At 72.1% G+C, this 57,671-nt stretch carries 43 protein-coding genes (2 of these 43 running past the window's edge); 17 read left to right on the plus strand and 26 right to left on the minus strand.

Annotation, left to right across the window (positions count from 1 at the left end; genetic code table 11):
- A protein-coding gene (locus AAH979_RS03170) for an AMP-binding protein (RefSeq protein WP_346256457.1) crosses the window boundary here: on the plus strand, positions 1 to 1,055 show its 3' end. 1,141 nt of this gene lie to the left of the window's left edge; only the last 1,055 of its 2,196 coding nucleotides appear in the window; the start codon falls outside the window, past its left edge; it ends in the stop codon at positions 1,053 to 1,055.
- A 140-nt stretch (positions 1,056 to 1,195) separates the two neighbouring features.
- Here AAH979_RS03170 and AAH979_RS03175 read toward each other — a convergent pair whose 3' ends face one another.
- From AAH979_RS03175 to AAH979_RS03205, 7 genes are all read right to left on the minus strand, one after another.
- On the minus strand, positions 1,196 to 2,227 hold the full coding sequence (locus AAH979_RS03175) for a DUF4331 family protein (RefSeq protein ID WP_346256458.1): 1,032 nt from the start codon (positions 2,225 to 2,227) through the stop codon (positions 1,196 to 1,198).
- A 133-nt stretch (positions 2,228 to 2,360) separates the two neighbouring features.
- Positions 2,361 to 3,221 (minus strand): ABC transporter permease subunit, encoded by an 861-nt coding sequence (locus tag AAH979_RS03180; RefSeq protein ID WP_346256459.1) that lies wholly within the window; start codon positions 3,219 to 3,221, stop codon positions 2,361 to 2,363.
- Positions 3,221 to 4,177, minus strand: a complete 957-nt coding sequence (locus AAH979_RS03185; RefSeq protein ID WP_346256460.1) for a sugar ABC transporter permease — start codon at positions 4,175 to 4,177, stop codon at positions 3,221 to 3,223. Before AAH979_RS03185 ends, AAH979_RS03180 begins: the two co-directional genes overlap by 1 nt.
- On the minus strand, positions 4,174 to 5,352 hold the full coding sequence (locus AAH979_RS03190; protein WP_346256461.1) for an ABC transporter ATP-binding protein: 1,179 nt from the start codon (positions 5,350 to 5,352) through the stop codon (positions 4,174 to 4,176). Before AAH979_RS03190 ends, AAH979_RS03185 begins: the two co-directional genes overlap by 4 nt.
- Positions 5,353 to 5,410: 58 nt before the next feature.
- Positions 5,411 to 6,625, minus strand: a complete 1,215-nt coding sequence (locus AAH979_RS03195; protein WP_346256462.1) for an extracellular solute-binding protein — start codon at positions 6,623 to 6,625, stop codon at positions 5,411 to 5,413.
- Positions 6,626 to 6,856: 231 nt separating this feature from the next.
- Positions 6,857 to 10,012: a glycosyl hydrolase 115 family protein gene (locus AAH979_RS03200; protein WP_346256463.1), complete on the minus strand. Its 3,156-nt coding sequence runs from the start codon at positions 10,010 to 10,012 to the stop codon at positions 6,857 to 6,859.
- Positions 10,013 to 10,277: 265 nt separating this feature from the next.
- A complete protein-coding gene (locus tag AAH979_RS03205) occupies positions 10,278 to 11,693 on the minus strand; it encodes an aminopeptidase P family protein (RefSeq protein ID WP_346256464.1) in 1,416 nt (471 codons plus the stop codon).
- 259 nt (positions 11,694 to 11,952) lie between these two features.
- On the opposite strand from AAH979_RS03205, the gene AAH979_RS03210 reads away from it, so the two are divergent.
- Positions 11,953 to 12,105 carry a hypothetical protein gene (locus tag AAH979_RS03210; protein WP_346256465.1) on the plus strand — a complete coding sequence of 51 codons (153 nt, stop codon included), beginning with the start codon at positions 11,953 to 11,955 and terminating at the stop codon, positions 12,103 to 12,105.
- 19 nt (positions 12,106 to 12,124) lie between these two features.
- Here AAH979_RS03210 and AAH979_RS03215 read toward each other — a convergent pair whose 3' ends face one another.
- From AAH979_RS03215 to AAH979_RS03250, 8 genes are all read right to left on the minus strand, one after another.
- Entirely contained in the window at positions 12,125 to 13,786 is a 1,662-nt protein-coding gene (locus tag AAH979_RS03215) for an extracellular solute-binding protein (RefSeq protein ID WP_346256466.1), read from the minus strand.
- A gap of 53 nt (positions 13,787 to 13,839) precedes the next feature.
- Positions 13,840 to 14,736, minus strand: a complete 897-nt coding sequence (locus AAH979_RS03220) for a carbohydrate ABC transporter permease (RefSeq protein WP_346256467.1) — start codon at positions 14,734 to 14,736, stop codon at positions 13,840 to 13,842.
- Entirely contained in the window at positions 14,733 to 15,641 is a 909-nt protein-coding gene (locus tag AAH979_RS03225) for an ABC transporter permease subunit (RefSeq protein WP_346256468.1), read from the minus strand. Before AAH979_RS03225 ends, AAH979_RS03220 begins: the two co-directional genes overlap by 4 nt.
- Before the next feature lie 169 nt (positions 15,642 to 15,810).
- On the minus strand, positions 15,811 to 16,800 hold the full coding sequence (locus AAH979_RS03230; protein ID WP_346256469.1) for an NAD(P)-dependent oxidoreductase: 990 nt from the start codon (positions 16,798 to 16,800) through the stop codon (positions 15,811 to 15,813).
- A 39-nt stretch (positions 16,801 to 16,839) separates the two neighbouring features.
- Positions 16,840 to 17,796: a DUF1152 domain-containing protein gene (locus AAH979_RS03235; protein WP_346256470.1), complete on the minus strand. Its 957-nt coding sequence runs from the start codon at positions 17,794 to 17,796 to the stop codon at positions 16,840 to 16,842.
- A gap of 79 nt (positions 17,797 to 17,875) precedes the next feature.
- A complete protein-coding gene (locus tag AAH979_RS03240) occupies positions 17,876 to 18,844 on the minus strand; it encodes a hypothetical protein (protein ID WP_346256471.1) in 969 nt (322 codons plus the stop codon).
- Positions 18,841 to 19,515, minus strand: a complete 675-nt coding sequence (locus tag AAH979_RS03245; RefSeq protein WP_346256472.1) for a hypothetical protein — start codon at positions 19,513 to 19,515, stop codon at positions 18,841 to 18,843. Before AAH979_RS03245 ends, AAH979_RS03240 begins: the two co-directional genes overlap by 4 nt.
- Before the next feature lie 67 nt (positions 19,516 to 19,582).
- Positions 19,583 to 21,250, minus strand: a complete 1,668-nt coding sequence (locus AAH979_RS03250) for a metallophosphoesterase family protein (protein WP_346256473.1) — start codon at positions 21,248 to 21,250, stop codon at positions 19,583 to 19,585.
- Positions 21,251 to 21,621: 371 nt separating this feature from the next.
- Here AAH979_RS03250 and AAH979_RS03255 point away from each other — a divergent pair, with 371 nt between their 5' ends.
- Positions 21,622 to 22,101, plus strand: coding sequence for a hypothetical protein (locus tag AAH979_RS03255; RefSeq protein WP_346256474.1), 480 nt, complete (start codon positions 21,622 to 21,624; stop codon positions 22,099 to 22,101).
- Between the two features lie 71 nt (positions 22,102 to 22,172).
- Here the strand turns inward: AAH979_RS03255 and AAH979_RS03260 are convergent, their stop codons facing one another.
- Complete coding sequence (locus AAH979_RS03260; RefSeq protein ID WP_346256475.1) at positions 22,173 to 22,961, minus strand: glucose 1-dehydrogenase; 789 nt, start codon at positions 22,959 to 22,961, stop codon at positions 22,173 to 22,175.
- A 73-nt stretch (positions 22,962 to 23,034) separates the two neighbouring features.
- Positions 23,035 to 25,194, minus strand: a complete 2,160-nt coding sequence (locus AAH979_RS03265) for a glycogen debranching N-terminal domain-containing protein (RefSeq protein WP_346256476.1) — start codon at positions 25,192 to 25,194, stop codon at positions 23,035 to 23,037.
- Positions 25,195 to 25,553: 359 nt separating this feature from the next.
- Between AAH979_RS03265 and AAH979_RS03270 the strand changes: the two genes are divergently transcribed.
- Both AAH979_RS03270 and AAH979_RS03275 read left to right on the plus strand, forming a co-directional pair.
- Positions 25,554 to 25,997, plus strand: coding sequence for a PPC domain-containing DNA-binding protein (locus tag AAH979_RS03270; protein WP_346256477.1), 444 nt, complete (start codon positions 25,554 to 25,556; stop codon positions 25,995 to 25,997).
- 124 nt (positions 25,998 to 26,121) lie between these two features.
- A complete protein-coding gene (locus AAH979_RS03275; protein WP_346256478.1) occupies positions 26,122 to 27,201 on the plus strand; it encodes an LD-carboxypeptidase in 1,080 nt (359 codons plus the stop codon).
- Positions 27,202 to 27,331: 130 nt separating this feature from the next.
- Here AAH979_RS03275 and AAH979_RS03280 read toward each other — a convergent pair whose 3' ends face one another.
- A complete protein-coding gene (locus AAH979_RS03280) occupies positions 27,332 to 28,300 on the minus strand; it encodes a fibronectin type III domain-containing protein (protein WP_346256479.1) in 969 nt (322 codons plus the stop codon).
- 75 nt (positions 28,301 to 28,375) lie between these two features.
- Positions 28,376 to 29,335: a methionyl-tRNA formyltransferase gene (locus AAH979_RS03285; RefSeq protein ID WP_346256480.1), complete on the minus strand. Its 960-nt coding sequence runs from the start codon at positions 29,333 to 29,335 to the stop codon at positions 28,376 to 28,378.
- A 242-nt stretch (positions 29,336 to 29,577) separates the two neighbouring features.
- Between AAH979_RS03285 and AAH979_RS03290 the strand changes: the two genes are divergently transcribed.
- The 3 genes from AAH979_RS03290 to AAH979_RS03300 all read left to right on the plus strand — a co-directional run bounded on the left by AAH979_RS03290 (position 29,578) and on the right by AAH979_RS03300 (position 33,436).
- Positions 29,578 to 30,930: a lysine N(6)-hydroxylase/L-ornithine N(5)-oxygenase family protein gene (locus tag AAH979_RS03290; RefSeq protein WP_346256481.1), complete on the plus strand. Its 1,353-nt coding sequence runs from the start codon at positions 29,578 to 29,580 to the stop codon at positions 30,928 to 30,930.
- Positions 30,931 to 31,112: 182 nt separating this feature from the next.
- Positions 31,113 to 32,711 (plus strand): polyprenol phosphomannose-dependent alpha 1,6 mannosyltransferase MptB, encoded by a 1,599-nt coding sequence (mptB, locus tag AAH979_RS03295; protein ID WP_346256482.1) that lies wholly within the window; start codon positions 31,113 to 31,115, stop codon positions 32,709 to 32,711.
- 41 nt (positions 32,712 to 32,752) lie between these two features.
- Positions 32,753 to 33,436, plus strand: a complete 684-nt coding sequence (locus AAH979_RS03300) for a CPBP family intramembrane glutamic endopeptidase (protein ID WP_346256483.1) — start codon at positions 32,753 to 32,755, stop codon at positions 33,434 to 33,436.
- A 16-nt stretch (positions 33,437 to 33,452) separates the two neighbouring features.
- Here AAH979_RS03300 and AAH979_RS03305 read toward each other — a convergent pair whose 3' ends face one another.
- Positions 33,453 to 33,872, minus strand: coding sequence for a CU044_2847 family protein (locus AAH979_RS03305; RefSeq protein WP_346256484.1), 420 nt, complete (start codon positions 33,870 to 33,872; stop codon positions 33,453 to 33,455).
- Positions 33,873 to 34,065: 193 nt separating this feature from the next.
- On the opposite strand from AAH979_RS03305, the gene AAH979_RS03310 reads away from it, so the two are divergent.
- Both AAH979_RS03310 and AAH979_RS03315 read left to right on the plus strand, forming a co-directional pair.
- Positions 34,066 to 34,395 (plus strand): DivIVA domain-containing protein, encoded by a 330-nt coding sequence (locus AAH979_RS03310; RefSeq protein ID WP_346256485.1) that lies wholly within the window; start codon positions 34,066 to 34,068, stop codon positions 34,393 to 34,395.
- Between the two features lie 49 nt (positions 34,396 to 34,444).
- Positions 34,445 to 35,164, plus strand: a complete 720-nt coding sequence (locus tag AAH979_RS03315; RefSeq protein ID WP_346256486.1) for a restriction endonuclease — start codon at positions 34,445 to 34,447, stop codon at positions 35,162 to 35,164.
- A gap of 298 nt (positions 35,165 to 35,462) precedes the next feature.
- On the opposite strand, the gene AAH979_RS03320 is transcribed toward AAH979_RS03315, so the two are convergent.
- Positions 35,463 to 36,857, minus strand: a complete 1,395-nt coding sequence (locus tag AAH979_RS03320) for a cellulase family glycosylhydrolase (protein ID WP_346256487.1) — start codon at positions 36,855 to 36,857, stop codon at positions 35,463 to 35,465.
- Between the two features lie 12 nt (positions 36,858 to 36,869).
- On the minus strand, positions 36,870 to 37,964 hold the full coding sequence (locus AAH979_RS03325) for a LacI family DNA-binding transcriptional regulator (RefSeq protein WP_346256488.1): 1,095 nt from the start codon (positions 37,962 to 37,964) through the stop codon (positions 36,870 to 36,872).
- A gap of 336 nt (positions 37,965 to 38,300) precedes the next feature.
- On the opposite strand from AAH979_RS03325, the gene AAH979_RS03330 reads away from it, so the two are divergent.
- Genes AAH979_RS03330 through AAH979_RS03345 form a run of 4 tightly spaced genes read left to right on the plus strand, consistent with a single transcriptional unit; the run spans position 38,301 to position 43,597 of the window.
- Complete coding sequence (locus AAH979_RS03330) at positions 38,301 to 39,215, plus strand: sugar ABC transporter permease (RefSeq protein ID WP_346256489.1); 915 nt, start codon at positions 38,301 to 38,303, stop codon at positions 39,213 to 39,215.
- The gene (locus AAH979_RS03335; RefSeq protein ID WP_346256490.1) at positions 39,208 to 40,089 is read left to right on the plus strand and encodes a carbohydrate ABC transporter permease; all 882 of its coding nucleotides are present in this window, start codon (positions 39,208 to 39,210) and stop codon (positions 40,087 to 40,089) included. The genes AAH979_RS03330 and AAH979_RS03335 overlap by 8 nt, the downstream gene beginning before the upstream one ends.
- A 50-nt stretch (positions 40,090 to 40,139) precedes the next feature.
- Positions 40,140 to 41,432, plus strand: a complete 1,293-nt coding sequence (locus AAH979_RS03340; RefSeq protein ID WP_346256491.1) for a sugar ABC transporter substrate-binding protein — start codon at positions 40,140 to 40,142, stop codon at positions 41,430 to 41,432.
- Complete coding sequence (locus tag AAH979_RS03345; RefSeq protein ID WP_346256492.1) at positions 41,429 to 43,597, plus strand: hypothetical protein; 2,169 nt, start codon at positions 41,429 to 41,431, stop codon at positions 43,595 to 43,597. Before AAH979_RS03340 ends, AAH979_RS03345 begins: the two co-directional genes overlap by 4 nt.
- 59 nt (positions 43,598 to 43,656) lie before the next feature.
- Here the strand turns inward: AAH979_RS03345 and AAH979_RS03350 are convergent, their stop codons facing one another.
- The gene (locus AAH979_RS03350; protein ID WP_346256493.1) at positions 43,657 to 46,665 is read right to left on the minus strand and encodes a glycoside hydrolase family 3 C-terminal domain-containing protein; all 3,009 of its coding nucleotides are present in this window, start codon (positions 46,663 to 46,665) and stop codon (positions 43,657 to 43,659) included.
- Positions 46,666 to 46,777: 112 nt separating this feature from the next.
- On the opposite strand from AAH979_RS03350, the gene AAH979_RS03355 reads away from it, so the two are divergent.
- Positions 46,778 to 47,089, plus strand: a complete 312-nt coding sequence (locus tag AAH979_RS03355; protein WP_346256494.1) for a hypothetical protein — start codon at positions 46,778 to 46,780, stop codon at positions 47,087 to 47,089.
- 146 nt (positions 47,090 to 47,235) lie between these two features.
- Here AAH979_RS03355 and AAH979_RS03360 read toward each other — a convergent pair whose 3' ends face one another.
- From AAH979_RS03360 to AAH979_RS03370, 3 genes are read right to left on the minus strand one after another with little or no spacing between them, the layout of a single operon-like run.
- Complete coding sequence (locus tag AAH979_RS03360) at positions 47,236 to 48,117, minus strand: ABC transporter ATP-binding protein (protein ID WP_346256495.1); 882 nt, start codon at positions 48,115 to 48,117, stop codon at positions 47,236 to 47,238.
- A gap of 2 nt (positions 48,118 to 48,119) precedes the next feature.
- Positions 48,120 to 49,184 (minus strand): iron chelate uptake ABC transporter family permease subunit, encoded by a 1,065-nt coding sequence (locus AAH979_RS03365; RefSeq protein ID WP_346256496.1) that lies wholly within the window; start codon positions 49,182 to 49,184, stop codon positions 48,120 to 48,122.
- Between the two features lie 5 nt (positions 49,185 to 49,189).
- Positions 49,190 to 50,236 carry an iron ABC transporter permease gene (locus AAH979_RS03370; protein WP_346256497.1) on the minus strand — a complete coding sequence of 349 codons (1,047 nt, stop codon included), beginning with the start codon at positions 50,234 to 50,236 and terminating at the stop codon, positions 49,190 to 49,192.
- 350 nt (positions 50,237 to 50,586) lie between these two features.
- Here AAH979_RS03370 and AAH979_RS03375 point away from each other — a divergent pair, with 350 nt between their 5' ends.
- Together AAH979_RS03375 and AAH979_RS03380 are read left to right on the plus strand one after the other, a co-directional pair.
- Positions 50,587 to 51,609 carry an iron-siderophore ABC transporter substrate-binding protein gene (locus AAH979_RS03375; RefSeq protein ID WP_346256498.1) on the plus strand — a complete coding sequence of 341 codons (1,023 nt, stop codon included), beginning with the start codon at positions 50,587 to 50,589 and terminating at the stop codon, positions 51,607 to 51,609.
- Positions 51,610 to 51,679: 70 nt separating this feature from the next.
- On the plus strand, positions 51,680 to 57,671 hold the start of the coding sequence (locus AAH979_RS03380) for an amino acid adenylation domain-containing protein (RefSeq protein WP_346256499.1). Its footprint extends 11,510 nt past the window's final position; only the first 5,992 of its 17,502 coding nucleotides appear in the window; it begins with the start codon at positions 51,680 to 51,682; its stop codon lies beyond the right edge, outside the window.

Consider the following 57,671-nt stretch of genomic DNA (forward strand, 5'->3'; position numbering starts at 1 on the left):
GCGACATCGTCCGGCAGGACCCGGACGGGGAGCTGCGCTACCTGTGCCGGCACGACGACCTGATCAACATCGGCGGCTACAAGGTCTCGCCGCTCGACGTCGAGGCGGCGGTCCGGGACCTCGACGGGCTCGCCCAGTGCGCGGTGGTCGGCGCGCGGGACCAGGCCGGGCTGGAGCAGGCGGTGGCCTACCTGGTGCCGGCTCCCGGCATCGACCCGGGCGCGCTGCGCCGGGCTGCCCGGGCGGCGTTCCGGGCCGGGCTGCCGCCGCACAAGCGTCCCGCGGTGGTCGAGGTGGTGGAGGCGTTGCCGACCACCTCGACCGGCAAGCTCGCCCGGTTCCAGCTCCGTAGCCGGGCCGGCGAGCCCGCGACGGTCCGGATGCGGGTACTCCGCGACGGCCCCGGCCGGACCCTGGTCTGCATCCCGTACGCGGGCGGCTCCTCCGGGGCGTTCACCCGGCTGGCCCGGCACCTGCCCGGCTCGTGGCGGGTGGTGGCCGGCGAGGCGACCTACCGGGACGGGGCCACCATCGGCGACGCGGCCGACGCCTGGTGGCGGGCGGGCACGCCGTACCTGACGGACGGGGCGGTGCTGTTCGGGCACAGCCTCGGTGCGGTGCTGGCCGCCGCGGTGGCCGACGCCGCCGGGGACGGGCTGGGCAGGGCCCAGGTGGTCCTCTCCGCCCCGCCGCTGCTGCCCGGCACGCAGCGCCCGGCGCTGGTCTCCGACGACGACGAGACCCTGCTGGCCGGGCTACGCAGCACTGGGCTGCTGCCGACCAGCGCGCTCACCTCGGAGGAGATCACCCGACTGCTGCTGCCCCGGTTCCGCCGGGACATCGCGCTCGCCCCGGACGGCTTCCAGGGGGTACGGTCCCGGGCCGTGCACCTGCTGCTCGGCACCGACGACGGGCTCTGCACCCGGGACGCGGTCACCGCCCGGATCCCCGTCGACCGGATCGCCAGCCTGCACATGGTCCCCGGCGACCACTACTTCGTCGCCACCAACCCGGCCCGGACCGCCGAGGTGCTCGCCGGGATGTTCCGGGACTGACGGCGCTTCGGCGTCGGCGCCCCGGCGTCGGCGTCCCGGCGGCCGGGGGATGTCCGGTCGGCGCACTGTAGAGCTGGGTGCACAGACGGGGCGGGCGGCGACTGACACCCCACGGCCGACTCCGAGCGGATAGATCGCGTTCAGCGTGCCGCGACGACGTACGGGAAACGGTCGCTGCGGGCGCTGGCATTCTGCTGGGCGGTCAGCCCGGCGGTGGTGGCCCGGTTCAGGATCAGCGAGAACATCGTCTCCGGCGCGTTGCAGGCGAGGGTACGACCGTTGAAACCGTTGAAGCCGTAGCTCGCCGGAGTCCCGGTCCGGTACGGCAGCAGGTCGGGCAACAGCCGTCGGGCGACCTGCTCGCCGTACCCGGACGGGTCGAGCGAGGTGCCGTTCGCGGCCACCACCCCGGCGACGAGTTGGGCGATGCGGTCTCCGTCGGCCCGGGCGTCGGTATCCGGGTGGCCCAGGTTGGCGCTACCGGCCCACTCGGTGTCGACCGGCTGCCGCAGGATCGGCCAGACCATCGGGTGGCCGAAGCGGTTGACCTGGCGCCAGCCGCCCGCGTCGGTGGCGAGCTTGCTGGTGATCCAGGTGCAGATGTCGCGCCCGGTGCCGATCCGGGGATCGTCGTCGGCGATCTCCAGCACGATCGAGTGGATCGTGGTGTCGGCGAAGCTGTTCGTGGCGGCGTCCGACCGCCAGCCGGTCAGGTCCAGCCGGGCGCCGTCCTTGACCGCCGCACCGACGGCGGCGAGCAGGGTCAGGTCGATGTAGAACGGGTCCGCCGCCCGGCCCGCCCAGAGCCGCAGCCCGTTCGGCCCGGAGATCATGGTGTGGGTACGTCCCTCGGCGACCAGTTCACCGGTCGCCGCGTCGTCCGGCGCTTCCGCACCGGTGAGCACGTGCAGCCGGACCGCCTGCTCGGCACGCCGGTCGGGCTCGTCGAAGGTGATCCGGTAGCTGAGGTTCTCCACCGTCGCGCCGTCGAGGTGGACCTTGAACTCGTACCGGGCCTCGGGGTGGAAGCCCGGCTTGGCGTCCTTGCCGGCCGCCGAGCTGTTCAGGTTCATCACCAGGACGGTCCCGCTCTCGCCCGGGAAGACGTACTGGTCGGTCAGGTCGAGCCGGGTGTCCTGAAGGGCGAGCGCGGAGTCGAGGTGATGCGACACGGATACTCCTGGCAGGCGAAGCAGCTAGGACTCCTGTCTACTTGGTGATTCGCCCCGCTTTACGGGTTATCGCGAAATTGGCCGGCGGTACCGCGACCCGGGTCCGAGATCCGGCCCGGGCCGCGACGACACCTCAGTCGACGTCCTCCCGGACCCGGGCGACCAGTTGGGTCGGATTGACGAACCGCAGTGCGATCACCAGCAGCACCAGCATCATCGTGGTGTACATGACCGCCATCGCGTCGATGGACTGCTGCGCCCGGATGCCGGCCGCCGACATCGTGTAATACAGCGCCACCACCAGGGTCTGGGAGTCCGGCCCGGCGGTGAGGAAGGTCAACTCGAACATGCCGACCGTCCGCACCAGTACCAGGATCGAGGCGGCCAGGATGCCCGGGGTGAGTAGCGGGGCGAGGATCCGGACGAAGATCTGCCGGGTACCCGCCCCGCACATCCGGGCGGCCCGCTCCACCGCCGGGTCGATCTGCTCGATGAACGGCGTCATGGTCAGGATGACGAACGGCACCGAGGGCACCAGGTTGGCCATTACCACCCCGGAGAGGTGCCCGGCGAAACCGTACTTGTAGAGCACCGTGGCCAGCGGGATGCCGTAGGTGATCGGCGGCATCAGGATCGGCAGCAGGAACAGCAGGTAGAGCAGCCGCCGGCCGGGGAATGACCGCCGGGCCAGCACGTACGCGGCGGGCACCCCGACCAGCACCGAGATGCCGACCACCAGCAGCGACACCTCCAGGGTCACCAGCAGCACCTGGAACAGGCCGAACTCCTGCCAGGCCTGGCCGTACCAGCGGGTGGTGTAGCCCTGCGGCAGCCAGGTGTCGTACCAGCGGTCGCCGAAGGAGCTGACCAGCACCGAGCCGATCACGCCGGCCAGGTTGACGAAGAAGAACGCCACCACGCCCCAGATCAGCCAGGCCGCCGGCCGGGCGACCAGGCGACGTCGGCGGGGCGCCGGGGCGGTCACCGAACTCATCAGCCCTTCCCTCCCGCCGTCGACCCGGTGTAGAGCAGGGCCCGCCAGCCGAGCACGGCCGCGATCACCAGCAGTTCGACCAGCCCCATCAGCACCGCGATGGTGGCGGCCATCGAATAGTCGTACTGGACGTAGGCCGCCTCGTAGGCGGCGATCGAGATCACTCTGGTGGTGCCGGCCGGGTCACCGACCAACACCGCCGACGGGAAGACGCTGAACGCCAGCACGAAGGTGAGGCAGAACGTGGTGGCCAGCCCGGGCGCCAGCAGCGGCAGGGTGATCCGGCGGAACCGCTGCCACCAGCCGGCGCCGAGGGTGGCGGCGGCCCGCTCCAGCGACGGGTCGATGCCCGACAGGTACGACAGCACCAGCAGGAAGGCGAACGGGAAGCCGGTGATGACGATGGAGAAGAACACCCCCCAGTAGTTGTTGGTCAGCCGGACCGGTTCGTCGGCCAGCCCGATGCCGAGCAGGATCCGGTTGAACCATCCGGTCGGGCCGAGGAAGTTGAGCAGTCCCTGCGCGGTGAGCACCGTGCCGAGGGTGATCGGCACCACCAGTACGGTGGTGAGCAGCCGCTTCCCCCGGAACCGCCCCCGCATCCGGTAGGCGATCGGCACCGATGCGGCGACGTTGAGCAGCGCCGCCGGCAGCGACAGTCGCAGCGTCGTCCAGATGGTGTCCCGCTGGTACGGGTCCGAGAAGAACTCCTGGTACGCGGCGAACGGCCCGCCCTCGGTCGGCTGGAACGACAACCCGACGCCGTACCCGAAGGGGTAGATGAAGAGCACCAGGACGAAGAGCGCGGCCGGGGCGAGCAGCAGGAGTTGCCGGTCGATGCCGCGCTCGGCCAGCCGGTGCCGCAACGCCACCCGGGTCCGGCCCGCCGGCTGCCGCTCTGCCGGTCGCCCGCCGGTCGGCTCACCGGCCCGGGGCGGGCTCTCGGTGGCGCTCACCGGGGGCCTCCGGCGGCCGGTTCGTCCACCGGCGGGGCGCCGGAGTCCGCGACCGGTGCGCCGGTCGGCTCGTCCGTCGGCGCCCCGGCGTCCCCGGCCGGTGCGGGTCCGTCGCCGGCCGGCTCGGCCAGCGGGAAGACCAGCAGCCGGGCCGGATCCACCCCGATCCCGATCCGCTCGCCCAGCGCCGGACGCTGGTCGGTACGGAGGTTGAACTGCACCCCCTCGGCGGTACGCGCCTCGACCGCCACCTCCCGGCCCTGGTATTCGACCACCTCCACAATGGCCGGTATGCCCTCGTCCGGACCGGTGATCCGCAGGTCCTCGGGACGCACCCCGGCGATCACCTCGGCACCGGCGGCCACCGGCCCGACCGGGGTGCCGACCAGTCGCATGCCCTGGCCGGTCACCACCACCTCGGACCCGCCGCCCTGCTCGGCCCGCAACCGCAGCAGGTTGCGGTAGCCCATGAAGTCGGCGACGTGCCAGTTCGCCGGCCGGGTGTGCAGCTCCTCCGGGGTGCCGACCTGCTGCACCCGCCCCTCCCGGAGCACCACCAGCCGGTCGGCCAGGGAGAGCGCCTCCTCCTGGTCGTGCGTGACGTAGACCGTGGTCAGCCCGAGCGACTGGTGCAGCCGGCGGATCTCGGTACGCATCTCCAGCCGCAGCTTCGCGTCCAGATTGGACAGCGGCTCGTCCATCAGCACCAGCGCCGGCTCCAGCACCACCGCCCGGGCGATGGCGACTCGCTGCTGCTGGCCGCCGGAGAGCTGCCCGGGCAGCTTGCTGGCGTGTTCCTCCAGCCGGACCAGCCGGATGGCCTCCTCGGTGCGCCGCCGGATCTCGGCCCGGGGCAGCCGGCGCATCTGGAGGCCGAACGCGATGTTGCGGCGTACCGACATGTGCGGGAAGAGGGCGTAGTTCTGGAACACCATGCCGAAGCCGCGCTTCTCGGCCGGTACGGTGTCGAGCCGGGTGTCGTCGGACCAGATGCTGCCCCTGGTCAGCGGGAGCAGGCCGGCGAGGCAGTTCAGCGCGGTGGACTTGCCGCAGCCGGACGGTCCGAGCAGGGCGATGAACTCCCCGCGCCGGACCGTCAGGTCCAGGTCGGTCAACGCGTCGTGGCCGGCGAAACTCCGCGTCACGCCCTCCAACCGCAACTCGGCGAAACTCACCTGTCTCCGCCTTTTGTTCGTGACTGCGGGGCTCGCAAACCCGGCTCACTCCTCGCACTCACTTGCTCACCTTTGCGCCGCCGATCTCGCGGTCCCACCGGCTGAACGCCTCGACCAGCGCCTTGGCGTCCAGCGGTACCTCCAGCGGGTTGCTCGCGATCAGTTGCTCGTACTCGGAGCGGCCGTACTTCTCGATCGCCTCGCGGCTGGCCTGCGGCGCCATCGACAGCGGCACGTCCTTGATCGCCGGACCGGGATAGAAGTAACCCTGGTCGTACGCCTTGGCCTGCTGCTCCGGGGTCAGCATGTGGTTCAGCAGGGCCAGGATGGCGGCCTGCTTGTCCGTCGAGACGCCCTTCGGCACCACCGCGTAGTGCGCGTCGGTGACCCAGTGGAAGCCCTCCAGCGTGCCGATCTTCGCCTCCGCGGGCACGGTGCCGAGCACCCGCGGGTTGATGTCCCAGCCGGTGGTCGAGAGGATGATCTTCGCCGAACCGTTGGCCAGGTTCTTCATCGTCTCCCCGGTGCCGGACGGATAGAGCCGGACGTACTTGTTCAGCTCGGCCAGGTACGCCCAGGTCTTCGCCCAGCCGTTGATCGGGTCCTTCGGGTTCGAGTCGCCGAGCAGGTACGGCAGGCCCATCAGGAAGGTACGGCCGGGGCCGGAGTTCGACGGGCGGGCGTACTGCACCGCGTTGGGGTTGGCCTTGGCGTACTCGAGCAGCCCCTGCGCGGTCGTCGGCGGGTTGGGCACCTTCGACGGCAGGTATTCGATCAGCGGCCCGGACGGGTAGTAGGTGATGGTCACCCCGTGGTCGCCGGCCAGCTTCTGCATCGCGGCCGCGCCCGGCAGGTAGTTCGCCATCCCCGGCAGCCGGCCGGCGTGGGTGGGCAGCAGCGGGGTCCAGAGGTTCTGGTCGATGCCGGCGGCGAGCCCGTCGACCCCGGTCAGCACCAGGTCGATCTCGACGCGGTTCGCGTCCTGCTGAGCTTTGACCTTGCCGACCAGCTCCGGCGAGGGCGACTTCGAGTACGTCACCCTCGACACCGTGTCGGAGTTCTTCGCGACGAAGTCGTCGATCATCGACTGGGTGAGTTGCAGGTTGCCGGCGACGTCGAGGATGTTCAGGACGACCGGCGAGCCGGGCTTGTCCGGCACCGCGCCCCCGGTCGGACCGGGCGCGGCGGCCTCCGGCGCACCGCAGGCGACGGCGACCAGGCTCAACGCGGTCAGGGCCGTGGCGGCGAACAGCCGGCGTTGGCTTCGACGCATGGGCATTCCTCTCTCTCGGTTCGGCGATCCTATCGATGTCGCGCGTTCTGCCTGTGCTGCCTGATGAACCTTTTCAACCTCCCGCCGCGTCCGTCGTGGCCGCAGCGGGAGGTCGGGGTGTGTGCGTCGTAGTGGCCGCGTTGAAAAGTTTCAATGTGTGTGGGCGGTCCGCCCCGACCCGTCCGGGCCGGGGCGGACCGCCGATGGCGCAGGTGCGACGAGGGTGGATCCTCAGTGGCCGATCCGCCGGCTCTCCGGCGGGCCGAGATAGCTGTACGGCAGCTCGGCGGTCTCCACCACGAGCTGCTGCACCACCACGGTCGGGTCGACCATCCAGAACTTCAGGGTGTGTACGCCCGGCGCGTCCACCGTGTGCGTGGTGGTGGTGACGTTGACGTTCTGCGAGGTGTTCCGCTCCCACTGCCGGTTCATCGAGGTGTCGTTCGCTCCGGTACTGGTGGTGACGTTGACGACCTGCGGAGCGGCACCGTCGATCGAGACGGCGTAGCGCAGCCCCTCGGTCGGCAGCACGTTGTTGCGCGGCGACAGGTACGCCGACACCTTCACCGGGCCGGCCGAGGTCAACGTCAGCTCGTACTCCAGGCGCGGGCTGTCCCCGCCCGGCGTCCGGCTGGCCGCGCTGACCGGGAACGGGGTCAGCCCGTCACCGGTCCGGCCGAGGTCCGGGATCCGCTTCCAGTACACCCCGCCGGCGTTCACCGCCCGGGTGTGCTGCCCGGCCGGGATCGAGACGTAGCCGTTCGCCTCGACGTGGCCGCGCGGGCGCAGCCCCTGCGGGTTGTCCACCCTGGCCTGCACCACCACGCTGGCGCCGTCCGGCCCGGTGACCGTGATCGGGACCGTGGTGTCGCCGCGCGGCGCGTGCCGCCAGTCGACCCGGACCTCGATCCGGACCTGGTCGGTGACCCGGCCGCCCGACCGGCTGAGCTTCAGCCAGGGTGCGCCGGCCCGGATCGTGTAGTCGAACGGCACCGAACCCCGGTTGAAGACCTCGATGTACTGTCCCGGCTGGCTCTGGTACGGGCTGAACGTCGGCAGCACCGCCGGCCCGGGCTCGGCCGGCCAGTACTTCTCGGAGCCGTCGATCGCCACGCCCAGTTCGGCGACGGCCGGGACCTCGATCCGGCGCAGGTGCGGATAGAACGCGTCCGGCAGGGCCTGGTTGTTGAGTTCGGGCTGCTGCCACGGTGCGTTCGGGCCGTAGCGCGCGACGTCGCCGTACCCGATCTTGGGTTGGGACTGGAAGCCCCGCCACTTCCCGCCGGCCAGGGTGTTGTGGTAGTAGTCGGACATCGCCTGGTCGGTGTCGAAATGTCGCTGCGCGAGGTCGGCCATCGCGTTGGTGGCGGCCCGGTCCTGCGCGGCGTAGAGCAGGTTGGTGAACTGCGCCTCGCGCAGCGCGTAGAGGTTCGCCGACGCCGCCACCTGGTAGTAGACGAGCTGGTAGTAGGCGTCGTCGTAGCCGTCCGGCAGCCTTGCCCGGATCCGTTCGGCCCGCTCGGCCAGCTCCGTCCACTCCCGCACCACCCGGCGCATCTCCTGGTAGGCGGTCAGGCTGTACGGGTTGGTGTCGGTGTAGACCACCGCCGAGGAGTCGGTGGCCGGGTCCTTCGCCGGGTCCAGGGTGATCCGGCGGTTCAGCAGTTCCGGCTTGCGCCGCGCCTGGAGCTGGCCGTACTCGTGCAGGATCTCGCCGATCTCCCCGGCGTACCGGTCGGGGAAGTTCTGCGCCGCGTACTCCCGCTGCCAGTCGTCAAGCTTCTCGATCGGGAGGCTGTCCGGGTCCCAGGCGTAGTCGAGGAAGAGTTGCAGCGGCAGCTCCTCGTTCTTCATGTCGCCGACGTTGACCACCCAGAGCCGGTCCACCCCGTAGCGGTAGCTCAGGTGGAGCTGCTCCCAGGTGCTGGCCAGATTGATGGTGTCGACCCACTTGTAGTTGCGGCCGCCGCCGACGTAGTCGAAGTGGTAGTACATGCCGTAGCCGCCGGGGCGGGCCGGCAGGCTCTGGTCCGGCAGCTTCCGCATGTTGCCCCAGTTGTCGTCGCAGAAGACCACGGTGACGTCGTCCGGCGGGCGCATGCCCCGGTCCCAGTAGCGCTGGACCTCCTTGTAGAGCGTGAAGACCTGCGGGATGTCGGGCAGTTCGCGGTCGCTTTCCTCGGCGAGGATCTGCCGCTGGGCCGCGATGATGCTCTCCATCAGCTCGATGCCGTCGCCGTCGGGCAGGCTGACGTCGCCGTTGCCGCGCATGCCGAGGGTGACCACACCATCGAAGTCCTGCTCCTCCATCCGCTCGATGCCGTCCCGCCAGTACTCCTTCAGTGCGGCGGAGTTGCGCCGGAAACTCCACTCGCCGTTCCCGCCGTACGGGTCGGTGCCGCCGTCGTCGTGCCGGTTCCACTCCTCGATGCCGCGCATCATCGGCGCCTCGTGCGAAGTACCCATCACCACGCCGTACTCCTTGGCGGTGGCGTGGTTGGCCGGGTCGTCCTCGGCGAAGGCGCGGCCCCAGACCGCCGGCCAGAGGTAGTTCGCCTTGAGCCGGAGCATGGTCTCGAAGACCTTGGCGTAGAAGTGCCGGTTGAAGCCGCCGGGGTAGCCGGGGGCCAGGCCGGGGCCGAAGAAGTTCGGCGCCCAGGTGCCCAGCGCCGGGTTCTCGTCGTTGATGAAGAAGCCCCGGTACTGCACCGCCGGGGTGCCCTGGCTGTGCCGGCCGGGCAGCACGTGCAAATCGTCGCTGCGCCGAGCCGGCACGTCGTCCCACCAGTACCAGGGCGAGACGCCGATCTGCTTCGACACCTCGTATGTCCCGAAGATGGTGCCGCGCTGGTCACTGCCGGCGATCACGAAGGCCCGGCGGACCCCGGGCAGCGGGTTGCCCACGACCTGCTGGAGCGAGGTCTCCCACTTGCCGGCGATGCCGCGCACGTCGAGCTTGCGGGCGGCGATCAGCCGGTCGATCAGCGGGCTCTTCCCGATGGTGCCGACGAGTACGACCTCGCCCTGCCTCGGCACCTGGTCGGTGACGACCGCCGGGCGTACCCCGGTGACCCGCTCGACGTCGTCCCGCAGGTCACCGACCGCCCGGACCACGCCGGGATGGTCGCCGGCGCTGACCACCAGCGTCGCGGCCCGGCCACGCTCGACCAGGGGCAGGCTGCCCGGCTTGGAGCGGGTGGAGATGAAGCCGGCGGCATCGTGCCGCACATCGGCGCCGTGCCCGCCGGAGGCGGTGGCGGAGGAGGCGAGGGCGGGGGTGGCCGTGACGGCGAGGGTCAGCGACAACAGCATTCGCCAGGCCGTCGGGCCGGTGTGTCGACGGGGGACGGGTGCCGGCGGACCGGCGGGGGTGGTGGACCTGCTCATTCCGGGCTCCGGACCGTAACGGGGTGGGCGTGACCGGACAAGTACCTGCGAAACTTTTCGGAAGTGTTCCGGAAAGGAAATCTAAACACGTATCGATGTACGGTCAAGAGCGCCCGACGCGGGGGGCGAATGCGCGTACCGAGCGAGGTCGCCGATAGGCGGTGGGTTACCCCGAGAGGGCGTACCGAAATATTTCGGTGATATGTTTCAGTGCTGTCCGGTCGGCCGGGGCTGCGATTCGTCCGGGCAATTTCTGGCCATCGGGTCAGCGGGCCAGCCGGGACATCCAGCTCTCGACGTCGTCGGCGGTACGCGGCAGCGCGGCCGACAGGTTCTGGCTGCCGTCCTCGGTGACCAGCAGATCCTCCTCGATCCGCATGCCCAGCCCGCGCAACTCGGCCGGCACCAGCTCGTCGTTCGGCTGGAAGTACAGTCCCGGCTCGACGGTCAGCACCATGCCGGCCTGCAACTCGCCCTCGACGTACCGGGCGGTGGTGGCCCGGGAGCAATCGTGCACGTCCAGCCCGAGCATGTGCCCGGATCCGCAGAGCGTCCAGCGGCGGTAGAGCTGCCGCTGCGGATCCAGTGCCTCGTCCACGGAGCAGCGCAGCAGACCCAGATCGACCAGACCGGCGGCGAAGACCGCCATCGCCGCCCAGTGGTAGTCCCGGAACATCGCCCCGGGCCGGAGCTGCCCGATCGCCGCGTCGTTCGCCCGGCGGACCAGCTCGTAGACGTCCCGCTGTAGCGGGCTGAACCGGCCGTCGACCGGAAGCACCCGGGTGATGTCCGCGGTGTACCGGGTGCCGACCTCGACCCCGGCGTCCATCAGCAGCAACTGGCCGGGGCGTACCGGGCCGGTGTTGCGGTTCCAGTGCAGCACCGCCGCGTGCGAGCCGGCCGCCACGATCGGCTGGTAGCCGACCTCCTCGCCGTCGGACCGGGCCCGGCGGGCGAAGGTGCCCTCCAACCACCGTTCACCACCGCCGGCCAGCGCCTCCGGCATCGCCCGGACCACGTCTTCGAAGCCGCGCACGGTGACGTCGACGGCGTGCTGGAGCTGCCCGACCTCCCACTCGTCCTTGACCAGCCGCAGGTCGGCCAGGGCCACCACGAGATCGGCGTCGCCGACCGGATCCGTCACCGGCACCAGGGCGTCCACGGCCGGATCGACCGTACGCAGCAGCCGGGTCCGGCCAGCCGAGCCGAGCGCCGTGGCCAGCTCGCCGATCGGGCGGCAGCGGATCTGCAGCGCCTCGGCCAGGGTGGTCACATCGGCCCGGGGACCGTTCCAGACGATGCCGGCGTTGCGGTCGGTCCAGTACGCGGCCGTGCCGGGCCGGGGCGGCTCGTCGGTGTAGAGCGTCGCCTCGCCCGCCGGATCCAGCACCAGCACGCCGCCCCGGTCCCCGTCCCCGGTCAGCCAGATGTAGTCGGAGCCGGGCCGGAACCGGAAGTACTGGTCGTTGCTGCGTACCGGCGGTCCGCCCGCCGGGATCACCAGGTGCTCGCCGGGGAACATCCCGGTCAGCCGGGCCCGCCGTTTCGCCGCCCAGCCAGCCACCCCGGGAGCCGCCCGGACCGGCGCCTCCGTCGGCGCCCAGCCGCCGAGCATGAACTCCGCGAGCGCCGGGGGCACCGGCAGGTCGTGACTACTGGTGGCGGGAACGCGCTCGGACATTCCTGGCCCTTTCGCCGATGCGGCCGTACGGCCGGCGGTTCGCCTACTGGACCTCACTTTTGCCGCCGGGCGGTGGTGTCGCAAGGGCGTCCCCGGAACTCCCTACGGACGTACCGGGGCGGAGGCGGAGGGTTCCGGCAGATGTCCGAAGACAGCTCGGCTCGGCGGCCCGAGATCGGCCGAGCGCGGTTCGCTGGGGCTGGCCCGGGAGCGGGCGCTGGGCGCGTACCAGGGGTTGGCCGAGGCGGCGACGGCGACGGTGCAGATCTTCGGACCCGCCCTGTTCACCGTCGCCGTCGGCAGGTACGGCAGCGCCGGCTGGCTGTTCGTCGCCGCGATCTTCCTGCTCGCCGCGTCGCTGCTTCCGGTACTCGTCCGGCGGGCCCTGCCCGACCGCCCGGCCAACCCCTGACCCCGCGCCGACACGGCTCCTAGTCGCTGCTGTTCGCGATCGCCTCCTCGAACTCGCCCCGCACCTTGTCGCCGCCGGTGCTACGCCACTGCTTGAGGATGTCGCCCCAGGCCGAGACCGGCTTGCGCCCGCTGAGGATGTCCATCTGGGCGTCGTTGACGATCGTGCCGAGCTGCCCGGACCGCCGCGACCAGGTGTCGGAGAAGAGCCCGAGCGTCGGATCCTTGATCGCGGTCGGGATGATCGACTTCTGGTACTCGTACGACTTGCGAGTCGCCTCGGCCTCGCCGGGCACGAAGATCACGTCGGGGGCGTCCACGATGTAGCGGATCCCGAGTACCGTCTGGCTCACCCCGGCCTGGGTCAGCTCCGGCCCGCCGCCCTCCATCCGGTAGTGCACCCCGGCGACGCCGTACCGGCGCAGCAGCCACTCCTCGGTGCCGAACGGCGCGGCCAGCCAGTTGCAGACCTTCAACAGTGCCCGGATCCGACCCTCGTCGGCCTTCTTGAACGCGGTGAAGTTGTTGGTCGCCTGGGCCTGCCAGGTGGCCGCGAACCCGCCGCCGCCGTGCAGGGGCGGGCGCATGCCGCCGATGTCGAAGTCGGGCCCGGCGATGTTCTCCGCGAAGAACTGCGGCCAGGCGGTGTACCGGTCCGCGATCATCAACGCGCTGCCCGCGTTGAACCACTTCTTCGTCGGCGCGTTGTTGGTGAAGCTGTCCGGATGCACCACACCGTCCTTGACCAGCCGGGCGGTGTCGGCGAGCGCCTGGGTGAACTCCTCGCTCTCGTACGCGCTGACCAGCTTGCCGCCCTCCAGCTTCCATCGCCAGGGGTTGCCGAGCATCTGCCGGACGAAGTCGAGCGGAGCCTGGGCCACCGCCCAGCGGTTCGCCCGGGCATCGGTGATCTTGCGGCAGACGTCCCGGAACTCGGCGAAGCTGCCCGGCTGGAGGTCGGCGCCGAGCTGCTTGAACAGGTCGTCCCGGCGCATCATCAGGGTGCCGCCGATGCCCCGGGGCACCGGCAGGCCGTAGATGCCGCCGTTGTAGCGGCAGTCCCGCCAGGCGTCGGTGGGCAGGTTCGCCAGGAACGGGTACTCCCGCACCGCGTCGCCGCTCAGATACGGGGTCAGGTCCTGGCACTTGGCGGCGAGCCAGGCCGGCAGGTTCGCCGTACCGGCGGGCAGGCCGTTCGGGGTGTACAGCGCCGGCACGATGACGTCCGGCAGGTCGTCCCCGGCGACCAGGGTGGCGAACTTGGTCGGCATGTCGGCGTTGGGCACGATGGTCAACCGCAGGTCGACGCCGAGCCGCCGGTTCATCTCCTGCCAGAACGGGTTCTGCCCGACCGCGGGCGGCACCGGCGAGTTGGTCAGGACGAAGGCGGAGAGTTCGCCGCCGTCGCCGGGCGGGCCGTCGGTGGCCTGCACCGGCGGCTCCGGATATTTCAGGAAGGCGTCCAGCAGGCCCTGCCGGTTGCCCTTCAGGTCCGGGGTGACCCCGGTGTACGGCGTGTAGTTCGGCAGCCTGGCCGAGCCGCTGGCCCGGTTGCGATCGCCGCCGGTGGTGGTGCCGCCGTCGCCGCAGCCGGCGAGCAGTCCCGGGCTGGCGATCATGGCGGCGGTGCCGAGCGCACTGGTCAGGAATTGTCGGCGGCCGATCGCCGGTTCACTTGTCATCGTTTGCTCCTTGGCGTAACGCCTGCGGGAATCGGGGGAGGAGGAGCGGTATTTCAGCCCTTGACCGCGCCGATCAGCACACCCTTGGTGAAGTGCCGCTGCACGAAGGGATAGACGACGAGGACAGGGACGATGGAGAGCACCAGGATGGCCATCTGGATCGCCTCCTGGGGCGGCAGTGCCGCGCCGGCCGAGCCGAGCTGGTCGACGCCGAGCTGGGTCTGGTTGACCACGTATGTCCGCAGCACGAGCTGCAACGGCCACTTCGCGGTGTCGTTCAGATAAAGCAGGGCGCTGAAGAACGCGTTCCAGTACGCCACCGCGTAGAACAGCCCGATGACCGCGAGTACGGCCTTGCTCAGCGGCAGGACGATCCGGAACAGGATGGCGGCGTCACCGGCACCGTCGATCCGGGCACTGTCGATCACCTCCCGGGGCAGGTCCATGAAGAACGCCCGCAGGATGATCACGTTGAACGCGTTGACCGCGACCGGCAGGATCAACGCCCAGTAGCTGTCCAGCAGCCCGAGGCTCTTCACCACCAGGTAACTCGGGATGATGCCGGGGGTGAAGAGCAGGGCGAAGAGCACGACCATCAGCAGCGGCCGGTGCGCCACCGACCGCGGGCGGCTCAGCCCGTACGCCAGCAGGATGGTGGTGGCCATGCTCAACGCCGTACCGGCGACGGTGACGAAGAGGCTGACCAGGGTCGCCCGGGTCACCACGCCGCCGGAGAGGATCGCGGCGTACGCGGCGAAGCTGACCTCGTCGGGGACGAGCACGAAGCCGCCGTCCCGGGTGATCTGCTCATGCGTGGCGAGGCTGGTGGAGACGATCCCGAGGAAGGGTACGACCACCGCCGCGCAGCAGACCGCCAGGACCACGCCCTTCAGCGCGCGTACCGGCCTCGACGCGGCCGTGACACCCGCGATGGTCGGCCGGTTGCTCATCGCTGGTATACCCCCTGCTCTCCGAAGCGGTGCGCGAGCCGGTTGGCGCCGAGGACCAGGAGCAGCCCGACCAGGCCCTTGACCAGACCGACGGCGGCGCTGACCCCCCAGTCACCGGCGAGGATGCCGTTGTTGTAGACGTACGTGTCGAGCACCTCGCTGGCGTCCGCCCCGACCGCCGGCTGCTGGAGCACGATCTGCTCGAAGCCGACGGTCAGCGCGTCACCGAGCCGCAGGATCAGCAGCAGCACGATCAGGCCGCGCAGCCCCGGCAGGGTGATGTGCCACAGTTGGCGCCAGCGGGTGGCACCGTCCACTGCGGACGCCTCGTAGAGCGTGCCGTCGATCCGGGACAGCGCGGCCAGGAAGAGGATCGTCGCCCAGCCGGCGTCCTTCCAGAGCACCTGGCCGGTGACCAGGGCGAAGAACGCGTCCGGATTGTTGACGATGCTGACCGTGCCGAGGTCGTGGTCCCGGAGGAAGTTGTTGAGCAGCCCGCCGTCGCCGAGCAACTGCATGAAGATCGCGACCACGATGACCCAGGAGAGGAAGTGTGGCAGATAGAGGACGCTCTGCACGGTCCGCTTGAGCCGTTCGGACATCAGGCTGTCCAGCAGCAGCGCGAGGGCGATCGGGGCGGGAAAGACGACCAGCACCTGGAGCAGGGTGATGATCAGGGTGTTGGTCAGCGCGTTCAGGAAAGCCGGGTCGCCGCTGACGATGATCCGGAAGTTCGCCAGCCCGCTCCACGGGCTGTCGAGAATTCCGACGTACGGCTGGTAGTCCTTGAACGCGATGACGTTGCCGAGCCACGGTAGATAGTGGAACGTCAGCAGGAGTGCGACGCCGGGAAGTGCCGCGAGCAGCAGGATGCGGTCCCGCCGTACCCGGTCCCACCACGACAAGCCGGCCCACCCCATTCAATCCCGCCGGATGCGACGCGTGAACACGATGGATCGCGACAGTTCCGGAAGTCGGCTGTTACATCCGGGTAAACCTAGAGTCGACCCTGATGAGCGTCAAGACGTGGATCTATGCCGCCGGAATTCCCCGCCGAGCAGCGCGGCCAGCAGCTCAGTGCTGGAGTGCCCTGGCCAGCACGGTGACGTCCTCGTCGCCGAGCCCGTGCTCGACGGCCCGCTGCCACTGCGCGGCCAGACTGTTGGCCACCGGGAACCGGTCGATGTCGACCTCGTACAGCGCCAGGTTGACGTCCTTGAGCCCGAGGGAGAGCGGATACTGCGCCGAGTACTCGTCCCGGCCGATCCGCTCCAGCTTCTCGGCCGCCCACTGGGAGACCAGCGGGCTGCCCTGCAACGCGCCGAGCACCGCCGCCCGGTCCAGGCCGAGGGAGTGCCCGAGCGCCATCGCTTCGGCGATCCCCTCGGCGAGGAAGGCGAGCAGCATGTTGTTGACCAGCTTGAGCCGGGAACCGGCACCGACCGGACCAGCCCAGACGGTCCGCTGCCCGAGCGCGTCGAAGACCGGGGCGATCCGCCCCCGGGCCTGCTCCGGCCCGGAGGCGAGCACCACCAGTTGACGCCGTTCCGCCGGGCCACGGCTGCCCGCCACCGGCGCGTCCAGCAGGACCACGTCCGGACGCTGCTCGCGGACCAGCCCGGCGATCCGCTCGGTGTCGGAGACCCCGATGGTGCTCATCTGCGCCCAGATCGCGCCCTCGGCCATCTCGGCCAGCATGCCCTGGTCGATCGCGATGGCCCGGACCGCGTCCCCGTTCGTCACCATCGTGATCACCACGTCGGCCCGGCGTACTGCCTCGGCCGGGCTGTCGGCGACCTCGGCCCCCTGCTCACCGAGTTGCCGGGCCGGCCCCGGCCGGCGGTTCCAGACGACGGTCGGCAGGCCGGCCCGGACGAGGTTGGCCGCCATCGGCTGACCCATGCCACCCAGCCCGAGTACGGCCACCCGCTGCGTCTGCGCCATCGAAACGTCCCCCCGTAGGCCCTGCCTCCACCCGGCAGCGTAGGTGAGCGGGCGGTGCCGCCGGCCCGAAATCGGGCTGGGTCGCCTGGCCGGTGACAGGCTTCCTGGTGAAGGTGACATGGTTCCCGGTGACGTGAAGGTGACATGGTTCCCGGTGACCTAGTGCGGAAAGGCGCAGGGCTTCCGGCTCGACACGTCGTACCGGAACTCCTCGATGCGCGACGCCACCTGGCGGGCTCCGACGGTGTGCTCCAGACGGTCGAGATAGAGCGACCGTCGGGCCAGGGCGGCCAGCTCGACGGTGAAGTAGATCGCCATCAACGGGTTGACGAAGAGGGTGCTGCCGCTGGTCCTCCGGGTGAACTGGACGTCGCCGACCTCGCCCCGGGTGGCCGCCGCGATCTGCCCGTTGACGATGCTGGGCCGCAGCGGGGTGGCGGTCTGGGCCCGGGCGACCGCCTCCCGGTACAGGGTCGCCTCCCGGCTCCGCCCGGGGATCGACAGCGCGCCCAGGTAGGCGCCCTCGCGGTCCAGCGCGGCGAGGTTCTCCAGCACCTGGACGTGGTTGACCCCGTGGTACGCGTCGATGCCGAACCCGAGGCAGCAGACCAGCCGTACCGGCACCGGCAGCCCGGCGACCGCCCCGAGGCTGGTCATGTCCTCGACCGGGGTGCCGAGCCCGGCCTCGTCGCCGCGCAGCAGGATGTCGGTGCCCCCGTCGACCAGCACGATCGCGTCCACCTCGAACCGCTTCACCAGGTGCCGGTATGCCTTGCGCAGCGGCTTCACACCGGTGCGGGGGAAGGCGTACACCGTCGACGGGAAGCCGTGCCCGGCCAGCCACTCCGCGAGTACCCGCTCTGGGAAGTAGTCGGCGGGCCCCTTGGTCTCCGGGGTGACCGCCGCGACGTTCTCGGCCAGCCAGCAGTCTAGGTCGAGCAGTTCCAGTTGGGCGAAGGAGTAGTTGGCCAGGTGCACCCGGACACCGGCGTCCCAGAGCGCGATCGCCAGCGGAAGTCCGGCGTACACGTCGAACCCGCCTCCGGCCCCCGCGACCAGGACGCTGCGCGCGCCGGCCAGTGCGGCGAACAGCGGCGGGGTTGCCAGTCCGGCCACCGGGCCTCCCCACCCTCGTCGTCCCGGCCCGCCCGACCGGCGGCGGCCCTGACCGGACCAGGCCCGAATACTACTCAGCTCAGCCGGTCAGCACCGAGATCGCGGCGACCAGGTAGAGGCAGCCGCCGAGACTCACCGCGATCCCGGCGACCGCCGGCAGCCAAGCCGTCGCGGTCGCCGCCACCGGCCAGCGCCGGGCCGTCCCGGTCAGCAGCGCGAAGCCACGGATCGTGATCACGCCGACCCCGGTCAGCGTGCCGGCCATCCCGATCCCGAAGGCGAGCACCAGGACCAGCGCGTCCAGGGCTCGACCGGTCAGCAGGCCGCTGACCAGCACCAGGAACGCGGACGGCGAGGGGAGCAGGCCGCCGGAGAGGGCCAGCACGGTCAGCCCGCGCCGCGACCACGGATCGGTCGGCGCCGGTACGTCGTGCCGGTGCCCGTGCGTGCCGCCGTGCCCGTGCGCGTCCCCGTGGCCGTGGTCGCTGAGGTGCGCGTCCCCGTGGCCGTGGTGGTGCGGGTGCGTGTCTCCGTGCTCATGCCGGGACCCGTGTTCGTGCCCGTGGGCATGGTCGGCAACCGGAGCGGCCCCGTGTCCGCGCCCGACGAGGACGTGGCTGTGGCCGTGCTCGTGGTTGTGGCTGTGCCCGTGGCCGTGACTGTGCCCGTGGCCGTGCTGGTGGGACGCCCGACCCCGCAGGTGCCGCCAGCTCAGGTGTGCGCCGACACCGATCACCAGCAGCCCGGCCGCCACCTGCATCCAGGCTGTCAGCGTCTTGGTGCCGAGGCTCGCGGCGCCGCTGAGTCCGACCCAGGCGAGCGCCAGCACCAGGACGGAGAAGGTGTGCATCGCCGCCACGATCACGCCGAGCCGGACCGCGTCCCGGTAGCGGCCCCGGGTGCCGACCAGGTACGCCGCCGTCACGCTCTTGCCGTGGCCCGGGGCGACCGCGTGCGCGGCGCCGACCCCGAGCGCCACCACCAGGGCGAGCCAGAAGACGCCCCGGCCGTCGAAGAGGGCGACCAACCGGCCCTCGACACCGGTCACGATTGGCTCCGGGCGCGTCGGCGCAGCCGTACCGTGACCAGTGCGACGACCCCGACGAGCAGGGCGGCGCCGACGCCGGCCAGGGTGCGTACGCTGCTGGCCGGCAGGCCGCCCGCGCCGGGCGTGAAGCGTACCCGGTGGGTCTGCTCGGCGGCGGTGAAGAGCGCCCGGTCCGGCGCGGCCGGGGTCTGGCTGGTCAGCATCGTCCGGTACGCCTCGTTGAGGTCGGTCAGCGCGCCGACGGTGACGTCGAGGTCGACCACCTCGGCCGGGCAGTCGAAGGTGAGCCGGGCGCCCTCGTCGAGCAGCCGGTCCAGAGTGTCGAGCCGGCCCGGGCACGGGCTCCCGTCCTGCCGCACCGAGATCCGCTCCAGCAGGTAGTCGTGCACCCGGGGCGAGCGCTGGAGTTTCTGCTCCCCGGTCAGATTCGTCGCGACCGCGCCGAGGCGCGGGTCCTCGAAGGCGCCGAGCGACTGGCCGAGCGCCACCCAGTCGTCCTCGGCGGCGAGCCAGGCGAGGTCGACCCGGGAGCCGTGCACGCTGATCCGCGCGGTGGAGGGCGGGCCGAACGGGTGCGCGGCGGCCGGGGTCGCCGGGAGGGCGAGCGCGGACAGCACGGCCAGGCCGGCCAGGCCGAGCGCGACGGCCGGCGATGGGATGCGGGCGATCAAGAGGTCTCCTGACGTACGAACCGGCCCCGGACCACCGCACGGTGGCGGTGGTCCGGGGCGGCGGGAACTACTTCGTCACGGTGATGACCGGACTGGTGATCTGCTGGTTCTCGCTGTCCAGGTAGACCACGTGGGTGGTGTTCTTCTTCGCCGACGGCGGCAGCGCGAAGCTGTACACGAGCCGGCCCAGTTCGTCGGCCTTCTTGTAGCCGATGAAGACGCCCTTGCGGCCCGCGCCGTCCTTCGTGCTGCGCAGGTAGACGGTGACCTCCTCGCCCGGGTCGTAGCCGTAGGCGTTGACCCGGACCTTGCCCCTGGCCTCGACGACGGTCTTGTTGACCTTGACCTGCTCGCCGACGGTGTTCTCCGGGGTACGCAGCTCGTTGACGGTGCGCTCACCGGCCGCGTTCTTCCGGATCACTACGCCGTCGTGGTGCTGGCCGTTGGCGTACCGGGCCTCGTAGCGGATGCTGTCGCCGGTGACGTCGATGAGCTGGTAGAGCTGCTTGTCCTCGGCCTTGCTCATGATGTCGGCGTTGTTGTCGGTCCAGACCGAGCCGTCGACGTCGTACATCTTGCCGCCGGAGACCGACACCGCGTAGACGGTGCTGTCGTGCACAGTCACCGACTGGCGGGACGAGGCCACGCTGCCCCGGCCGTACGTGTGGTCGTGGCCCTGGAGCACCAGGTCGACCCCGTACTTCTCGAACAGCGGGCCCCACTGTGCCCGGACCACCGGGTTGTTCCGGCCCTCGGCCGTCGAGTAGACCGGGTGGTGGAAGGTCACCACGGTCCACTTGTTCGGGTTGTTCTTGAGCAGCCCCTCCAACCACGCGGTCTGCGCGGCCATCACGTCCGGGATGCCCTGCACGTTGCTGTTCAGGCCGATGAACCGGACACCCTGGTAGTCGACGGTGTACGCGGTCTTGGCCAGCTCCGCCGGCCAGCCCGCCGGCCCGTTGTCCGGGTACGGGAACTGCGGCGTCCAGAACTGCGACAGTGTGCCGCCGCTGTACTCGTGGTTACCGGGGATCGAGATGTTGTTGATCTGGCCGTCGATGAAGCCGCCGGCCTGGTACCACTGCCCCCACTGTTCCTCGCTGTTCGCGGAGTCGATGAGGTCACCGGCGTTGACGATCAGCTTGGCCTGCGGACGGTCCGCGAACGCCTGCCGGAACACCCGGGGCAGCGCCGAGTCGAGGTAGTTCTGCGCGTCGCCGTAGTAGATGAACGAGAACGGCGTGGCGTCAGGGGTGGCGGTGGTGAAGTCGGTCCAGGCGCTCCAGTTGGTGCCGTCGCCGACCCGGTAGGTGTACCGGGTGCCCGGCTTAAGGCCGACGAACTCCACGGTGTGGTAGGTCGAGGCGTACCCGAGGGAGGTGTTGACCGACTTGGTCGACAGTGCCTTGACGACCGAGACGGTGCCGGCGGCGGGCACCACCTGGCCGAGCGCGGCGGGCGCCTCCAGGATCTCGGCCTGGGCCCACTCGGGGGTGGCCTCGGCCCGCCAGGTCACCCGCTGCGAGGTCGCCGGGGTGGTGGTGGGGGTGAGGATGATGCGGTCGGGCATCGGGGACGGCCGGTGGATCTCGGCCGCCGGGTACTTGCCCGGTGCGGCGTCACCGAACGCCACCGGGCTGATGGCGAAACCGCCGACGAGCATGGCGGCGGCACCGATAGCGGCAAGTCTGGCCCGCCGGGAGCCGGCAATCCAGGGTCTCTTGACGTCACTCACTACAGGGATCACCTTTCGGGTGAAAGTGGGTACGGCCGCCGGCCCGCAGCCGGTGGCCAAGCGCATTCATCCAGAGGTGGACGACCGGCGGTCGGCCGTTGACTGGCCGCCGGGTGAACGGGCCTGGCCAGCGGGTTAATTCATGATCAACACGTCGTGCCCGGTGCCGGGCTTCACCGTGCGGAGACCGCCCGTCCATCGTCCGGGAACCGACCGTTCACCCCGGCCCACCTACCATGCCGGCGGCACCAGCCCGAGTCCCTCGCCCGCGCGACGGCCGGCATCCCCGCCGACCGCCCGACCCGCGGACCGCCCGACCCGTCGACCGTCCGACCCGCCGACCATCCCGACCGCCGACCCTACGGAGCACGATGAAACTGCCGTCCCGCCGCTGGGCGGTGGTCGCCACCGTCGGCACCCTGGCGGCGCTCGCCGCGGTCGAGCCGACGCCCTCGCCGCCGATCGTCAAGGGGGACACCTTCGTCACCGCGCAGACCGGTGGCCTGCTGAACATCGAGGGCGGGGAGTGCTTCTCCGACCCGGCGTACTCGCGGGAGGCCGCCGAGGTGGTCGTCCGGTACGAGCCCTGCGAGTCCGGCGCCGACAACCAGTCGTACGGCTTCCTGCGTGCCGATGACGGGCCGTGGGACCGTGCCCGGCTGGCGGACTTCGCCTGGCAGGGCTGCCGGGGCTACTTCGACCGGCGCTGGCCGGACCGCAACGGCGGCACCCTCGACTTCTATCCGATCCTGCCGACCGAGCAGACCTGGGCGGACGGCGATCGCACCGTGATGTGCGTGGTCTACCGCCCGCGCGGCCGGCTCACCGACTCGGTGCTGCCGCTGCGCTGAGCTGTGGTGCTGCCGCTGGGCTGAGCTGTTCCGGGCGGCCGCCCGGGCCAGGCGTCGCAACCGGTGCGGGCTCAGGCCCGGAGGCCGCCGTCGACCGGCAGGCAGACGCCGGTGACGAAGGAGGCACGGTCGCTGAGCAGCCAGGCGGCCGCCGCGGCGATCTCGTCCGGCTCGGCGGCCCGGCGCAACGGGGTGAGCGCGTTGAGCCGCTCGACGGCGGCCGGCTCGTCATCGGCCCACTGCCGGATCACCCCGGTCATGGTGGTGCCCGGGGCGATGGCGTTCACCCGGATACCCTCCGGGCCGTACTCGGCGGCAGCGGTCTCGGTGAGGCTGTTCACGGCCCGCTTCGTCGCCGCGTACGGGCCCAGTCCCGGTGCGCCGCGCAGGCTGCCGACGCTGCTGACGTTCACGATCGCCCCCGACCCGGCGGTGGCCCGGATCGCCCGGATCTCCGCGGTCATCGAGAGGAACAGTCCCCGATAGTTGACCGAGGTGACCAGGTCGAAGTTCTGCTCCGTCGCGTTCACCATCGGGGTCTGCGGGATCGAGATGCCGCCGTTGTTGAAGGCGATGTCCAGCCGGGCGTGCAGCCGGATCACGCTGTCCACCGCCGCCTGGATGCTGGCCCCGTCGGTCAGGTCGGCGAGCACGTAGTCGGCGGTCCCGCCGGCGTCGCGGATCTCCCCGACCACGTCGGCGAGTTCGGACTCGGTCCGGGCGGTCAGCACCACGGCGGCACCCTCGCGGGCGAACAGCCGGGCGGCGGCCGCGCCGATACCGCGACTCGCGCCCATCAGGAGCGCGACCTTGTCGCCGAGCAGGCCGGCTCCGCTGCCCGAGGCGTTCGTTCCGGTCATGAGGTCACTCTCTCATCACCGAACGGTGATCCGCAGGTACGCTCTGTATCTGCCCTTTTCGGCGGCGCCACTCTCACCGGGTCAGCCGTATGTGACCCTGGTCGCCGGCCGCCTCCAGGTCCCAGCGCTTGCCGAAGGCCTGGATCCGGCTCAGCCTGATCCGGCCGAAGTCCGCCGGCAGGTGGGGGTCGACCAGCAACTGGCCGTTCCGGGCCTCCAGCCCGAGCAGGGTACGGATGAACAACAGCGGCGCCGCGCTGGCCCAGGCCTGCGGGGTACAGGCGGTCGGGTACGGCACCGGCTTGCGCCCGTACGAGCGGTCGTAGCCGGCGAACGCCTCCGGCAGCCGGTGCGCGGAGAAGTCGGCCGCCTCCAGCATCGCCACGATGACCCGGGTCGCCTCGTCGCGGAACCCGTACCGGGCCAGGCCGTGCGCGATCAGCGAGTTGTCGTGCGGCCAGACCGTGCCGCTGTGGTAGCCGATCGGGTTGTAGCACCGGTTCTCGGTGGAGGTGGTCCGGATGCCCCAGCCGGAGAACATGTGCCCGGAGAGGAGTTGGCCGGCGAGCACCTTCGCCCGCTCCGGCGGCACGATGCCGCTCCAGAGCAGTTGCCCCATGTTGGAGGTCATCGAGTCGATCGGACGTTTGTCCCCGTCCAGGCCGATCGCGTAGTAACCGCCCCGCTCGTCGATCCAGAAGTCCCGGTTGAACTGTTCCCGGAGCTGGTGCGCGTCGGCGCGCAGCCGCTCGGCCAGCTCGGGATCCCCCAGCGGGCCGTCGGCGAGTTCGGCGACCCGGAGTTTCGCGTCGTAGGTGTAGCCCTGGATCTCACATGTCGCGATCGGCAGTACCGGGATGGTGCCGTCGGCGTAGGCGATGCCGTCGGGGGAGTCCCGCCAGCAGTGGTTGCCCAGCCCCTGCGGCGAGCGGGTGGCGTACTCGACGTACCCGTCCTGGTCGAGGTCGCCGTAGCGGTCGATCCAGCGCAGCGCGGCGTGCACGTTGTCCCGGAACCGCCGCACGAAGTCGTCGTCCAGCGTCCAGCGCCAGTACTCGGAGAGCAGGATCAGCCAGAGCTGGGTGGCGTCGGAGGTCCCGTAGTAGGGGTTGTGCGGCTTCTCGCCGGTCCGGGTCAGCTCGCCGCTGCGTACCTCGTGCAGGATCTTCCCCGGCTCCTCGTCCCGGAAGTCGTCCAGCCTGGTGCCCTGGTAGTTGGCCAGCGACCGAATGGCGCCCCGGGCCAGCCGCGGCCCGAACGACAGCGACTGGTACGCCGTAACCAGCGAGTCGCGGCCGAAGACGGTGAGGAACCAGGGCAGGCCGGCGGCCGGCAGCACGATGGTCTCGTCACCGATGTTCTGCTCGATCCGCAGCGCCACCAGGTCCATCTTGGACTTGTGCAGCACCCGGTTCAGCAGGTCGGAGTCCAGATCCTGGCTGGGGCAGTCCTCCCGCCAGTCGTGCGTGGGGTCCTCGCCGACCAGGTCGAAACCCTCGCCGAACTGGCGGTGCAGCGTGGGCAGCTCGGTCGGCCGCCGGGGCAGCGCCACCGCCAGCTCGGCCTCCCACTTGAGCCCCGGTTCCAGGCGCAGGTCCCAGATCAGGTCGTTCTCCTCCACCCGGTCCGCCGGCGGCGACACCTGGATGTCGGTGACCGCGGTGAAGTCCGCGTTGCGGTAGGTGAAGCAGAGCCGGGAGCCGTCGGTCGAGTGGTCCCGGGTGATGCTGGCGGAGCGGTCCCGGACCCGCTGCTTGATCTCGAACAGGTCGGCGAAGTCGGTGCCGACCCGCAGCCGGAGCTGCACCGACTGCACCTCGTTGGCGAAGCACTCCAGCTCGATCCGCTCCTGCATCGCGTCGCTGATGAACCGCTGGCGGCGTACCCCGACGCTGTTGGTCGGCACGTGCGGCAGGTCCGAGTTGGTCAGGAAGAAGGCCGCCGAGTCGTCGTCGACCAGCCCCGAGCTGAGGATCAGCAGCGGCGCCCCACCCAGGGTCAACTCCCACTGGCTGAGCAGCCGGGTGTCGTCGTGCACCAGGCCGCCGATGGTGCCGACCGGTACGTCCCCGGTGGCGTTGCTCACCATGAACGACCGGCCCTCCACCACCGCGACCGCGTCCGGGCCCAACTCCGGCGGCTGGGTACGCGCCACCGAACTCGGGGCGTTGGGGCTCGTCACCACCCCCGGGGTCGGATCGGCCGGGGTGGGACGCCGGACAACATTCGTCACGGCAGCCCCCTTCACCCGCACGAGAAGCGTGGCCATCCTGTCGACGCCAGCCTAGGCAGCGCCGGGGCGGGACCGGTGCCGAACGCGGGAACCAGCCCCTCGGCCTGTCTGGTCCCGTACCGGACGGGGGAATTCGGCGCGGCTGTCCCCCCGCCGCACCGGTGATCGCGGGCGCCGGTCCACGGCGGCAGCCCGGAGAACCAGGTCACCGCCAGCTCGTTCGCGGCGGCACCGTCCATGCCCGGCCGAGGTGGCGGGAGGTCCGGTCGAGGTGGCGGGAGGTCCGGTCGAGGTGACCGGCAGGTATGTCGGCCCCTTCCGGCGGGCACGAAGGGGGAGCGGAGACAAGGAGGCGGAGAATGCGCGACGTCGAACTGGCCGGGGACGGCCGTCGGGTGGTGGTGATCGCGGTCGAGCCCGGCGAGGAGGCGGTGGCCACCGTCAACGAGGTGGCCCGGCGCCGGGGCATCCGCGCGGCGCAGGTGACCGCGGTGGGCGGGTTCGCCAGCGCCGAGGTCGGCTACTTCGACCGGCCGGCCCGGGACTACCTGCGGATACCGGTACCGGAGCAGGTCGAGGTGCTCTCCCTGGTCGGCGACATCGCCGAACTGCACGGCGAGCCGGCGTTGCACGTGCACGCGGTGCTCGGCCGCCGGGACGGCGGTACGGTCGGCGGCCACCTGCTGCGCGGCGAGGTGTGGCCCACCCTGGAGGTGGTGGTCACCGAGGTCGCGGCGGGGCTGGCCAAGCGGGTCGACCCGGAGACCGGGGTGGCGATGTTGACCGGCACGGCGTACGGCTGACCGGCGTACCGCTCCGGCCGCCGCCGCGACCGGAGGGATCGCTTGTGGACGATCAATAGCATCGGTGCCATCCGACGGGTACCGGCGGCGAAACGCCGGTCCCGTCACGACGGAGAGGACACCGATGCGAGATTCCGAGTTTGTCGACACGAGGATTCCAAGGCCCGGCGGTGCGGCGCTGTCCCGCCGGAACATGCTTCGCGCCGGAGCGGTCGCGGCCGGTGGCGCGGTGCTGGCCGGTACCGCTGCCCAGCCGGCCCAGGCGGCACCACGCGGAAGCCGGACGCCGGTCCGGGCCCGGGCGCTGGTCGCCGGTGACCGGGTCCGGGTGGTGTCGCCGGGCAGCACCCCGGACCCCACCCTGATGGCCCGGGGGATCGAGATCCTGCGCGGCTGGGGCCTGGAGGTGGAGCTCGGCCAGCACGTCTACACCCGGTACGGCTATCTCGCCGGCACCGACGCGCAGCGGCTCGCCGACCTGAACGACGCGCTGACCGACCCCGGGGTGCGGGCCGTCTTCGCCGCCCGGGGCGGCTACGGCACTCAGCGGATCGTGGACCGGATGGACCTCTCCGGCCTGCGTAGCGACCCGAAGGTGGTGGTCGGGTTCAGCGACATCACCAGCATCCACGGCCGGCTGTGGCGGGAGGCCGGTCTGGTCAGCTTCTACGGTCCGATGGTCAACTGGTCGGACGGTCGCACCGGCCCGGAGTCCGCCGAGGCGTTGCGCCGGGCGGTGATGAGCACCGACCCGGTCACCATTACCCGCGATCCGGCCGAGACCGCTGCCTCGGTCATGGTGCCGGGCCGGGCCACGGGCCGGCTGCTCGGCGGTTGCCTGACCCTGCTCTCCACCTCGCTGGGCGCGAAGGACTCCCCGGACCTCGACGGGGCGATCCTGTTCTTCGAGGACGTGGACGAGGCGCCGTACAGCTACGACATGATGTTGACCGAGCTGCGCCGGGTGGGCGTGCTGGGTCGGGTCGCCGGGGTGGTGATCGGGCAGATCACCAACAGCGTCGGCGAACCGGGGGAGTGGGACGCGGCGGCGGTGCTCAAGGACCGCCTCTACGACCTCGGCGTACCGGTGCTGGGCGGGCTCCGCCTCGGGCACGGCAACGGGCAGCTCACCATCCCACTCGGGGCCCGGGCCACAATCGACGCCGAGGCCGGGACGCTGACCGTGGAGGCGGGCGTCCGGTAGCCGGCCCGCGGCGGCCGGGTGGGGGTCGTCCTCGGGGAGTGCGGGAGTGTCCGAGGGCGACCACCACCGACGGCGGGTCCGGGAGTCCGGCCGCCAGGGCCTGGATCAAATTCCTGGCCGGGCTGCTGACCTACTGGCTGGGGGTGGTGAAGGTCACCGTTTCGGAGGGGGTGGAGTAGCTGCCCGCCTGGTCGACCGCGCGTACGTAGACCTCGTACGTGTTGCCGGGGGAGACGGCGAACGTGACGGTCCGTACGTCCGCGGCGGGGTTCGGGACGCCGAGGGCGCTGCCGTTGACGTACGTGAAGTACCGGGAGATCGGGAAGTCGCCCGGTGTCGAGGCCGTCCACGACAACGTCGCGGAGGTCGGGGTGAGCGTGGTGACGGTCAGGTCGGACGGCGGGGACGGCGGCACCGACGGGACGGTGGTGACGGTGCCGCGTGCGGACGGGGCCGAGCGCGGCGTGCCGTCGGTGTAGCGGACGACGACAATGAACGTGTAGCTCGCGCCTGGCCTGAGCCCGGTGAGCTGGACGCTGGTCGTCGACGGGCCCGTGCTCGCCCGGATCTGGATCGGCTGGGTCGGGGTTGCGGGCGGGACGATCAGGTCGTAGCCGGCGATCCGTTCAATGGCGACCGCCGTCGGTCGCCAGGAGACCGTCGCGGTGGTGGCGGTGACGTCGGTCGCCACCGGCGGGCCGGGCACAATTTCGCTTGGCAGGGTCGTGATGGTCACGGGGGCCGAGGCCGGCCCGCGGAGGCCGCTGGTGTCCCGTGCCCGCACGTACAGCTCGTAGGTCGTGGCCGGGCGCAACCCGCCGATCGACACGAAGACCCACGCGCTGGTCGTGGTGGCGACCAGCTGGTCCGGGTAGATCCAGCCCAGTCGGCGGGCGTAGAGCTCGTACACCGCGATCGGGTTGGTGCCCGCGGCGGCCGGCATCCAGGCCAGGTCGACGGTGGTGGCGGAGAGGAACTGCGTGCCGGCGGCCTGCGGGGCGCCGGGAGGGGTAACCGGTACGCTCGCCTGTGCCGGCGCGGGTCCGGAGGTCACCAGCACGAAGGCGAGCGCGACGCTGAGTAGATGCCTGTGGCGCATTCCAACATGCTCCGCCGTCCAATGAAGACTGTCAATGTATGCGCTCAAGCCTTGGCGTCGACTCCGACGCACGCCCTAGAGCCGGCCGTCCGGGTAGCGGGTCAGGTAGCCGCCCATGGTCCGGAAGTAGTCGGTGGCGGCGTGCTCCTGGCCGTCGTCGGTGCGTACCCGGGTGATGGCCAGGCCCGGCCGGTGCCCGCGACGCGCGTCGGCGCCGGCCACGATCACCACGCCGTCGCCCTCGCGGTAGAAGATTCGGCCGGGCGTGCCGCCGTAGCGGCCCTCGGAGACCCGGGCCGCCAGGATCCGCAGTCGCGCGCCGTCGTGGTGGGTGAAGGCGTTCGGGTACGGGTCGGACTGCGCCCGCACCAGCCGCTCGATCTCCTCGGCCGGCCAGTTCCAGTCGATCCGGCTCTCCTCGATCGAGCGCTTGTGGAAGAAGCTCGCCTTCGAGCGGTCCTGTGGGGTCCAGTCGGTGCGGCCGGAGGCGATCAGCGCCAGTCCGTCCACGGTGATCGGGCCGAACAGCTCCAGCGTGCGGTGGAACAGGTCGGTCGTGGTGTCGGTCGGGCCGACCGGTATCGCGCGTTGCAGCACGATGTCGCCGGCGTCGAGGGTCTCGTCCATCAGGTGCGCGGTGACCCCGACCTCGCGCTCGCCGTTGAGCAGTGCCCAGATCAGCGGGCTGAACCCGGCGTACGCCGGCAGCAGCGAGTCGTGCACGTTCAGCGTCCCGTACGGCGGCAGGTTGAAGATCTCCGGCGGGATCCAGGTACGCCAGTTGGTCGCCACGATCACGTCGGGTGCCGCCTGCCGGAGCCGCTCCATCAGCTCGGGATCACCGGGTCGCTTGCGCAGCAGCACCGGTACCTCGTGCTTCTCGGCCAGTTCGGCCACCGAGTCGTCCCAGATCTTCTCGTACGCGTGCTCGCTGCGCGGATGCGTGACGACCAGGGTCACCTCGTGCTCGGAGTCCAGTAGCGCCTGTAGGGTGCGGTGCCCCCAGGTCTGGTAGCCGAACATCACAACCCGCATCGACGGTCTCCTCTTCGGTCGGTTCGGCTCGCCCCGGTAGCACGCCCGGCTGGCTCCCGTCGGGCGTTTTGTTTCCGCAGGTTCGCACTGGTCAGGTGGTCCATATTGTTCTTGACCATGGTGTAGGTTAGCCTAACCTAAATGCCACGGATGGTCGACCGTCCGCGCCAGCCGCACCGGGTCCGTACGGGATCCAGTCCTCCACCACGCCGCCGACCGGCCGGCAGACTGATGGGACAGGTATGTCACGAACCAATCGCAGCGACGATCCCCAGGTCCACGACCTCCTCGGCATCGGCTTCGGTCCGTCGAACCTCGCCCTGGCCATCGCCATCCGCGAGGCCGCCGCCGGCCCTGGCCGGATCGACAGCGCGGTCTTCCTGGAGCGCCAGCCCAGCTTCGGCTGGCACCGCGGGATGCTGCTCGACGACGCCACCATGCAGGTGTCGTTCCTCAAGGACCTGGTGACGCTGCGCAACCCGGCCAGCGGGTTCAGCTTTCTCTGCTACCTACAGAGCCGGGGTCGGCTGATCGACTTCATCAACCACAAGAACCTCTTCCCGTCCCGGGTCGAGTTCCACGACTACCTGGAGTGGGCGGCGGCCCAGGTCGATGACATGGTCCGGTACGGGCACGACGTGGTCGACGTGCGCCCGGTCTGGCGGGACGGCGAACTCGACCACTACGAGGTACTGGCCCAGGCCGGCCCCTGCTCCGCCGCCCCGGTCAGCTACCGGGCCCGCAACCTGGTGCTGGGGGTGGGACTGCGGCCGTACCTGCCGGACGGGATCACCCTGGACACCCGGGTCTGGCACAGCCGCGACCTGCTGCCCAACCTGCGCGGCCTGGTCCCGTCGGACCCGTCCCGGTTCGTCGTGGTCGGCGCGGGGCAGAGCGCGGCCGAGGCCGTCGACCACCTGCACCGGGAGTTCCCCGCCGCCGAGGTCTGCGCGGTCTTCTCCCGGTACGGCTACAGCCCGGCCGACGACAGTTCCTTCGCCAACCGGATCTTCGACCCGGCGGCCGTGCAGGAATACTTCACCGCCCCGACGGAGGTGAAGGAGATGATGCTCGCCTACCACGGCAACACCAACTACTCCGTGGTCGACCAGGAACTCATCGACGAGCTGTACCGGCGCGTCTATCAGGAAAAGGTACGCGGCGTCGAGCGGCTCCGGATCCTCAACCTGTCCCGGCTGGTCGAGACGGTCCGTACCCCCGACGGGGTGCGGATGGTGGTGGAGTCCCTGGTCACCAACGAGAAGACGGTGCTCGACACCGACGTGGCGGTCTTCGCCACCGGATACCGGCCGGTCGACCCGTTCGACCTGCTCGGTGAGGCGGCGCAGGTGTGCCTGCGAGACGACGCCGGGCGGGCACTGGTCGACCGCGACTACCGGCTGCGGACCCGCCCGGAGGTCCGGGCCGGCATCTACCTCCAGGGCGGCACCGAGCACAGCCATGGCATCTCCTCCTCGCTGCTCTCCAACACCGCCATCCGGGCCGCCGAGATCCTCGGCTCGATCTGCGCCCGCTCCGCCGACCCGGCACTCGACCGCGAACCCGAGTACGCCGGCGCGCCCGGCTCCGCCTGACTCCGCTGACTCGCCGGCCGTTCCCGTCGCCGGTGCGCGGCGGACGGTCGGCGGATGTTCGGGGCTGTCCGCGGTCGGCGGGTGTTCGGGGCTGTCCGCGGTCGGCGGACGGTCGGCGGATGTTCGCCGGCAGGTAGCCGGGAGCGGGTCCGGGGTTCACCTGCCCCGGTAACCCTGCGCGGATGCGGGAGAGCCTCTCACCGGCCCGACTGCGCTGGCTGGGGCTGCTCGGCAGCGCGCTGATGGCCGCCAGCGCCCACCTCGCCGGCTCGGCCGCCGACCGGGGGCCGGGCTGGGCGGCCGGCGTCGGGCTGTGGCTGGTCGGCGCCGGTGGACTGGCCGCCGTCTGGTGGCGACTGCGCACCGTCGCCGCGCCGGGCTGGCTGCTGGGTACCGGTGCGCTCTGGGCGGTGCCACTGCTGCTGGCACCGCCACTGGGCAGCTCCGATGTCTACGCGTACGCCTGCCAGGGCGAGATCGTCCGGGCCGGGCTCGACCCGTACGCCGTGGGGCCGGACGCGCTGCCGTGCCAGTGGCTGAACTGGGTCGCGCCGAGCTGGCGGGACACGCCCGCGCCGTACGGCTCCCTCTGGCTGCTCGTCGAGAGGTTCGCCGCGAGCGTGTCGGCCGGCAGCCTGCCGCTGGCCGTCACGGTGTTGCGGCTGGTGGCGATCGTCGGCCTCCTGCTGGCCACCGCCGCCGGTGCCCGGCTGGCCCGGCACTGCGACGGGAACCCGGCCCGGGTGGTCTGGCTCGGCGCGATCGGCCCGCTGCCGCTGGTACACGTCGTCTCCGGGGCGCACAACGACGCCCTGCTCGCCGGCCTGGTCGTACTCGGACTGCTGGCCGCGGTCGAGCTGCGTACCGCGGTCGGCCGGCTGGCCCTTGCCGGCGCCGCGTTCGGGGCCGCTGCCTCGGTCAAGGCCACCGCGCTGGTGGCGGTACCGTTCGCGCTCGCGGTCGTACCCTGGGCGCGCACCGGCCGGCGTCGCGTCGCGGCCGGTGCCGTCCTGACCGGCGCGACCCTCGGCACCGTCCTGCTGCTGGCCGGCGTGACCGGGCACGGCCTCGGCTTCGTCCGGAGCTGGCCGGCGACCGCCGGCAGCGTGCAGTGGTCGTCGATCCCGACCGGGGTCGGGATGGCGGTCGGCTACGGGCTACGCGCGGCGGGCCGGCCCGAGGCGTTCGGCGGCGCCGTCGAGGTCGCCCGGTCGCTGGGGCTGGCGGCGCTCGGCGCCGTCCTGCTGCTCGCCTGGCGCCGGGCGCTGCGCGGCGGCGTCGCGGTCGCCGTACCGGCGGCGGGGGTGGCACTGCTCGCCACCGCGCTGCTCGGCCCGGTCTTCTACGCCTGGTACGCCCTCGCCGGGGTCGCCGTGCTGGCCGCCGCACCCCGGGGGCGGCTGAGTGCGCTGCTCGACGCGGGCTCCGCCGGATTGGTCTTCCTCACCCTGCCGGACAGCCTCGGCCTGGTCACCAAGACCAAGGTCCCCGGCGCGCTGCTCGACCTGGCCCTGGTCGGCTGGCTGCTGAGCCGATGGGCGTGGCGGAGGCCGACCGATCCGGCCGGGCGTTCCCGGATGCCGGTCGGGCGGTCGGGGGAGTTGGCGGGGCGTTCACGTCTGGCGCCCGGACGTTCACGGATGCTGGCAAGGCGCTCACGGATGGTGCTCGGGCGCTTCCGGGGGCTGGCAAGGCGTTCGCGGGTGTCGCTCGGCCGGGTCGACGAGTGGCGGCGGCGCCGGGCCCGTGCCGTCATCGGACAATGGCGGTCGCCGGTGTAGCCGGTTGCCCGCCGTTCACCTCGGCAGGGCACCCTTCCGGGGTGACCGCCGACGTGATTCCGGCCGCCGGCCCACCCGCCGTGCCGCCCACGGCCGCGCGCCGCGGCTATCTGGCCGTCGAGTACGCGCTGATCTTCTTCGGCGCGGTGCTCGGCTATGTGCTGGCCGGGACCCCGGGCAGCCCGATCCCGCCGTTGTTGCTGCTGGCCGGGCTCGCCGCCGGCTATCTGTGGCGACGCCCGGACTTCGACCGGCGGAGTTGGTGGGGCCGGGCCGCGCTGCGTGCCGAGTGGATCCCGATGCTCCGGCTCTGGACGGTCACCGCCGTACTGGCGGTCGCGGCACTGGCCGTGCTCGCCCCGGAACGACTCTTCGAGTTGCCCCGGCAGTCGCCGCTGCTCTGGGGCGCGATCGTGCTCTTCTACCCGCTCTTCTCCGTCTATCCGCAGGAGCTGATCTTCCGGGCATTCCTGATGCACCGGTACGCCCCGGTCTTCGGCTCCGGGCGCTGGCTGGTGGCGGCCAGTGCCGTGGCGTTCGGGTTCGTCCACCTGATCTTCGGCAACGTCCTGTCGGTGCTGCTCACCCTGGCCGGCGGCTGGCTCTTCGCCCGTCGTTACCAGCGCACCGGCTCGCTGCTGGTCGCCTCGGTCGAACACGCCCTGTACGGGCTGCTGGTCTTCACGGTCGGGCTGGGTGACTTCTTCTATCACGGGGCGACGTAGTCGCCGGCCGCGCCGGTCAGCCGGCGGTGGTCGATGAATCCGGATCCGACGTGTGGTCCGGTTCCGTTGCCCGTTCCTCGGTGCCGCCCTGCTGCGGATCCGCTTCGGCGGGAGTCGGTTCGGCGCGGCGGTTCCACTCGAAGGTGACCTTCATGTGTGCCTCGCCGGTGGTCTCGGCAACCACGAAACCACCCTTCGCGGCAACCTTGAGACCGAATTCGATCGCCACCCGGTCGGCTCCGCCAGCGTCGCGGGCCCGTGCGGCCGCGCTCTGGGCGAGCCGGTGGAACCGGTCGAACGCCTCGCCGAACGTCTCCGACAGCCGGGCGACCACCTCGCGGGGACGACCGGCCGGCGCGACTCCGGTGACCTGGTGGGTCACCTCGACCAGCACCGTGCTGTCGTCGTCGACCGGAATCTCCACGTAGTAGGTCATTGCCCTCCTCACCGGTCGACGAACTGCGGCCGGCCCAGTCTAGTGGCGCATCACCGCCATTTCGGACCGTAGGGGAAGCCGTTGAGCGGGCGCCGCCGACCTGGCCGCCTTGTCCGACGTCGATACCCTCGGAGGTCCAGTTCGGAACGGTCCAGTTCAGCAGTGGTCCAGTTCGCCAGCGGGAGGCCGGTCGATGCCCCACCTCACTCCGTCGGACATACGCAGCGTCGCCTTCCGGAAGCCGGCGTTCGGTCGACGCGGATACGACGAGCAGGACGTCGACGAGTTCCTCGACCAGGTCGAGAGCACCATTTCCGCACTGACGGAGGAGTTGACGGCCCTGCGTGGGCAATCGACATCCGCCGTCGCGCCGGCCGCGGCCCCGGCCGGCGTGGGCGTCGAGCCGCAGGTCGCGATCCTCGCCCAACTCGAAGAGATCAGGGCCCGGCTCACCCGGATCGAGGCTGCTGTCGCGGGTGGCGGCCCGAGGTCGCCGTTCGGCGATCCGATGTTCCGAAGTTGACCCGGCCAGTGGTGTGTCGGCGGTCGTCCAGCCGTCGCCAGGAGATCTGATGCCGCGAGTGCACTCGTACACCCGCCGGGACGGCACCCGGGTCAGGGGACACTACCGCTCCCGTACGCGGCGCTCGCGCCCCCGCCGCTCGTACTCTCGGCAACGTCGGGGCGGCAAGTCGGCGCCGGACCGGTCGGGCTGGTGGCTCGCCGGGGTGCTCGGCACGCTGGTGCTGGCCTGGCTGGTCGTCGACTTCGTGCAGCGGCACCCGGTCTGGGCGGTCGTCATCGCGGTGGGCCTGGTCGCGGCCGGTGCCGGAGTGCTGACCCTGCTGGTCCGGGCGCGACTGCGCGAGGAGACCGAGGCGGCGGTACGCGCCCGGCGCGTCGAGGCGACCGACACGATGACCGGCGCGGAGTTCGAACGGTGGGTGGCGGCCCTGATGAGCCGCTCGGGCTTCGCCCGGGTGACGGTCTGCGGCGGTGCGGCCGACCGGGGTGCGGACATTACCGCCATCGCCCCGGACGGCCGGCGGGTGGTCGTGCAGTGCAAGCGGCACAGCCCGACGAACCGGGTCGGCAGCGCGGCGATCCAGCGCTTCGCCGGCACCTGCCGGAGCATCCACCGGGGCGAGATCTGCGTGATCGTCACCAACGGGTTCTTCGCCGCCGGCGACGGGCTGCGGCTGGCCCGCGAGCTGGGGATCGGACTGGTGGACCGGTCGGCGCTGGGGGAGTGGGCGTACACCGGCCTGCCACCCGCCTCGCTGGCGCAGTGATCGCTTGATCCGCTGGCTCTGGCGGAGTCGCCGGCGCCGTCCGGTCCGGTGTACGCCTCCTCACGATCACCTACCTGGTGCCCCGGCAGGAGTGGCTCGGGCGCGACGACGTCGCCCTGCACTTCGTGCTTGACATGGAGGGCACCTTCGGCGGAATGCGCGAGGTCGGCGAACTGGCGGTCCGGGGCGAGCTACGGCGACGATCGGCCGCCGCTACACCCTCGACGAGGGTGTCCGGGCGTGCGTCGACTTCGCCCGCCGGCACAACACCGGCAAGCTGGTCGTCACGACCTGACCGTCAGGCCGGCCGGGCCAGGTGGGTACGCAGCACCTCGCCCAGCGGCTCCCGGCGTACGCAGGCGTCGAAGGCGAACGAGGCGGCCAGCCGTTCGGCCTCGTCCGGGTCGACTCCCTCGAAGCAGCGGCCGAACTCGCCGACCAGCGGCTCGGCGAGCAGGATGTTCCGGACCAGCAGGTTGATCCAGGCCCGGCGCCCCCACGGGTACGGGTGGAAGTCCGGAAACTCCCGCTCGAAGAGTTCCTCGATCGGGTCGAGGATGTGCCGGACCTCCCGGTCGACTCCGCCCCACGCGTCGGAGCCGAGCCGGGCCTTCTTCGCCGCCACGGGTGCGATCCGCTGCCGGTAGGGGCTCTGCTCGGCCGCGTACACCAGGCCCTGCAACCCGATGTCCTTGTACGTCCAGAGCGCCCAACTCGCGCCGTGTTCGGCGTAGATCTCGAGCTGGTCGGTGAGCAGCCGCAGCCGGGAGGCGTCGCGTTCCGGTTCACCGGTGTAGACCGGGCCGAACTCGCCGATCCAGATCGGTGTCCCGGTGCGGCGCATGAACTCGGTGCGGCGCAGGAAGGTGCGCTGCACGGCCGCCCGGTCGAAGTACTCGCCCCGGGTGGTGCCGGGATATTCACTGCCGGCGGCGATCCCGGGCAGCGCGTAGTCGTGCGCCGTGTAGACCGTGTTCGGGTACGGCTCGGTGAAGGCCGAGAAGTCGGTGGAGTAGCGGTTGCCGTCCAGGAAGAGTATGTGCCGGTCGTCGACCTCGCGGAGGGCCCGGACCAGCCGGTCGTAGAACGGCCCGATCACCTCACCTGAGGCGTCGGCCGGCTCGTTGACCGGGTTGTATCCGGCGACCACGGGATTGTCCCGGTAGCGGTCGGCGATCGCCTGCCACAGGTGCACCACCCGGTCCTGGAAGTGCCGGTGGGTCCAGAAGTGTGCCCAGTGCGTCGGGTTGTCGCTGTGCCAGTTCTGGTTCTGGTAGCCGGGCACGGCGTGCAGGTCGAGGATGACGTGCAGGCCGGCGTCCGCGCAGAGCCCGACGATCCGGTCCAGCCATCCGAATCCGTCCGGCTTGAGCAGGAACGGCTGGTCGTCGTCCTCGAAGTGGCGGTAGCTGAATGGTACGCGTACCGAGTTGAGGCCGAGCGAGGCCAGATAACCGGCGTCCTCGGCGGCGAAGAAGTCGGTCAGGAACCGGTCGAAGTACCGCTGGTAACCCTCCGGGCCGAGGGCGCGGCGCAGGGCCTTGCGCTGCTGCGACTCGGTGCCGGGATAGCCGGTGATGAAGTTCTCCATGTTGAGCCAGCCGCCGAGGCCGACCCCGGTGAGCCGGACGGTCCGCCCGGTCGCGTCGGCCAGCCGGTCGCCGTCGACCCCGATCCAGCCCGGTTCGGTCACCGTTCCCACCGCCTACGCGCGTCCGGCCGGTACCGGTCCGGTGCTGTCCCGGACCAGCAGCCGGGGTTGGAAGTGCACGTCGTGCCCGGCCGGCCCGCCGCCCAGCAGCGCCCAGAGCCGGTCCCAGGCCTGCCGGCCGAGTTCGTTGCGGGGGATCGAGGCGGTGGTCAGCGGCGGGGTGGTGTAGCGGGCGAACGGGATGTCGTCGAAGCCGGTCACCGAGAGGTCCCTCGGCACCCCGATGCCCAGCTCGTGCAGGCCGCTGAGCGCGCCGAACGCCACCATGTCGTTGAACGCGACCACGGCGGTCGCGCCGCTGCGCAGCACGGCCCGGGCCGCCGCGTGCCCGTCGTCGAAGGTGGCGCCGCAGGGCAGTTCGGTGAGCGCGCAGACCGGTTCGGCGGCGCAGGTGGCCCGGAGTGCGGCCTGCCGCTCCCGATTGGACGTGCTGGCCGTCGGGCCGGCCAGGTAGACGATCCGGCGGTGGCCGAGGGACCGCAGGTGGGCCACGATCGCGGCGATCCCCGCCGCGTAGTCGACCGAGAGCGACGGCACGTTGCTGCCCGGCAGGTCCCGGTTGACCAGGACGAGCGGGGCGAGCCGGTCGCTGAGGGCCCGCAGCTCGGCCTCCGGTACCCGGGGCGAGGCCAGCACCAGCCCGTCGGAGCGGCGCCGCGCCTCCACCGCCAGGATCGCCTCCTCGGCGACGTTCTCGTTGGACTCGGCGACCAGCAGCCGGTGACCCCGGGTGGCGGCGGCGTGGCTGAGCCCGCGCAGTACGTCCTGGAACATCGGGTTGGACAGGTCCGGCACGATCAGCGACACCGTGCTGGTACGCCCCAGCGCCAGGCTGCGGGCGACCAGGCTGGGCTCGTAGTTCAGCGCCTCGGCGGCGGCGCGGACCCGGGCGGCGAGGTCGGCCGCCACGGTCGGGCTGCCGTTCATCACCCGGGAGACGGTCGCCCGGGAGACTCCGGCGGCCTCGGCGACCCGGCCGATCGTGGCCGAGGGGCGGTCCGACCGGGCGGATCTGCGGCGCCCCGGTCGCGATCCGCCGGTCGGTTGGTCGGCCGACTGCCCGGTGCGGCGGTCTCCGGTCAGGCTCATCTCGAATCTCCCAAGGGTGGCCGCCGTGCCGACCGTCCGGTAAGGACGCCGCGCGGCGGGCTGTCGTCGATGCCCTCGTGACCACCTCGTGGGGACCGAAGATACCGGCTACCCGATCTTGGAAGCAACCGGTTTCTCCGATCCGAGCGGGAGTTGTGTCAGGTCGTTCGCACGGCTGGTCAGCTGATGTTCGATGCGTTGACAGTTGATGTTGGCTTTGTTAGAAACTGGTTACTCAGCCCGGATGCGGGCCCTGCGGGCAAGGCGGGCATGACGGGGCGTGACAGGCACGCGCCGCGGCTCCACTCGCGACACATCTCCCCGAAGGGTGCTCTGATGAGCGATCGCACGGGCAGACCTACCGCACGGTCCGGGTCGCGCCGCCGGGAGACCCGGGTGGCGTACGGCTTCCTGACGCCGTGGATCGTCGGGATGGTCGTGTTCACCATCGGGCCGATCCTGGCCTCGCTCTATCTCTCCTTCACCGACTACACCCTGCTCAGTCCGCCGGAGTGGCTGGGGATGGAGAACTACCGGCGGATGCTGGAGGATTCCCGGCTGCACAAGTCGCTGCTGGTCACCTTCCAGTACGTCTTCGTCTCCGTACCGTTGCAGCTTGCCCTGGCCCTCGGCCTGGCCATGCTGCTCAACCGGGGCGTACGCGGGCTGCCCATCTACCGTTCGGTCTACTACCTGCCGTCGCTGCTGGCCGGAAGCGTCTCCATCGCGATCCTCTGGCGGCAGATCTTCGGCAGCGAGGGGCTGATCAACCAGTTGCTCGCCAAGGTTGGTGTCGAGGGTGTGAGCTGGGTGTCCCATCCGGACTACGCGCTCGGCACCCTGGTCGTGCTGAACGCCTGGACGTTCGGTGCGCCGATGGTGATCTTCCTGGCCGGGCTCCGCCAGATCCCGAGCATGTACTACGAGGCGGCCTCGGTCGACGGCGCCGGCGCGGTCTCGCAGTTCTTCCGGATCACCATCCCGCTGCTCACCCCGATCATCTTCTTCAACCTGATCCTCCAGATGATCGGCGCCTTCCAGAGCTTCACCCAGGCGTTCGTGGTCAGCGGCGGCAGCGGCGGCCCGGCCGACTCCACCCTGCTCTACACGCTCTACCTCTACGAGCGCGGCTTCGGCTCGTTCGAGATGGGCTACGCGTCCGCGCTGGCCTGGACGCTGCTGGTCATCATCGCCGTGCTGACCGGCGTCAACTTCCTCTTCGCCAAGCGATGGGTGTTCTACGGTGACTGACCTGACCACCACCGCCGGGGCCAGCGTGCGGCCGGCGGCCCGCGCCGACCCGCCCGCGCGGCGGATCTCCAAACACGCCCTGCTGATCGTCTTCGGCGTGGTGATGATCTATCCGCTGCTCTGGATGGTCTCCAGCTCGGTGAAGCCGACCGAGCTCATCTTCCGGGACCCGTCGATCTGGCCCCGCGAGTTCGACCTCGGCAACTACACCGGCGGCTGGACGGCGCTGGAGCACCCGTTCCAGCACTACCTGTGGAACTCGGCGGTGATCGCGATCGCCTCGATCGTCGGCAACCTGCTCTCCTGCTCGCTCGCGGCGTACGCGTTCGCCCGGCTGGAGTTCCGGGGCCGGCGGGTCCTCTTCGCCGCGATGCTCGCCACGATGATGCTGCCGATCCACGTGCTGATCGTGCCGCAGTACGTCCTCTTCTCGCAGCTCGACTGGATCAACACCAGCCTGCCGCTGATCGTGCCGAAGTTCCTCGCCACGGACGCCTTCTTCATCTTCCTGATGGTGCAGTTCATCCGCTCCCTGCCCAGGGAGCTGGACGAGGCGGCCCGGATGGACGGCTGCGGGCACGTGCGGATCTACTGGCGGATCATCATGCCGCTCTCCGTACCGGCGCTGGCCACCTCGGCGCTGTTCACCTTCATCTGGACCTGGAACGACTTCTTCAGCCAACTCATCTTCCTGACCAACCCCGACCTCTACACCGTCCCGGTCGCGCTCCGGTCCTTCATGGACGGCCAGGGCGAGACCGCCTGGGGCCAGCTCTTTGCCATGTCCATCGTCGGACTGGCGCCGATCTTCGGTTTTTTCCTCGCCGGCCAGCGTTATCTGACGCAGGGGCTGGCTACGACCGGCCTCAAGTGAACCGTTCCAACCCACCGCTTCGCACACCCACCGTCAGCGAAGGAGTTCCGATGAGAGCCACATCCGTCCGGACCCGCCTGGGCACCGTCGCCGTCTCCGCCACCCTGCTGCTCTCGGTCGCCGCCTGTGGCGACTCCGGGGGCGACGGCGGGCCCGTGGAGTTGCGGTTCTCCTGGTGGGGGAACAACGACCGGGCGCAGGCCACCCAGAAGGTGATCGACGCCTTCCAGGCGCAGAACCCGGACATCAAGGTCACGGGCTCGTCGTCCGACTTCAACGCGTACTTCGACAAGCTCGCCACCGAGGTCGCGGCGGGCGATGCGCCGGACGTCATCACGCTGGGCGGCGCCTACCCCCGGGAGTACGGCGACCGGGGCGCGCTGCTCGACCTGGCCCGGGTGCAGAACGAGCTGAAGACCGACAAGATCGACGCCGCCGCGCTCGGCAACGGGCGCTTCGAGGAGAAGCAGTACGGCGTGCCGACCGGGGTCAACACCTTCGCGCTGGTGGTCAACCCGGCCGTCTTCGCCAAGGCCGGCGTACCGCTGCCGGACGACAGCACGTGGACCTGGGAGGACTTCGCCCGGATCGCCCGGGAGATCTCGGCGAAGTCGCCGAAGGGCACTTACGGGGCGGCCGACCCGAGCAGCGCCGACATGTTCGACCTCTACTCCCGGCAGCGCGGCGAGGGGCTGTACACCCCGGACGGCAAGGTCGCGATCAGCCGGGACACCATCACCGAGTGGTGGACGATGACCCTCGGGCTGCGCGACTCCGGCGCCACCCCGCCGGCCTCGGTCACCACCGAACTGGAGGGCCAGCCGGCCCCGGAGCAGACGCTGATGGGTCGAGGGCTGGCCGGGATGCAGTTCGACTGGAGCAACCAGCTCGGCTCGCTGCGCAAGGCGTCCGGACAGCCGCTGGAGTTGCTGCGGGCACCGGGGGAGGGCGCCCAGAAGCCGGGGATGTGGTTGCAGGCCTCGCAGATCTACACCATCAACGCCCGTACCGAACACCCGAAGGAGGCGGCGAAGTTCGTCGACTTCCTGGTCAACAGCCCGGAGGCCGGAAAGATCATCCTGACCGACCGGGGCATCCCGGCCAACTCCGAGGTGCTCGCGGCGGTGGTGCCGGCGCTCAACCCGGACCAGTCCGCCCAGGCGAAGTTCATCGAGCGGGTCACCCCGCAGGTGGGTCCGCCGCTGGTGATCGGGCCGACCGGCTCCACCGACACCCGGCTCATCCTGCAACGGCTCAACGCCGAGGTGCTCTTCGACCGGAAGTCCCCGGCCGACGCGGCGGAGGAGTTCGTCAAGCAGGTGGAGGCGGCGATCGGCAAGTGACCCCGGACCGGAACGGGGACGACGGCCGGCTGGCGGAGCGGGGCGGGCCCCGGATCGACCGCCGGGCCCTCGTCGACCGGCACGCGGTCGAGCTGACCGGCATCCTGCCGGAGTCCCCGCTCTCGGTCGGCAACGGGGAGTTCTGCTACACCGTCGACGTCACCGGGTTGCAGACCTTTCCGGAGCACTACCCGGTGCACAACCCCGGCGGCACCGGCACGCCCGGTACGCTGCTCGGCACCCAGGCACAGTGGGGCTGGCACAGCCTGCCGGCCGGGCGGGCGTACGACCTGGCGGAGACCTGCCGGGCCTATCCGACGCCGCGCGGCCCGGTCGAGTACGTCGACATGCGCGGCACGCTCTCCGGCAGCGGCGAGGCCCCGGAGTCGCCGGCCGAGTCCTGGCTGCGCGGCAACCCGCACCGGCTCGACCTGGGCCGGATCGGGCTGGTCTGGACGGCCCGCTCGGCCGGCTCCGGGATCAGCACCCGGGCAGCCGAGCCGGCCGAGCTGACCGACCCGCACCAGCGACTCGACCTGTGGACCGGCACCATCACCAGCCGGTTCCGCCTGGCCGGCAGCCCGGTCCAGGTGCACACGGTCTGCCATCCGGACCGCGACGTCCTCGCCGTACGCGTCTCCTCGGCGCTGCTCGCCGAGGGCCTCGCGGTGCGGATCGCCTTCCCGTACGGCTCACCGGAGTGGAGCAACGCCGCCGACTGGTCCCGCCCGCAGGCGCACTCCTCCACGCTGCGCCCGACCCCGGACGGGGCGGTGCTGCGCCGGCTGCTCGACGACACCGCGTACTCGGTCGGGATCGCGCTGCCGGACGGCGCCCGGATCCTGCACGTCGGCCGGCACGAGTTCCTGGTCAGCACCGGGCTGGCCGCCGTCGAGCTGGTCGTCGCGTTCGCGCCCGGCGCCGGTTCGGTCGCCGGCACCGCGCTGCCGTCGTTTTCCGAGGTGGCGGCCGCGTCCGCCCGGCACTGGCCGGAGTTCTGGCGCGGCGGTGGCGCGGTCGAACTGGCCGACAGCCGGGACGAGCGGGCGGGCGAGCTGGAACGGCGGGTGGTGCTCTCCCAGTACCTGACCGCGGTGCACTGCGCCGGCACGCTGCCCCCGCAGGAGACCGGCCTGATGGTGAACTCCTGGCGCGGCCGGTTCCACCTGGAGATGCACTGGTGGCATGGGGCGCACTTCCCGCTCTGGGGCCGTCCCGGCCTGCTGGAACGCAGCCTCGGCTGGTACGCCGGCATCCTGCCCCGGGCCCGGGAGACCGCCCGCCGGCAGGGCTGTGCCGGTGCCCGCTGGCCCAAGCAGGTCGGCCCGGACGGCCGGGAGAGTCCCAGCCCGATCGGGCCGTTCCTGCTCTGGCAGCAGCCGCACCCGATCTTCCTCGCCGAGCTGGTCCGGCGTACCAGCACCGACCCGGAGGCAGCGTTGCGCAGGTACGCCGACGTCGTCCTCGACACGGCGGCCTTCATGGCCGACCACCCGGTCCGGGGCGAGCGCGGCTACCAGCTCGGCCCGCCGCTGGTCCCGGCCCAGGAGTCGTACGCCGAGATCCGGGAGACCCTCACCAACCCCACCTTCGAGCTGGCGTACTGGTGCTGGGGGCTGCGGATCGCGCAGTCCTGGCGGGTGCTGCTCGGCCTGCCGCCGGAGCCGTCCTGGGAGAAGGTCGCCGCCAACCTGGTCCGGCCGCACGTCCGGGACGGGGTCTACGCCGCCGTCGACGTGCCGCCGTACACGGTGCGGGACGACCACCCGTCGATGCTGTACGCGCTCGGCCTCGTGCCACCCACCGAGCTGGTCGACCCGGAGGTCATGCGGGCCACCCTGCACGGGGTACTGGCCGACTGGGACTGGCCGTCGACCTGGGGGTGGGACTATCCGGCCATCGCGATGACCGCGACCCGGCTGGGCGAGCCGCACACCGCCGTCGACGCGCTGCTGCGACCCGAACCGAAGAACGGCTACCTGCCCAACGGGCACAACCGGCAGACCGCCGCGCTGCCGGTCTATCTGCCCGGCAACGGTGGACTGCTGGCCGCCGTCGCGCTGATGGCCCGGGGCTCGGACGCGGACGCCGGCCGGCCGACCCCCGGCTTTCCCGACGACGGAAGCTGGACGGTCCGGCACGAGGGGCTGCACCCGATGCCCTGACCGACCAGCCTCAGCCGGCGGCCGGCCCGATGGTGACCTCGCTGGACGCCCTGACCGGCTCAGCCGGCGCCCGGCCCGATGGTGAACTCGCTGATCCGCACGCCGGCACCGAGCCGCAGGTACACGTCCCGAACCCCGGCCGTGCCGGCCAGCGCCGCCTGCACGGTGGTGTACGCGTACCGGTCGCCGGTGTTGGGCACGGTGGCTCGGCCCAGCAGCGGACCGGTCGGGGAGTCGAGGCGTACCTCGATGGTCCCGTCGCCCGGCGCGGGCCTTGCGGCCCGGACGGTGAGGGTGCGCGAGCGGGCGTCGAGGGCCGTACCGGTGAACGCGATCCAGCCGCCGGAGCCGGCACCCTCGACGGCGGTGCCGCGTACCTTCGTCTCGTCCACCAGCAGGATTCCGGCGTAGTCGTCGAAGTTCTCCGCCCGGGTCGGCCGGGACAGGTCCCGGGGCGGAATCGTCTCGCCGCGCACCCGCAGCGTGCCGCGCTGCCGGACGTCGGTGGCGGAGGCGCCGACCAGCAGGTCGTGCTCGGCGGACTCGACCACCCAGCGGTCCCGGGTCACGTCCCAGTGTCCCAGCTCGGTCGCCCGGACGGCGAACGTCACCCGCCGGGTCTGGCCGGGGGCGAGGGTCACCCGCCCGAAGGCGCGGAGCTGCCGCAGCGGCATCCGGTCCCGGGAGGTGCGTTGCCGGGTGTAGAGCTGCACCACCTCGTCACCGGTCCGCCGGCCGGTGTTGGTCACCTCGACCGTCACCGTCACCGAGTCGTCCGGCCCGGCCGACGGCGCGCTCACCCGCAGGTTCGCATACCGGAAGCGGGTGTAGGACAGGCCGTGCCCGAACGGGAAGAGCGGCTCGCCCCGGTGGTAGAGGTAGGTCTGCCCGGACCGGATGATGTCGTAGTCGCGCAGGTCCGGCGGGAGGTCGGCGTCGGCGCCCGGCCAGGTCTGGCTGAGCCGCCCGCCCGGGTTGCGGTCGCCGAAGAGCGTGCCCGCCAGTGCCCGGCCGGTCTCCGGCCCGGCGTGGGTGGTCCAGAGCAGCGTCGCCGGCTCGGCCGCCAGGGTCACCGGATAGCTGGTCTCCAGCACCACCGCGGTGCCCGGGTTGGCCGCGGTGACCGCCTCGACCAGCGCGGACTGGCTGGCACCGAGCGCCAGGCTGCGCCGGTCGGCGTTCTCCCGCCCGTAGACCAGCGGATGGCTGCCGACCACGACCACCACCGCGTCGGCCCGGGCGGCCGCCGCGGCGGCGGTGGCGGCGCCGCTTTCCACCACCTCCCGGGCGAACCGGGCGGCGGCCGCGCGGTCGCCGGTGCCGACCGCGCCGTCCGGGGACACCGTCAGATACCGACCGGGGTACGGCCACCAGCTCTCGTTGGTCTCGTAGCCCGCGTACCGGATCAGGTACGTCCCGTCCGGCTCCCGTTCCAGCGCGAACTGCTGCGGTACGAACCATCCGCCGATCTCCGTCTCGGCGGTGTGGTACGGCCCCCAGTTGCCGGCCAGGTAGCGCCCGTTGCCGGCGTTGCGCAGCGTGCTGACGTCGCCCGCCCAGTCGTTCTGGTCCCACTGTGCGGTCGTTGCAGGCGGACCGGCCGCCGCGACGACGTTCTGCCCGGGGGCGGTGCCGGTGGCGGTCAAATACCGCCCGGTCGCCAGGTCGCGCAGGGCCACCCGGTCGAGCGCCTCGACGCCGGTGACCACCACTCGGTCGCCGAGCCGCTCCCGGATCCCGGCCAGCGGTGTCACCCGGTACGGCAGGGCGCCGCCGTACCAGTCGCCGTGCAGTGCGTCGTGCAGCGGGCCGATCACGGCGACGTTCCGGACCCGGGTCGGGTCCACCGGCAGGGTGCCGGCCGAGTTGCGCAGCAGCACGATGGCCCGCTCCGCCGCCTCCCGGTTCAGGCGCCGGTGCGCGGGGCTGCCGATCACCTCCGGGCCGATGTGCGCGTACGGGCCGCCGTCCGGGTCGAAGTGCCCGAGCCGGAGCCGGATCGACAGCACCCGCCGCACCGAGGCGTCCACGTCGGCGACGGTGAGCAGCCCTCGGTCGAGCGCGGCGCGCAGGGTCGCCACCATCGGCCCGGGCTGGCCGTCGTCGACGGTGAAGCTGTCCAGCCCGGCCTTGAGCATTGCCGCGTACGCCTCGGTCTCGTCGGCGTAGTAGCCCTGGAGCTGGGTCAGCGCGTGCGGGGCCCAGGCGTCGCTGACGTGGTAGAGGTCGCGGTCGGTCCACGACCGGATCACCTCGGCGAAGTCCGGGTTGACGTGGCTCGGTCGGCCGTTGACCAGGTTGTAGCCGGCCATCACCCCGGTGGCGGCGTCGGCCGCGATCGCCGGACGGAAGGCCGGGTCCTCGTATTCGTGCCGCAGCCGTGGTCGCAGGTTGGCCGACGTCAGGCTCCGGTCCGTCTCCCGGTTGTACGCCGCGTAGTGCTTCAGCACCGGCGCGGTCTTGAGCCGCTCGGGATCGTCCCCGCTCAGACCCCGTCCGTACGCGGTGGCGATCACGCCGGTCAGCAGCGGGTCCTCGGAGTAGCCCTCCTCGTTCTTGCCCCACCGGGGGTCCCGCAGCAGGTTCACCACCGGCGCCCAGACCTGGAGGCCCCAGACGTCCGGGTCGGCGGCGTGGTGGCCGCGCACCTCGTCGCCGACGGCCGAGCCGATCCGTCGGACCAGGTCCGGATCCCAGGTGCTGGCCAGGCCGAGCGCCTGCGGGAAGACCGTGGCCTCGGTGGCGGTCACCACGTTCCAGTCGTCGTCGACGTCGTTGGACCAGGCCACCCCGTGCAGGGCCTCGGTGCCGGTCTTGAAATAGCCGACGCCCAGCCGGGGGATGGCCGGTTGCGACTGGTGCAGCAGGGCGAGCTTCTCGTCCAGGGTCAGCCGGCCGAGAAGGTCGTCGATCCGTTGCCCGTCGGGCAGCCGAGGGTCCTGGAAGGGAAACCGGCCGGCCGGGTCCGCGGTGCCGGTCCCGGCCGTGACCACCATGCTGAGCAGCACCGCCAGCAGTGCCGCCGCGCCGCTGCGGACGAGCCGACGCCCGCCGGTGCCGCGTCCCATGCCTTCCCCGTCTCGCCCCATGCCTTCCCCGTCCATTGTGCTCGTCCGGGACGACTTTGTTTAATATCCCAACGATCTCATCATCGATGGGACTGGGGAAGGGGAGGAACCGATGAAGAAGTTCGCCACCCGGATCGCGGTACTCGCGGTCGTCGGGACCGGCGCGGCGGTCGGAGTCACCGCCGTACCGGCGCAGGCCGCACAGGCCCGGCCGTGCAGCGCCGACGGTCTCAGCCTGTACGGCCGCTACCCGGTCGACCACGACCAGCGGGTCTACCAGTGCGTGCCGGACCCGTTCACCCCGCGCTGGGTGCTCTCCGAGACCTGCCCGGCGGGGACCCAACCGGCGACCACGCTCACGCCGTACTACCCCGGCAGCAACACCGGGCCGTACCTCGCGACGACGACCTGCGCCAGCGACTGAACCCTTTCCACCTGGACCGCGCGGCGCCCCCGCACCGCGTCCGACCTTGCGGCCCAAGGCAAGGGAGGTGGAAAGGCTCGCTGAACCGTCGCCGCTGACGCGGGCGGTGGTCGCCGGAGCCTCGTGGACGGTCGAGCCAGGACCGGTCAGGCGCCGGCGGCCACCGGCATCAGCGGCCGGGGGTGGTGCCGGCTGGTCGGGATCACCAGCGGTGTGCCGGTCAGCGGGTCGACGCTCACCTCGCACCGCACGTCGAATACCTCGTCGACCAGTTCGGCGGTGACCACACTCGACGGTTCACCCTGCGCGACGATCCGGCCACCCTTCATCGCGATCACGTGGTCGGCGTACCGGCACGCCTGGTTGAGGTCGTGCAGCACCATCACCACGGTCCGGCCGTCCCGCCGGTTCAGGTCCACCACCAGGTCGAGTACGTCGATCTGGTGCGACAGGTCCAGGAAGGTGGTCGGCTCGTCCAGCAGCAGCACTGGGGTCTGCTGGGCCACCGCCATGGCGATCCAGGCCCGTTGCCGCTGCCCGCCGGAGAGTTCGTCCACCGGCCGGTCGGCCAGCTCGGTGACCCCGGTCGCGGCGAGCGCCTCGGTCACCGCCCGCTCGTCCTCCGGCGACCACTGCCGCCACCAGGTCTGGTGCGGCGAGCGGCCCCGGCCGACCAGGTCGAGCACGGTCAGGCCGTCCGGCGCGACCGGTGCCTGCGGCAGGATCCCCACCTGCCGGGCCACCTGCCGGGTGGGCAGGGAGTGGATGGCCCGGCCGTCGAGCTGGACGCTGCCGGCCGCCGGGTTGAGCAGCCGGGCCAGCGCCCGGAGCAGGGTGGACTTGCCGCAGGCGTTGGCGCCGACGATCACGCTGATCCGGCCCGCCGGTATCACCAGGTCGAGGTCGTCGACGACCACCCGCTCGCCGTACGCCAGGCGCAGCCGCTCGGCCCGCAGCTCGGGGTGCCCGGCCGCGCTCGGCGGCGGGGCATCGAGCGCGGCGTCGGTGATGGTCAGGTCCACGGTCATCGTCAGCCTCCAGAACCGGCGCGGTTGGCCCGGACGAGCAGCCAGAGCAGGAACGCCGCGCCGAGCGCCCCGGTGACCACGCCGACCGGCAGGTCGACGTCCGGGATGATCCAGCGGGCCACCAGGTCGCTGGCCGAGACCATCAACGCCCCGGTCAGCGCGGACGCCAGCAGTGGCGGCGCGGAGAGCCCCACCAGCCGCTGGGCGATCTGAGGTGCGGCCAGTGCCACGAACAGCACCGGCCCGGTGGCGGCGGTGGCGAACGCGACCATCGCGACGCCGACGACCACCAGGCAGAGCCGGGCCAGTTGCACGGGTGTGCCCAGCCCCCGGGCCACCTCGTCGCCGAGGTGCAGGGTGCGGGTCCACCGCCCGAGCAGCATCCCGGCGGGCAGCAGCACCAGCACCGCCACGGAGAGCGGACCCACGGTCTCCCAGCCGCGACCGCTGAGGTTGCCGACCAGCCAGCCGAGCGCCGCCTGTGCCTCGGCGAGTTGGGCCCGGGTCAGCAGGTAGTCGGTGGCGCTGGCGCACATCCAGGAGACGGCGATGCCGACCAGCACGATCCGGTAGCCGGTGGCGCCACGCCGCCAGGCCAGCAGGTAGATCAGCGCGGCGGTGACCAGCCCGCCGGCCAGGCCCAGCGCCGGCAGGCTCAGCCCGGCGCCGCCGAGCACGATGGCGGCCACCACGGCGGTGGTGGCACCGGCGTTGATCCCGATCATGTCGGGACTGGCCAGCGGGTTACGGGTGATGGTCTGGAAGATCGCCCCGGAGACGGCGAACGCGGCGCCGGCGAGTACGGCGGTCAGCGCCCGGGGCAGCCGCAGCTCCCGCACGATGAAGACCTGGCCCGGATCGCCGGAACCCCACAGCGCGGGCACCACCCGCAACGGGCTGACCGGGTAGTCGCCGGTGGCGATGCCGACGCAGAAGACCACGAACGCCAGTGCGAGGAGCCCGAGGCAGCAGATCAGCAGCCGTGCCCGGAGTACGCCGGAGACCGGTGGCCGGCCGAGCCGGAAGGCGGTACGCCCGCCGGTGCGGCGCAGGTCGAGGAGGGTCACGCAGATCAGAGCTCCGCGAGCCGGCGGCGCCGGACCAGCATGATGAAGAACGGGCCGCCGATGAACGCGGCGATGATGCCGACGCCGACCTCGCTGGGCCGGGCGACGACCCGACCGACGATGTCGGCCAGCAGCAGCAGGCTCGGTGCGAGCACCATGGTGAACGGCAGTAGCCAGCGATGGTTCGGGCCGGTGATCAGCCGGGCCACGTGCGGCACCACCAGACCCACGAAGACGATCGACCCGGCGACCGCGACCGCGGCCCCGGCGAGCAGGGTCACCGCCAGGGTGCCCTGCAGGCGTACCAGTCCGACCCGGCGGCCCAGCGCGGCCGCGACGTCGTCGCCGAGGGCGAGGCTGTTCAGCGCCGGGGCGGCGGCCAGCGCGAGTACGGTGCCGGCGGCCAGGAACGGCAGCAGTTGGCCGATGGTGCCGAAGTCCGGCCCGGAGAGCGAGCCGGCCGCCCAGAACCGGTAGCGGTTGAGCGCCTCCGGGTCGCGCAGCACGACCGCGCTGGTCACCGAGTTGAGCAGGAAGGTGATCGCGATGCCGGCCAGCGCCACCTTGACCGGGGTGGAGCCGCCCCGGCCGAGCCCGCCGAGCAGGTAGACCACCACGCTGGCCAGCAGGGCACCGGCGAAGGCGAACCAGATGTAGCCGTAGAGGGTGGCGATGCCGAACCAGGCGATCGCGACGACGATGCCGAGCGCGGCACCGGCGCTGACGCCGAGCAGGCCGGGATCGGCGAGCGGGTTGCGGGTCAGCCCCTGCATCAGGGCGCCGGAGAGGCCCAGTGCCATCCCGACCAGCAGGCCGAGCACGGTGCGCGGCAGGCGTACGCCCCAGACGATCGCCTCGATCTGCGGGTCGGCGCCGCGCGCCCCGGCCCGGTCGAGGAGGGTCTGCACCACCTGGTCCAGCGGGATCTGCCGGCTGCCCACCGCGACGGAGAGCAGGGACAGGACGATCAGGACGGTCGTGGCGACCAGGAAGAGCCCGACCGGACGCCTGGATCGGTGACCCGTTGCCCGGACGGGCGCGGGTCGGCTCACCGGTGGTGCCTGGTCGGTCGTCACGCGGTCCTCGGGTCTCGTCCGCCGGCGACTCGGGTCTCGTCCGCCGGCAATGTGCAGGGCTTTCGCTTCTTAGGGTAGGTATACCTTAGTTCACGGCTCCGATGGTTGGGGAGGCCCGTTCCGTCGAAGCTGTTGAGGTTAGGTAAGGATTACCTTACTATCACGGTCATCGGAACCGGACGCCGGTGCCGTGCCCGACGTCCAGGCACCGTCGCCGGATGTCCCGCGACCGCACGCCGAACCGGCGCCCGTGCCGGGCCCGCCGAGACGGATGTCCGCCCGACCGCCAGACCGGCGGGGGAACCCGAGAGACCGAAGAGGAGCCGATGTCCACGACACCTGCCCGCGCGATGCGTCCCAGGCCCGTCCGACTCGCGGCGGTGCTGGCCGCCCTCGTACTCGGCCTGGCCGGCTGCGGCGGTGGCGACGACGGCGCCGACCCGGCGCCCTCGGCGAGCGCCGGCGGCACCTTCCCGGTGACGGTCGAGCACAAGTACGGCAGCACCGAGATCACCAAGGCGCCCACCCGGGTGGTCACGCTCGGGCTCAGCGACCAGGACCCGGTGCTCGCCCTCGGCGTCGTGCCGGTCGGTGCGATCGACTGGTTCCTGGAGCGGCCGTACGGCAAGTGGCCATGGGCGCAGCCGTTGTGGGGCAGCACCCCGCCGGAGATCGTCGGTGAGCGGGACGACTACAACCTCGAGAAGATCGCCGCGCTGCGTCCGGATCTGATCATCGGGCTCTACTCCGGGATGACCCAGGAGCAGTACCAGAAGCTCTCCCAGCTCGCCCCGACCGTGGCGCAGCCGAAGGGCTTCGCCGACTACGCCGCGCCGTGGCAGGAGATGACCCGGCAGGCCGGCCGCGCGCTCGGCAAGCCGGAGCAGGCCGACAAGCTGATCGCCGACGTGGACGCCCGGTTCGCCAAGGTCCGGCAGGAACACCCCGGCTTCGCCGGCAAGACCGTGGCGGTGGTCGACCCGTACGAGGCCGGCAAGTACGCGGTATTCGCGCCGAGCGACCCGAAGGTGGTCTTCATGACCCAGCTCGGCTTCACCGTGCCGGACAGCATCGTGCAGGCGGCCGGCAAGGAGTACGCCGCCGAGATCGGCTCCGAGCGGCTCGACCTGGTCGACGTGGACAAGCTGCTCTTCCTCACCTCGGACGCCAGCGCCGAGCCGCGGGTGAAGGCGGACAAGGTCTACGCCACCCTGGACGTGGCGAAGCAGAACCGGGCGGTCTTCCTGCCGTACGAGAACCCGCCGCTCGGCGGTGCGCTCTCGTTCAGCACCGTGCTCAGCGTCCCGTACGCGCTGGACCAGATCCTGCCGCTGCTCGGCGACGGCTGACCGCCGGCCGATCCCCGGCACCCCCCACACCGGACCGTTCCCACCCGCTCGCGAGAGGCGGTACTTCGTCGTGCCCACAAGTGACCTGAACCGCGCCGAGGCCGGGCCGACGACAGAGGGCGGGCCGACGACCCAGGGCGGGCCGACTACAGAGGGCGGGCCGACGACGGTGGAGCGGCACCGGATCCTCGTCGAGTGGAACGAGACGGTCCGGCCGGCGCCCCCGGCGACCTGGCCGGAACTCTTCGCCGAGCAGGTACGCCGGGCGCCCGGCGCGGTCGCGGTGGTCTGCGAGGATGTCGAGCTGACGTACGCGGAACTGGACGCCCGGGCGGACCGGCTGGCGTACGCGCTGCGCGCCCGGGGGGTCGGGCCGGAACGGGTGGTCGCGCTCTGCCTGCCCCGCTCGGTGGACATGATCGTGGCCGAGGTGGCGGTGCTCAAGGCCGGCGGCGCGTACCTGCCGGTGGACCAGGACTATCCGGCCGAGCGGATCGGCTTCATGCTGGCCGACGCCCGGCCGGTCTGCCTGGTCAGCACCGCCGCGCTGGCCGGCGAGCTGCCGGAGACCCCGGGCCTGCCGAGGCTGCTGCTCGACGAGCTGACCGACACCGATCAGGTCGAGCCGGCCCCGGGAGGCGTGCCGTCGCTCTCCCCGGAGAACGCCGCCTACGTCATCTACACCTCGGGGTCGACCGGCCGGCCCAAGGGGGTCGTCGTCTCGCACGCCGGGGTGGCCAAACTGGTCGCCACCCAGCGCGCCCGGCTCGGCGTCGGGCCGCACAGCCGGGTACTCCAGTTCGCCTCGCCCAGCTTCGACGTGGCGTTCTGGGACCTCTGCCTCGGGCTGCTCTCCGGCGGCCGGTTGGTGGTGGTGCCGGCCGAGCGCCGGGTGCCCGGCCCGGCGCTGACCGAGTACGCCCACCGGCACGGCGTGACCTTCATGATCCTGCCGCCGGCCCTGCTCGCCGCGATGCCCCGGGAGTTGACCCTGCCGGCCGGGGCGACCCTGCTGGCCGGTACCGAGCGGGTCTCCCCGGAACTGGTCGCCCGGTGGGCCCAGGGCCGGCCGATGTTCAACGCGTACGGGCCGACCGAGGCGACGGTCAACTCGACGCTGGGGGAGTGCGACCCGCAGACCCCGCCCGGTGGCGTGGTGCCGATCGGCCGCCCCGACCCCGGCACCCGGTGCTACGTGCTGGACGCCGCCCTCCAGCCGGTGCCGGTCGGCGCCACCGGCGAGCTGTACCTCGGCGGCACCGGGCTGGCCCGGGGCTATCTCGGCCAGCCGGGGCTGACCGCGCAGCGGTTCGTCGCCGACCCGTACGGGCCGGCCGGCGGGCGGCTCTACCGCACCGGGGACCTGGTGCGCTGGCTGCCGGACGGGCGGCTGGAGTTCCTCGGCCGTGCCGACGACCAGGTGAAGATCCGGGGGTACCGGATCGAGCCGGGCGAGATCGAGTCGGTCCTGGCCCAGCATCCGGCGGTCGGCCAGGTCGCCGTACTGGCCCGGCCGGGTCGCGACGGTCAGCAGCGACTCGCCGCGTACGTCGTACCGGCGCTGGACCGGCCGGCACAGCGGGACGCCGAGGTCGAGTCGGCCCGGGTGGGCGACTGGCAGCGGCTGCACGAACTGCTCTACATCGCCGGGCGCACCGAGCGGTTCGGGGAGAACTTCACCGGTTGGAACAGCAGCTACGACGGGCTGCCGATCCCGCTGACCGAGATGCGCCAGTGGCGGGACCGGACGGTGGAACGGATTCTCGCGCTGCGCCCGCGCCGGGTGCTGGAGATCGGCGTCGGCAGCGGCCTGCTGCTGGCCAAGGTGGCGCCGGAGGTCGAGTCGTACTGGGGTACCGATCTCTCCCCGGCGGCGATCGAGGCGCTGCGCGACCAGGTGGCGGCGGTCCCGGCGCTGGCCGACCGGGTCGAGCTGCGGGCCCAGCCGGCCGACGTCACCGAAGGGCTGCCGGCCGGCTACTTCGACACCGTCGTGCTGAACTCCGTGGTCCAGTACTTCCCGAGCGTCGACTACCTGGCCGACGTGCTGCGCCGGGCGATCGGCCTGCTGGCACCGGGCGGCACGGTCTTCGTCGGCGACGTGCGTAACCTGCGGTTGCACCGCACGCTGCGCGGGGCGATCGAGGCGGGCCGCCGCCGGCCGGACCCCGACGGCCGGCAGGCCGCGCTGGCCGCCGTCGAGCAGGGCCTGCGCTGGGAGGGCGAACTGCTGCTCGACCCCGACCTCTTCCCGGCACTGGCCCGGGAGGTGCCGGCGATCACCGCGGTCGACCTCTGGGTCAAGCGCGGCCACGCGCACAACGAACTCACCCGCTACCGGTACGACGTGGTGCTGCGCACCGCCACCAGCCCCACTCCGTCCACTTCGGACGAGACGATCGAGCTCTCCTGGGTCGCCGAGCCGGCCGGGCTCGCCGGGCTGGCCGGCCGGCTCGACTCGGCGCGGCCGGCCGTACTGCGGGTGACCGGGGTGCCGAACGCCCGGCTGGCCGCCGACCTGGCCGCCTACCGGGACCTCTCCGGCGACACCGGCCCGGCCGTCGACACCGGCCCGGCCGTCGACACCGGCCCGGCCGTCGATCCCGAGGCGGTGTACGAGCTGGCCGAACGGCACGGCTACCGGGTCGAGGTCACCTGGTCCGGTACCGCCGGCGACGGCCGCCTCGACCTGCTCTTCTCCCGCCAGGACGCGGTACCCGCCGAACCGGCGTACCGGCCCGCCCTGCCGGAGCCGGCCCCGCCGCACCGGTACGCCAACCGGCCCGCGCCGTTCCGGGACGTCACCGCGCTCCTGGCCGAGCTGCGCGGGTACGCCCGGAGCTGGCTGCCCGACCACATGGTGCCGGCCGCCTTCGTACCGCTGCACAGGTTGCCGGTGCTGCCCAGCGGCAAGCTGGACCGGGCCGCCCTGCCGGCGCCGGACTTCGCGGCGCGCAGCACCGGAGCCCGGCCCCGGGACGCCCGCGAGGAGGTGCTCTGCGCCCTCTACGCCGAGGTGCTGGGGCTGCCCGAGGTCGGCGTGGAGGACGACTTCTTCGCCCTCGGCGGGGACAGCATCGTCTCGATCCAGCTGGTGATCCGGGCCCGGCAGGCCGGGTTGGTGGTCACGCCGCGCCAGGTCTTCCAGCGCCGTACCGTCGCCGAGCTGGCGCCGGTGGCCGAGTCGCTCTCGCGGGCTGTCTCCGACGATCCCCTGGCCGGAGTCGGCGAGTTCCCGCTCACTCCGATCATGCGCTGGCTGGACGAGTGCGGCGGGCCGATCGACGCGTTCGCGCAGTGGCTGGCGGTTCGGGTACCGGCCGAGGCGACCGTCGAGCGGCTGGCCGCCGCGCTCCAGGCGGCGCTGGACCGGCACGACGTACTCCGGTCCCGGCTGGTCCGGGCCACCCCGGGACAGCCGGGCCGGCTGGTGGTGCCGGCGCCCGGCACGGTGCCGGCGGCAGACCGGCTGTACCGGGTCGACGTCGCGGGGCTGACCGACGAGGCGCTGCGGGACCGGATCGTCCGTGCCGCCGACTCCGCGGGCGCCCGGCTGGCCCCGGAGGCCGGTGTGATGCTCCAGGCGGTCTGGCTGGACGCCGGCCCGGACCGGGCCGGCCGGCTGGTCGTGGTGGTGCACCACGCGGTGGTGGACGGGGTCTCCTGGCGGATCCTGCTGCCCGACCTGGCCGCCGCCTGGACCGACGTGCTGGCCGGGCGGACGCCCCGGCTGGAGCCGGTCGGCACCCCGCTGCGCCGCTGGGCCGAGCTGGCGCACGCCGACGCCGAGTCGGCGGAACGGACCGCCGAGCTGCCACTCTGGACGGAGCTGCTGCGCGGCGACGACCCGGCGCTGGCGGACCGCCCGCTGGACCCGGTCGGCGACCTCGACACCGTCCGCCGGCTCACCCTGCGGCTGCCGGCGGAGCAGACCGCACCGCTGCTCACCAGCATCCCAGCGGCGTTCTCCGCCGGGGTCAACGACGTGCTGCTCACCGCGCTCGCGCTGGCCCTCGCCGACTGGCGCCGGCGCCGGGGGACCGGCGTGCCCGGACCGGCGCTGGTGGCGCTGGAGGGGCACGGCCGGGAGGAGCAGCTCGCCGACGGCGTCGACCTGTCCCGCACCCTCGGCTGGTTCACCAGCATCTTCCCGGTCCGGCTCGACCCCGGACCGATCGACCTCGACGAGGCGCTGGCCGGCGGCGAGGACGCCGGCCGGGCGCTGAAGCGGATCAAGGAAGGGCTGCGGGCCATCCCCGACCACGGGCTCGGGTACGGGCTGCTCCGGCACCTCAACCCGGAGACCGCCGCCGTACTGGCCGGGCTGCCCCAGCCGCAGATCAGCTTCAACTACCTCGGCCGGTTCGGGGTGGAGTCGTCCGCCGACGGCTGCTGGACCGCGCTGCCCGGGCTCGGCCTGCTCGCCGGTGGCTTCGACGCCGGTATGCCGGTGGCGCCGTACACCCTGGAGGTGAACGCGTTCACCGAGGACCGGCCGGACGGGCCCGGGCTCGGCGTGACCTGGGCCTGGCCGGCGACGCTGCTCGGCGAGGCGGACGTGGCGGAGTTGGCGCAGGGCTGGTTCGCCGCGCTGGACGCGCTGGTCCGGCACGCCGCCCGGCCGGGGGCCGGCGGGCCGAGCCCGTCCGACTTCCCGCTGCTGCCGCTGCGCCAGGAGGACGTGGACGCGCTGGCCGGCACCGTACCGGCGGTCGCCGACGTGCTGCCGCTGACCCCGTTGCAGGAGGGGTTCTACTTCCACGCGGTCGCCGCCGGAGCCGACCGGGACCCGTACCGGGTGCAGCAGGTGATCGAGCTGCGCGGGCCGTTGGACGCCGCCGCGCTGCGCCGGGCCGGGCAGGACGTGCTCGACCGGCACGCCCCGCTGCGAGCCGCGTTCCCGCAGCTCGCCGATTGGCGGCCGGTGCAGCTCGTCGCGGACGGGATCGCGCTGCCGTGGCGCGAGGTCGACCTGACCGGGTACCCCGAACCGGAGCGGGCGGCCGAGTTCGAGGCGCTGGCCGAGGCGGAACGGGCAGCCCCGTTCGACCTGACCCGGCCGCCGCTGCTGCGCTGCGTACTGGTCCGGTGGGCGGAACAGCGACACAGCCTGCTGCTCACCCACCACCACATCGTCACCGACGGCTGGTCGGCCGGGGTGACCCTGCGGGACCTGCTCGCCCGGTACGCCCCGGACGGCGAGCCGGACCGGTTGCCGCCGGTCACCCCGTACCGGCGGTACCTGGAGTGGCTGGCCGGCCGGAACCGGGCGGCTGCCGAGGGCGCCTGGCGGGCCGCGCTGGCCGGACTCGACGGTCCGACCCGGCTCGCCGCCGAGGCCGAGGAGGGCTTCGACGGGATGTTCCACGCCGAGCGGGCCCGGGTGGTGCTGCCGGCCGAGGTGGCCGCCGGACTGGCCGGACGGGTCCGGGCGGCCGGGCTGACCGTGGGCAGCGTGCTGCACACTGCCTGGGCGGTGGTGCTGGGCCGGCGCCTCGGCCGGCGTGACGTCGTCTTCGGCAGTACGGTCTCCGGTCGGCCGGCCGAACTGGACGGTGTCGAGGCGATGGTCGGGCTGTTCATCAACACCCTGCCGGTCCGGCTGCGCTGGACTCCGGCCGAACCGCTGGTCGAGCTGGCCGGCCGGCTCCAGCGGGAGCAGGCCGAACTCCTCGACGCGCAGCACCTCGGGCTGCCGGCGATCCAGCGGCTGGCCGGTGTCGGCGAGCTGTTCGACAGCCTGGTGGTGCTGGAGAACTATCCCGTCGACCCGATCCCGACCGGGCGAGCCGGCGGTCTCGCCCTGGCCGGGGTCGAGTTCCGGGAGGCGACCCACTATCCGGTCACCCTGCTGGTGTCGCCCGCCGGCGAGTCGCTGGACCTCACCGTCGAGTACGACCCGGACCGGATCGACGCCGCGACCGTACGCCAGCTCCGTAGCGGCCTGGCCGAGGTGCTCGGCGCCTTCGTCGCCGAGCCGGACCGGCCGGTCGGGCGGATCGACCTGCTGCCGGCGGCCGAGCGCGGCACCGTACTGGCCCGGCTCACCGGCCCGGCCGCCC

This window comes from Plantactinospora sp. ZYX-F-223 (assembly GCF_039649625.1).
Classification (GTDB): domain Bacteria; phylum Actinomycetota; class Actinomycetes; order Mycobacteriales; family Micromonosporaceae; genus Plantactinospora.

Excerpts from the sequence above, each read along its gene's own strand:
- AAH979_RS03280 (WP_346256479.1), bottom strand. The coding sequence starts at position 28,300 with ATGCGCCACAGGCATCTACTCAGCGTCGCGCTCGCCTTCGTGCTGGTG.
- AAH979_RS03375 (WP_346256498.1), top strand. The coding sequence starts at position 50,587 with ATGTCCACGACACCTGCCCGCGCGATGCGTCCCAGGCCCGTCCGACTC.
- AAH979_RS03350 (WP_346256493.1), bottom strand. The coding sequence starts at position 46,665 with ATGGGACGCGGCACCGGCGGGCGTCGGCTCGTCCGCAGCGGCGCGGCG.
- AAH979_RS03260 (WP_346256475.1), bottom strand. The coding sequence starts at position 22,961 with ATGACCGGAACGAACGCCTCGGGCAGCGGAGCCGGCCTGCTCGGCGAC.
- AAH979_RS03215 (WP_346256466.1), bottom strand. The coding sequence starts at position 13,786 with ATGACAAGTGAACCGGCGATCGGCCGCCGACAATTCCTGACCAGTGCG.
- AAH979_RS03230 (WP_346256469.1), bottom strand. The coding sequence starts at position 16,800 with ATGTCACCTTCACCAGGAAGCCTGTCACCGGCCAGGCGACCCAGCCCG.
- AAH979_RS03290 (WP_346256481.1), top strand. The coding sequence starts at position 29,578 with ATGTCACGAACCAATCGCAGCGACGATCCCCAGGTCCACGACCTCCTC.
- AAH979_RS03330 (WP_346256489.1), top strand. The coding sequence starts at position 38,301 with ATGAGCGATCGCACGGGCAGACCTACCGCACGGTCCGGGTCGCGCCGC.
- AAH979_RS03340 (WP_346256491.1), top strand. The coding sequence starts at position 40,140 with ATGAGAGCCACATCCGTCCGGACCCGCCTGGGCACCGTCGCCGTCTCC.
- AAH979_RS03325 (WP_346256488.1), bottom strand. The coding sequence starts at position 37,964 with ATGAGCCTGACCGGAGACCGCCGCACCGGGCAGTCGGCCGACCAACCG.
- AAH979_RS03360 (WP_346256495.1), bottom strand. The coding sequence starts at position 48,117 with ATGACCGTGGACCTGACCATCACCGACGCCGCGCTCGATGCCCCGCCG.
- AAH979_RS03275 (WP_346256478.1), top strand. The coding sequence starts at position 26,122 with ATGCGAGATTCCGAGTTTGTCGACACGAGGATTCCAAGGCCCGGCGGT.
- AAH979_RS03205 (WP_346256464.1), bottom strand. The coding sequence starts at position 11,693 with ATGTCCGAGCGCGTTCCCGCCACCAGTAGTCACGACCTGCCGGTGCCC.
- AAH979_RS03310 (WP_346256485.1), top strand. The coding sequence starts at position 34,066 with ATGCCCCACCTCACTCCGTCGGACATACGCAGCGTCGCCTTCCGGAAG.
- AAH979_RS03270 (WP_346256477.1), top strand. The coding sequence starts at position 25,554 with ATGCGCGACGTCGAACTGGCCGGGGACGGCCGTCGGGTGGTGGTGATC.
- mptB (WP_346256482.1), top strand. The coding sequence starts at position 31,113 with ATGCGGGAGAGCCTCTCACCGGCCCGACTGCGCTGGCTGGGGCTGCTC.
- AAH979_RS03180 (WP_346256459.1), bottom strand. The coding sequence starts at position 3,221 with ATGAGTTCGGTGACCGCCCCGGCGCCCCGCCGACGTCGCCTGGTCGCC.
- AAH979_RS03285 (WP_346256480.1), bottom strand. The coding sequence starts at position 29,335 with ATGCGGGTTGTGATGTTCGGCTACCAGACCTGGGGGCACCGCACCCTA.
- AAH979_RS03255 (WP_346256474.1), top strand. The coding sequence starts at position 21,622 with ATGAAACTGCCGTCCCGCCGCTGGGCGGTGGTCGCCACCGTCGGCACC.
- AAH979_RS03315 (WP_346256486.1), top strand. The coding sequence starts at position 34,445 with ATGCCGCGAGTGCACTCGTACACCCGCCGGGACGGCACCCGGGTCAGG.
- AAH979_RS03195 (WP_346256462.1), bottom strand. The coding sequence starts at position 6,625 with ATGCGTCGAAGCCAACGCCGGCTGTTCGCCGCCACGGCCCTGACCGCG.
- AAH979_RS03355 (WP_346256494.1), top strand. The coding sequence starts at position 46,778 with ATGAAGAAGTTCGCCACCCGGATCGCGGTACTCGCGGTCGTCGGGACC.
- AAH979_RS03305 (WP_346256484.1), bottom strand. The coding sequence starts at position 33,872 with ATGACCTACTACGTGGAGATTCCGGTCGACGACGACAGCACGGTGCTG.
- AAH979_RS03220 (WP_346256467.1), bottom strand. The coding sequence starts at position 14,736 with ATGAGCAACCGGCCGACCATCGCGGGTGTCACGGCCGCGTCGAGGCCG.
- AAH979_RS03200 (WP_346256463.1), bottom strand. The coding sequence starts at position 10,012 with ATGAGCAGGTCCACCACCCCCGCCGGTCCGCCGGCACCCGTCCCCCGT.